This is a genomic window from Sphingobium phenoxybenzoativorans, assembly GCF_001757355.1.
GTDB classification, from domain to species: domain Bacteria; phylum Pseudomonadota; class Alphaproteobacteria; order Sphingomonadales; family Sphingomonadaceae; genus Sphingobium; species Sphingobium phenoxybenzoativorans.
On the sequence record NZ_MINO01000005.1, the window covers coordinates 55,715 to 109,607 of the forward strand.

Consider the following 53,893-nt stretch of genomic DNA (forward strand, 5'->3'; position numbering starts at 1 on the left):
CGCCGCCGAGCCGCTGAGCTGAGATAGACGGGCAATCGCATCAGATAGACGGGGCATCGCAGCATCCTTGTCTCAAAAAAGCTTTTTCGAGCATGACCGCACTCTTTGCTGCGCTGCACAAAAGATGGGCCGCGGCTTCGGAGTTTGCAAGAAGGGCAAACAAACATGTCGCCGGTCCAGACGGGAAAGGCTGTTGTTAGCCTGCCTTACTTATTCGTTATGTTTATTTGGGGAGGGGCGCCAGTTGGCGGGTAGCGTAGCCATTGTAGTGCTTCAGGAGCAATGGCGGCCCATAGCGGCACGCGGCAGTTTGGCAGGCACGCCCGATGATAATGAGCACTATATCTACGCCATAGCGCTACGATAGGCCTATGCGGCTGGATCTTCGGCAGTTTTGGGCGACCAATCGGAACAGGCTCTCGCAATCACGGCAGCACCGATGAAAGATTTGTCACTAGTAGTAATTTGGCCTTGCCTACCCCATATAGGGTCTACCGCGCTCCGTTTGCCTCGGGCACGAGTGCGGCTGAGAGATAGTTCGTGCTCCCGCTCATGGATGGAGACGAACGATGTCCATTTTATCCAGCTCCGTTTCGAGGAAAGGCAGAGCAGCCCTTCCCTTTGGTCGCGCCATGATCCCGGCATCCAGCAATGCGCGTGATCATGCGCGATCCCTGCGCGAGGACAATTGGGAGAATGAAGGCGGTCATCTCGCCAGTGAGAGTCCCACGATCGCATCTTCCGCTATTTCAGCCAATGACGTCGATGCCCTGGCGGCGCAGGTCCGTGTCCTGGAGAGTACCCTGGCCAGCGACTTTGCCAATGGCCGGGTGGGGATGCGCTACAATAGCTATGCGCATCGCTCGCGTGTTCTGCGCCAGCAAAAGGCGAAGCTCGATCTCCTGCAAGCCAGCATGCGGTCGCAGGAGCCGCAGTCGTGAGCGGCCCCTCTGAACCTGACGCAACCGCCGCAGCCGAGCAGATGGCGCGTCACGGGATCATCCGCGTCCCCGCAGATCAATATCACTACAAGGATTATCGCTACTCGAAGCTCAGCGACGCAATCGCCCAGGCGCGGCGCGACGCGCAGTCGTCATGATCATCGCCACCTGGGCATAAATCTAGTGAAAGGACGACGAATGGAACTTTCATCGACTTTCTGCCGGATGCATGAGACGGTCCAAAGCGATCGCGCGGCCAATGCGATACTGCAGAACGTCCGCCTCGTGGCCGAAAAGGTGGCCAAAGCGTGGGGCGCCGTGGCGCTTGCCGCCGAGCAGCGCGAAGCGCGCCGCGAGCGGACACGCGTAATTGCCGATATGGCGGCTCTTCGAAATGAACCTGTGCCCAGCGAGGAAGACAGGCTCCTCAGCGAAAATCCGGACCGGGGGTGCGAAAACCCCTGAGGCGTGCTGGAAAAGTTCAGCATCTGATCTCTCCGCAATACAACGATGGCCTCGTGCGACGCCGTTTAGGCAACGCCAGACGTCGGTTTGTGACAACGGCTCCCGTTCCACGTGTCGCTTGGGAACAGCACAAATGTCCCAAGCGCCCGTGTCAGGCTCTCTACCAGAAACGGGCGCCAAGGGTTCAGATCTCGGTGTTTTCGGCAAGGGCAAGCGCGTCCTCCACGTCGATCCCGAGATAGCGCACCGTATTCTCGATCTTGCTATGACCGAGAAGAATCTGGACTGCCCGTAAATTGCCAGTCGCCCTGTAGATGATCGATGCCTTCGTTCGCCGAAGCGAGTGGGTGCCATACTCGCTTCGCATGAGGCCGACCCCTGTCACCCATTCGTCGACAAGCCGAGCATACTGTCGTGTGCTCAGGTGCCCATTGTGATCGACCCGGCTCGGGAAAACATAGTCGTCCAGCGTACCGCCGCGGCGTTCGAGCCACGCCAGCAAGCTTGCCCGCGCATCTGGCAGAAGTTCGAACTGAACGGGCCGGCCTGTCTTCTGCTGCATAACGATTGCGCGCGTTCGGATCTGTCCGCCGCTGACAAGGTCCCCGATCTTCATCTGCACCAGGTCGCAACCCCGCAGCTTGCTGTCGATCGCGAGATCGAACAGCGCCCGGTCTCGCAGGCGTCGGCGCTGATTGAAATAGAAACGAATTTCCCAAATCTGCTTTGGTTTCAGCGCCCGCTTTGCACCTACGGTTCTTCCAGCATTCCAAACCGGCCGCTTGGCGGCGGTGAGTTCTGTTTCGAGCATCTCCATGATCGTTCTCCTGTGGCCACATTGGCCATCGGCAGAACGCTTGCCGACGAGTATGCGTAGGACCCGCCGTCGGGCTCGTGCCGACCAAAGTACGTCGTTCGCCGATCGGGCTATGCACGGCAGCTTCCGTCAGAACCAGCCATTCGCTCACCGCGGAGCCGTCAGGCAAAAAAGGCCTTCATTCCGGTCGTCCTTGTTCTTGCAGGTAAACCGAAACCGCCATTTCCACATAAGTCGCACGTCACATTCAAAGGTGGGTCTCCGTTGGCCGAACGGGCAATAGTGGCCTGATGATTGTTCGAGCGAGCAGACGAGCGACGTCGTCCTATTGGTCGAGCATGGACTGATGCCAGCTCACTTTCGCCTGAACCCGTTCTTCGGAAACCGAAACGGGGTTCGTCAGTTACCGCGGCATAGCCAGGCTCCAGCACGGAAGGACGCGACATGCCGGACGAAACTTACACCGACGCCATTGCCCTCCTCAAGGCCGATCACCGTAGGGTCGAAGGCCTGTTCGAGAAGTTCGAAAGCGCCAAGGGCGGCAACAAAATGAAGATTGCTCAGGAGATCTGCAACGAGCTCAAGATTCACGCCGTGATCGAGGAGGAGATCTTCTATCCCGCGCTCAAGGGCAAGATCGAGACCGATACCCTTACCGAAGCCTATGTCGAGCATGACGGGGCCAAGGTCCTCGTCAACGACATCGTCGCCGGCGATCCCGAGGATGAGTATTTCGACGCGAAGGTCAAGGTGCTCTCCGAGGAGATCAAGCACCACGTCCACGAGGAGGAGATGCGCCAGGAAGGCATGTTCGCGCAGGCGCGCGACGCCGCTGTCGATCTCGTGGCGCTCCGCGACGAAATGCTCGCCCGCAAGGAAGAGCTGAAGCCCAAGGCCGAGGCAGGCGCCCTGCCCCCGGCCGAACTGAAGGTCGTCCACGCCTGAAGCATGGGCGAAGCACCCGCCATCGATGGCAAAGGCGACGACCTTGCCGCCCTGGCGAGCGAGGTCCTCGAGCTGGCGCGGCAAAGCAGCCTGAGGATTGTCACGGCGGAGAGCTGCACCGGGGGCATGCTGTCATCGCTTCTCACCGATATCGAAGGCCTCAGTTCCTGCTTCGAGCGCGGTTTTGCGGTCTATAGCGATGACGCCAAGACCGAGATGCTGGGTGTCGCCCCCAAATTGATAGAGCGCTACGGTGCGGTGAGCGCCGAAGTGGCGCTCGCCATGGCGCAAGGCGCGCTCGCGCGCTCGCTGGCTCAAATCGCTGTCGCCATCACGGGTTTTGCCGGGCCGGGTGCCAAGGAGGACGAAGAGGGCCTTGTCCATATCGCGCTTGCACGCGAAAGCGCGCGACCACAGTTGCGCGAGTATCACTTCGGACGCGGCGGGCGCGATCGAACACGACACCATGCAGTCCAAACTGCGCTTCAAATGATGCACGACGCTCTCCGCTGAACCAATCCTTCGTAGAGGACCTCCTACCGCTGTTGTGTCACTGCCCGCAAAGATCCAACTCGCCGTCATTGTGCCTTGACCGACATCAAGCGCTCTGCCCATCCTTGCGGCGATGCAGAACGGTGCGGGCAGGATCGGGTTTATCGGCCGTGGGCTGATCGTCTGCGTCAGCATCGCGGCGCTGATCCTTTGGTATGGTCTGTCCGGCAGATTCGGCGCGGCGGATCCGCCAGCGACCGCGCAGCGCCTGGTCACGCCAAGGGGTGAACTTGCCGCCGACGAGCGATCGACAATTGAGCTTTTCGAAAAATCGCGCGCCTCGGTGGTCTACATCTCGACGTCCCAACTCGTTCAGGATGCCTGGTCGCGCAATATCTTCTCAATACCCCGCGGCACGGGCTCCGGTTTCTTCTGGGACGAGGCCGGGCACGTCGTCACCAACTTCCATGTCGTCCAAGGCATGTCGGAAGCCTTCGTGCTGCTCGCCGATGGCCGCAAGTACCGAGCGCGCCTGGTCGGCGCGAGCCCGCAGCACGACATTGCCCTTCTCAAGATCGGTGTCGGGTTCCAATCGCCGTCGCCGGTTCCGATCGGCACGAGCGGCCACCTTAAAGTCGGCCAGAAGGTTTTCGCCATCGGCAATCCGTTCGGGCTCGACTGGAGTTTGACCACCGGCATCGTCTCGGCGCTGGATCGCACCCTACCCAGCGAGAACGGCGGCCCGGATATCCAGCACCTCATCCAGACCGATGCCGCCATCAATCCTGGCAATTCGGGAGGTCCGCTGCTGGATTCGAGTGGTCGCCTTATCGGTATCAACACCGCGATCTACAGCCCCTCCGGGGCCTCGGCCGGCATAGGCTTCGCGGTTCCGGTCGACACGCTCATGCGCGTGATCCCGCAGCTGCTCAGGAGCGGCAGATATGTGCGTCCCTCGCTCGGGATTTCGGTTGACGAGCAGGTCAACGGCCGGCTCAAGGCGCTGACCGGCCGTGACGGTGTTTTCGTGTTGGCGGTTGAACCCGGTTCCGCCGCCGCCAAGGCCGGTATGAGCGGTGTCACGACCGGTCCGGCCGGTCTCCTGCCCGGCGATGTCATCACCGCCGTCGAGGGGAAACCAGTAGGCACTATCGGCGCGCTCCTCGCGCGACTGGACGACTTCGAGGTCGGCGCCAACGTCCGGGTCACCCTCCAGCAGGGGCAAGCTACGCGCGAGGTCAAGATCGCGCTTCAGCCGGGCGAGTAGCTGCCACCAGGTGCGCGCAATCGGAAATCCTCCCGCGACTCGCAGGTGCCGCGACGTTTCATGCGTTTCGAGAAAGGGTCAGGCATCGATCGGCCGGAGGACTTCTCCGGTTTCGTCGATCAGGTATGAGCCGTCGGTGCGGCGCGTGACGACAAGACCGCTATCCAGGATGAAATCGATTTCCTCGCCCTTTTCCATCTGGACGATAGTGTGTCGCCGGCCACTCTCGCCAGCTGCGGGCAGCCGCTTCGTTACGCGCCAATGCATCGCCAGGTTCCTTGGCCTGTCCCATAGATTGTTGCTGACAGACAAAGGAGCCCCGGCGGCTGGCTCGGGGCTCCCCGGTCCATTCTCGCGAGCTTCCCCGAACGGGGCGGACGACCATGCAACGTAGATGGCCGCCATCGGGTTTCCGGCAAAAGCTCGCTGCCGGTAAGCGGTGGGCACTTGCGCGGATCGTCCGCACCAGACTCTCGCTCAAGCGGCTTCGCGCTCTTCCTCGTGACCCGAGCAGGCCGCCATCTGGTCCTTGACCGCCAGCTTCAGCTTCTTGAGCCGGCCGATCAGGAAATGGCGCGGATGGAGACGCTTCTCCTCTTCGCGGATTTCGGCATCGAGACGCGCATGTTCGCGCTCGAGGTAGCGCAGATAATGGTCGTTCATCGTCGAGTTCCTCATATTCGATGATGGGGCCCGGCCCCAGCCGGGCCCTTCGTCTGTCAGTACTCCATTTCGGGCATCGCAGCCTTCGCGCCCCTGTCATCCTTTGGCGCTTCGGCGACGAGCGCCTCGGTCGTGATCAGTAGCGAGGCCACCGAAGCTGCGTCCTGGAGCGCGGTGCGGACCACCTTGGCGGGATCGATCACCCCGGAGCCGACCAGATCCTCATAGTGGCCGGTGGCGGCGTTGAAGCCCCAATTGTAGTCCTCGCTCTCCAAGAGCTTGCCGACGATGAAGGCACCGTCCTCGCCGGCGTTGTCAGCAATCTGCCGGGCCGGCGCGCGCAGCGCCCGGCGGACGATATCGATGCCCGACTGCTGGTCGTCGTTCGCCGCCTTGAGGCCGTCGAGCGCCTTGAGCGCGCGCAGAAGCGCGATACCGCCGCCGGGGAGGATGCCTTCCTCTACTGCGGCGCGCGTCGCATGGAGCGCGTCGTCGACGCGGTCCTTTTTCTCCTTGACCTCGACCTCGGTTGCGCCGCCCACGCGGATCACCGCTATACCGCCCGCGAGCTTGGCCACGCGCTCCTGCAGCTTCTCGCGGTCGTAGTCGCTGGTCGTGGTCTCGATCTGCGCCCTGATCTGCGCGACGCGGGCGTCGATGTCCGAATGCGCGCCGGCGCCATCGACGACGGTGGTGTTGTCCTTGTCGATGATGACTTTCTTGGCGCGGCCGAGCATGCCGATCGTGACATTCTCGAGCTTGGTGCCGAGTTCCTCGCTCACGACGTTGCCGGCGGTGAGGATCGCGATGTCCTCGAGCATCGCCTTGCGGCGATCGCCGAAGCCCGGCGCCTTGACCGCCGCGACCTTGAGGCCGCCGCGCAGCTTGTTGACGACGAGCGTCGCCAGCGCCTCGCCTTCCACGTCCTCGGCGATGATGAGCAGCGGTCGGCCCGACTGGACGACCTGCTCAAGCAGCGGAATCATCGCCTGCAGGTTCGAAAGCTTCTTCTCGTGGATGAGAATGTAGGGGTCTTCGAGTTCGACCTTGAGCTTCTCCGTGTTCGTGACGAAGTAGGGCGAGAGATAGCCGCGGTCGAACTGCATGCCCTCGACCGTCTCGAGCTCGGTCGCGAGGCTCTTGGCTTCCTCGACCGTGATGACGCCCTCGTTGCCGACCTTCTCCATCGCCTCGGCAAGGATCCGGCCGACCTCCTCGTCGCCGTTCGCCGAGATGGTCGCGACCTGCGCGATCTCGCTGTTGGCGCTGACCTTGCGCGCATGGGCCTCAAGGTCTTTGACCACGGCGCCGACGGCGAGGTCGATGCCACGCTTCAGGTCCATCGGGTTCATGCCGGCAGAGACCGCCTTCGAGCCCTCGCGCACGATCGCCTGGGCGAGCACGGTCGCGGTCGTCGTACCGTCGCCGGCCTTGTCGTTCTGCTTCGAGGCCACTTCGCGCAGCATCTGCGCGCCCATGTTCTCGAACTTGTCCTTGAGCTCGATTTCCTTGGCGACGGTGACGCCATCCTTGGTGATGCGCGGCGCGCCGAACGATTTCTCGATGACCACGTTGCGGCCCTTAGGCCCCAGGGTCACCTTCACTGCGTTGGCCAGCGTATCCACGCCGCGCAGCATGCGATCACGCGCGTCGGACGCAAACTTCACTTCCTTGGCAGCCATTGCCTCGTCTCCTTTCTTCGATTTCCTTCCACGTGTCAGAGGATGCAGGTCGCTGTCAGGCGGCCTGCTTGAGCTGCGCCGCGGCCTCGATCACGCCAAGGATGTCGCTCTCCTTCATGATGAGCAGATCCTCGCCGTCGATCTTGACCTCGGTCCCCGACCATTTGCCGAAGAGCACGCGGTCGCCCGCCTTGACGGCGAGTTCAACAAGCTTACCGCTGTCGTCGCGCAGGCCCGCGCCGACGGCGACCACTTCGCCTTCCTGCGGCTTTTCCTTGGCAGTGTCGGGGATGATGATGCCGCCCGAGGTCTTCTCCTCGGCTTGGATGCGGCGGACGACCACACGGTCGTGCAAGGGGCGGAAATGCATGCATAACCTCCAGATGCAAAACTGAGATGTGATAGGCCTGGCGTTCATTCGAATGTCAGGTGACGCGGAAATAGGAAAAGCCATTTTTTGCGTCAAGATGGCGAGCGAAAATTTTTGGCACTCGCAGGCATCGAGTGCCAAGCGCCGGCTTATCGAGCTGTTACAGTGCGACTTTCCCTCTTGACGCGACTCGCGCGCGTTCCAAAATTTGCGGCGTGGGCGGCGCGCCCGCTCATGAGAAAGGAGCGACACCAAAGGAAGGAGGCAGAGCCATGTCGCAGCCATTTTCCCGTTATCTTCATCCGTTCGACGTTGCGCATAACCCGAGCCTGGAGCCCGAAGTGAAGCGCGCCATTCTGGCATCCTGGGCGTCCGACCGTTCCGCGGTGCGCGATCATCCCGGCCTGCGCAAGCCGCCCGGCGCCAGGCGGGCGGTGCCGATCGATGACATCATTGCCGCCATGCATGCGATCGACAGGCCCGCGGAAGGTCCCCGCGCTTCGCCATGAGCCGACGCGATGTCATCAGGCAGCTCGAGGGCCATAGGCTGACGACGGCAGAAATTCATTACTACCGCCTGGATGCGCCCTCGCTGCTGCAGCTGTTCGTTTGGCAGGAGTACGATCTCGCGCCCGACTTTCCGGCGCTGTTCGCGTTTCTCGAGCATTGGCGGCGCGAGATCGAGGCCACGCTCCACTCGGTGCGCATTTCGCATGACGGGATGATCCGCCCTACCGAGTCGCGCGCGGTCGATGGCGTGATCGATATCCAGTGAAGCGCTTGTCTCTCGAGCGGTGGCGCAAGCCGAAGCCGGACGACGTGCCGGTGCGCCTGCCCTTCAGCGACACCATGGAGTTTGCGATGGCGCTCCTATCGATCTCACCTCGCGAACTGCGAGCGCTGGGCTGGACCTTTGCCCAGCGCAAACGATTGCTCGATCACATGCTGGCTTGTGGCCGTAACGCCGAGGGCATCGAGCCGAACAAACTGGCCACCAAGCAGATCGAGCTGCGCTTGCCCAAAAAGGACCTTGTCCGCTTGCAGCATTTCGCGGTGCGTGGACTGCCCAAGGCCACGAGCGACGGCGGTCATCGACCGCGTGCTCACCGCCCTCGACGAGGCATGGCATCGACACGAGCGTCCCTCGCACGCTGCGAACTTTGACAAGCAATCTTCGCCTACCTGAAGTGCGCCCCAAGCTATGCAGACCTGCGCTCATCGTCCCCGTTGCCGGCTGGGCTAGCGCAAGGGAAATTGCCGCAGCACAGGGCATGCGGGCCGGTGGGCCAGCAGCAAAGCAGGGGATCCAAGGCATCGGGGAAAGCTGGACGGATTTGGCCTGGCGATGGCGCCGTCCGGCATTCGAAGATGAGACCCTGCCTCTGACAATATCGCTCGGCCGAGGCGCGATCGGGAAAGCGCAGCTCGATCGTCGCGAGGGGATCGCCTCCGCCGGTCCAACCCATCAGCGGGTCGGCAACCGGGCCCCAGCGCGGCGCAAACCTGACCAGCCATCGATTTTGACGGCGTCGGCCGCCGTTTGTGGCCAGAACCAGCGGTTCGATTATCGCCTCGACGCCGTGCGGGAACGAGGTCGCACCCGCGAGGGCAACCGCCAGATTGTCGTTGGCCGAAGGCCCGGACTCGAAAGTCCGGGCGCGGCCGTCAGCGGGCGCCGCCATTGACGGGAATTCGGCGGATGTTCTGCTCCGCCGCCTCTGTCCTCGGCAGCGTGACCGTCAGCACGCCGTTTTTGAAGGTGGCTGCGACCTTATCGCGTTCGATGCCCCTCGGCAGGCCGATACGGCGCTCGAACCGGCCATAGCTGCGCTCCGAGTAGCCGCGATCCTTGTCCTCGACTTCGGACTTCTTTTCCCCGCGCAAGGTCAAGGCGCCGTCCTCGACGAAAATCTCCACGTCTTTCTCGTCGAGGCCCGGCAGTTCCGCCGTTACCCGAATCTCCTTGTCGGTCTCGCCAAGCTCGAGGTGCGGCCATTCCGACCTGCGGTCGAAGCCGGCAAAGGCGGGCATGCCGAAGTTGCGAAAGACATCGTCGAACAGACGGTTCACGTCGCGGTGAAGCGACTGCAGCGGTTGGGTTTCCCTTTCCCGTTCAGCGCTCACCGGAACGGGCAGCCGGTTTTCCTGCCGGCTCCAGGGAATGAGATCACGAATTGCCATGATGACATCTCCTTTTCTGGCTGGATGAAAGGCTGAACCTGCCGGCCGCCGCGTGCGGGGGGTGTGCAGGAGGCGGCGCCGGCAGGCCGATGGGCGCGGGGGATCAGGCGGGCTCGGCCGCCTTGTCCTTCACATCGCCCAGTCGCTTGTTGCCTGAAGCGGCGCCGCCGATCTCGATGCGGCGCGGCTTCATCGCCTCGGGCACGACGCGCGTCAGTTCGATCGACAGGAGGCCGTGCTCGAAGTTCGCATTGCCGACCTCGATGAAGTCGGCGAGCTGGAATCGCCGCTCGAAGGCCCGGGCCGCGATACCGCGATGCAGATATTCGCTCTTGTCGGCGTCGTCGGCACGCTTGCCGGTGACCGAGAGCAGATTCTGGTGCGCGACGATCTCGATATCCTCGGGCTTAAAGCCGGCGACCGCGATGGTGACGCGGAAATTGTCGTCGTCGATCCGCTGGATATCGAAGGGTGGGTAGCCTTCTTCCTCGCGCGCACCCGCTTCGAGCAGGTTGAAAAGACGGTCGAAGCCTACCGTCGAACGGCGATAGGGCGTAAAGTCAAAGTTCGGTCTCATCTCCAAATCCTCCAAATGAAGCAATTCGGGCATGAGATGCGCCGGTAACCAAGAGTCGGCGCCCTCGATGTCCAACCGGACCCGGTTTGGCGTCCGGTACCCGTGAGCTAATTTTGGTCGCGCGGCTTTCAAGATGGTGGGGCCAAAAATTTTTGGCGGCGCGAGCAGATTTGCTCAGGCGGTGTGCTCAGCCGGGGAACCGATCGCCGGCAAGACCAATTTACCGGGAGTTTTCAATCCAAATGGAGGAAATGTGTTCTCATGAGGTACCGACTGCTGCGCGATGACGACCGCTCGGTGGCGACTATGAGCGAGGATCTCGAGGGCGAACTGGCCGCGACGACGTGGGCTCGCGCATGGCTCGAAGACCATGCCGATCACGATCGCTACCGGCTCGAGCCTACGGGCGGCACGCGGCCCATGCAGATGATCCGCACGGCCGCCGGGCAATGGTACGCTATTCCGATTGCTGCAGAAACGGAACGCGCCTGAGTTTGCCGAACGACGCGCGAACTTCGCGTCAGGACGCGGGACCGCCTTCTTCGTAGATCGGGCCGAGCGTTCGCCAGCGTCCGCTGCGCGAGCGCTCGATCGGCGTGCCGCACCTGTCGCACAGCGCCGAAAGGTCGCCGCCTCGCTTGCCCCGGCCGATCGAGATGATCGATGGCCGATGCCATCCCACGAGACAGAACAGCAACCGCGCGTCGATCATCTCCGGCATTGCTTCGTCATGCCGCGATCTCGCTTGCCGCCATTACCGATCCCTGCCGCTTTCTTGTCGCCCAATAAAGATGGCAGGGCGGGATGTTCCACCATTCGTAGCTCGCGCGCAGGCTCGCGAAATGCCGCCCGAGCAGCGGCCGGATGGCGGTGCGCATCTGGTAGGCCGCCAGCATACCGCGCGGTGACATGGCCCGCACCGTCTCGCGCATGATCGTCTCAGCTTCGCTCGGCTCAAGCGTCGAGAAAGGCAAACCCGTCAGGATGCAGTCGACCTCGCCCAGTCCATGCTCGGCAAGGTGGCGGTTGACGTCCCGCGCGTCTCCTTGAACGACGATGAGCCGGCGATCGTCGCAGCGCTGCCGTAGAGCCTCGACGAAGCTCTCGCCGGTCTCGATCGCCAGGAGAACGGCATCGCGCGGCATGCGCTCCAGCGTTTCGAAGGTGAAACGCCCCGTGCCCGGACCATATTCGACCAGAATGCTGATGCGCTGCCAGTCGAGCGGGGCGAGCATACGGCGAACCATACGTGCGCTCGCCGGGACAGCCGAGCCGACCATGCCGGGATGGCGGATGAACTCCGAGACGGCAACCCAAGCGGAATCCCGCGCCATAGCTCTCTCCTTGCAGCCGTGATAACGATGCTCGCGGCCAGTGGTTCGCGGGGAGTGAAGCAGTACCTCGAACTGCGCCGGTGGCGATGATGGTCGTGCTCTTCCTGTTCGGCGGTTCGCTGGTCTATGGCCTCCTCTTGCCGCTCGGTTCGGCCGAATGGGCGGTGGCCATTGCCATCATCATAATTGAGCGACCGCCCGCCGGGCTGATCGGCATGATCGGTTTCAGGGCGGCGGCGCAAGAGAAGTTGATGCTGACCTTTTTCGGCCTCCTGGTGTCGGATCTTTTTACTATATGGCCTATGGGGTCAACGACGGCCCGTTTGCCGGTTGCCACCGGCTGCGAACCCCTGGGGATGGTTGGCCCCTTGTCATCCTGCCGGCCAAACGATCGATGAATATCGGGTTCTGAAAAAAGCTGCCCTCCGATCCATCGCTTGCGAACGGCAGCAAAGTCCCAACGCTTGCCATCCAAAGCTGACGCCCATAACATCGCCAACGTCAGCTTCTGTATATCGGGCTACCCAAACCGGACCGAGCACAAGGTCCCAGTCGCGGTCATCAGCCGCTACTTGGGCGATCGCCGAATTGCCCACACCAGCGAAGCCAACCCTGACAAGGTGGCGGCAAAGCCCATCAACAATGGGGCATCGATCATTACCATAGCGCGACTCCTCTTCGCGCCCTTGTTCCCTGTTTGTTTGAACTAGGACAGCCCTTTTCCGGATATCCGGCCCCGGTTCGCTAGCTTAGCCTGTCTATCAACGCTTTCAGACTGGCGACCGGGATCAAAGTCACAGCGCCAAGCTTGATGACGTCAACCTGCCCTTCGGCGATGAGCTCATAGAGCTTACTGCGCCCGATCCCGATGATGCGACAGGCATCGGGGATGCGGACCGTGATTGGTTCGAATGCGGCTGAGATAGGAGTTGCAACCGGCCCATCCTCCGGTTTTGCTCTGCGCATCATTGCAGACTCCTCAGCTTCTGCATTGTCGGATCGCTCGTCGGGGGAACATCCTGACCCGCGAACCGGTCAGCGATTTCATCGATAAAGTCTGCGAACAGCTTCGATCCTGCCGCCACGTCTTCCTTCGCTGGCGGCATGGCAACGCCCCTGATCAGTTGGTGCTTGACCAGCCTCGCCATGACCTCCCAAGAGAGTCCCTGATTGCGACGAAGCCACTCGACATTGCGCTCGATGCGCACGAGCCGGATGCCGATCGCCTCGTCTGTTTTCGGCGCGCCGCGACGGGTAAGCCAGGCATCAAGCGCTTCGACCAGTATTTCTGACCGGGCGCGGCCCGAACTCTTGGCCAGATGGGCGAGGCGCTTGCTCATGTCCTCGGGCAGGAAGAGCTGGTGCCGGGTCTTGAAGCTCTTCATAGCCACCGCCCTTCAACGGCTTTCGTCCAGACATTGGCAGGCTGGGCTATGCTTGGGTCTAATCTCATCAATGCGCCTTCATGCATATGGCGACGGCGATGCAGGAACCATCCGAACGTCCATCTGCGACAATTATTTGCTGATCCGGCCGGCAAGGTAAGATGAACAGATCGGCATAGCCCTACACAGACGTGCACTATTCGCCGCGCCATCCGCGAATGCCGATCTTCGCAGACGCTGCCGCTGATCGAGTCGCCTGCCGCATCGGCACAGCCGTCTTCACGCAGGAATGGCAGGCAGGTCTCGCAGGTCTTCATGGGGCCTTCGCCTCATCTCGGATATCGACGATGACGGATTGTCCGGCATCGGTGTCAATTATCCGCGATCCGCCAAAGCCCCGGAAGGGTGGTGATGGGCGGTGTTTGAGCGTCTTCGGCCGTCTTTAATGGCTCACATGCCGATACCGGGTCCGCTGCGCTCCCGGCCGATGGTCCAGCTCACCGAGTCGCTGCCGCGCATGATGCCGGACATGGTCTTGCCGATATGGCGTTCGATCTCGGGCCGCCAGGGTACCAGCGTGAACTCCCGGCTTTTCTCGATCAGCGCAAATTTGCCCGACGCCAGGGTGACCGTGCGCTTGTACGTCCCCTCGATCGTCTCGCCCGGCCTTGCCTCAGCAAAGGGTATGCCCAGTTCCTTGGATAGCTGGCCGGCGGTCGCGCGGACATCGCGGTCGCGCAAGGTTCGCAGCAGGTGATTGCGGTTGAACAGGAGATCCCGTCCCTGCCGTTCAATGAGCTGCTCGTCGATCAGCCATTGCTGCCGCCGCACAACCGCGTTGCGCACCTCCGCGCCATACCCCTCGGGGGAGAGCGTCTGCCGGTCGGTTGAGGTCAGCTCCCTGTCCAGCCAGGTCACCGCCCGCACGTTGGTCTGCCTCTCGATCGGCGTATTGGACAGCATCTCGATTTTGACTGGGCGCTCGCGCTGCTTCTGCCGCTCATAGGCAAGCACAGTATCGAGATAATCGGGCGCGATCCGCCATGTGCCATTGGGCTCGCGCTCCAGTTGACCCGTGGCCTTGCGGATCGCCTCCAGACGCCGGACATGGGTCTGCGCATAGGTCTCCATAGCGTTGGGATCATGGCGCAGATGGATGTCGACATTATAGCGCCCGCCATTGGCGGCGGCGACCTCGACGATGGTCCGGTCGGCGGGGCGCAGCTGGACTTCCTTGGGATCAAGGCGCACCAGCCCGCCCATGGGGGTGGGCGTGTCCTCAAGACCGATATCGACATAATGGCTGCGGCCATCGATCCCATCGACAATCAGATAGCGGCGGTCATGATGATCGTCAGCCGCGCCCCGCTTCATGACCTTGCCGATGATGGAGCCACTCGACGGCGTATCGATGCCGTGAACGACATAGCGATCCTTGTCCGCACCGCGTGGACGGTCGATCGCTTGGTTGATACCCGCGTCCTGGTCCTTCGCCGCCAGCATCTCCTTGTGCATGGTGCGGATGATATCGCCGCGCCGGCCCATGTCGGAGAGGGTCTGCTCCATGTCGGTCGCTAGGGTCCAGGAGAGCGGACCAGCCTTCTCGGCAAGCTCCATCCGTTCAAGCACGCGCAGCCGCGCGACCAGCAGCTGGTGATAGCTGGCGTCGCCCGCCATCGGCCCCGCGATCTGGCGCAGGTCGATGACATGGTCCCTGGCCTGGTCCAGGACTGCACGATCGAGACGGGTCAGCCGTTCGGCGTCCACCTCATGTTCGAGCTGCTGGCGCACCTCGAGCTCGCTTTGCGGACCAAGCGCCCGGGTCATGATTTCTGAGGCGCGATAGCGGATGCCATGGGCGATATAGTCACCGGCGATATTGAGGGTCTTGCCGTCTTCGGTGACGCCCCGGATCAGGATATGGCTATGGGGATGGCCGGTATCGAAATGGTCGACCGCTACCCAGTCGAGATTGGTGCCAAGATCCTGCTCCATTTTCGCCATGAGGTCGCGGGTGAAGCCGCGCAGGCTGCCGAACGCCGGACCATCCTCGGGCGCAACGATCAGGCGGAACTGATGCCGGTCCCCTGCCCCGCGCTCCGTGAACGCCTTGGCGTCCGCCTCGTCGGCAAAGGTCGTATAGAAGCGGCCCGGCTCGCCATCGCGGCTGACGCCGTCGCGCTCCAGATAGCGCATATGGATGGCGACCGCCCCAGCCTTGCCCGCGAGCTTCACGACCCGCGCCTTCACCGTCACCCGGCGGGGCCGCACCCGCATGCCGCTGCCCCGGTCGAACGACCAGCCCGAGCCGCGCGGAACCGCCGCTGCGATCTTCGCGCCGCGACCCCGCGCATTGAACCGGCCCGAGCGCGGCGCGGGAGATGAGGATGGCGATCCCAAGCGGCGCGGATTGCCGCCCCGCCGCGCCACCTGTTCGAGCAGCTTCGCGCGGAGCCTGGGTGTAGGCGACGCACCACCGCCATCCCGGCGGGCGCGGCCAAGGCGCGGCTTAAAGAGATCATCATCCTGTGCCATCATGCAGGATATGGCGAAGGACAGCATCCCGCCTCAAGTATCTCTCGGAAAAGGGGCGGGAAACCGCCATTTCCAGAGCCAATGGTGCCAAAGTATCTCCTGATCCGCTGCGCGGAGACAGGCCGTCTCCTCAAAAAAAGATGTGCAGACAAAGCGTTAGCCCGCAAAATACGGTGAGCCGTTGCGGGCTTTATCTTGCACATACCCCCTTCTCCCCAGCCCCTTCTCCATCTTGCCTTTTGTTCCGTATTTGTTCTATCCTCCCTTCCTCACAGAATCAGGAGCAGGGACAAGGCATATGGGCGTGGAGATTGCAACGAGCGATGACCATAGACTGGGTCTGACAGGCGATGTCGAGACGGTGCTCGACCTCCCCGCCCGCGCGAAAACGGACGGTTTTCGCTGGCGATTTCCGATGGGAGTCTGATCCGTGGCGACTATGATACGCAGGCCAAAGCCTGGCGCTTTGGGGTGCTGGCGGAGGGGGCTGCGATCATCGCGATACGCTCGGATGGGACAGGTGACCGGCTCCATATCGCCTGGCGGATCGACTGGATTACGCTTGCCTGCGGCAGCGATACGCTCTGCCCGATTGATGCCGATGCCGCGAGCGATACACGGCAGCTCGTGCTCGATATCGATGTAAGGAAGGCAGCCTAGGCCGCCCTGGCGAGGCTCTCGATCCGCAGTTCACAGGCGGCACGGACCAGCGTCTGCAGCAGCGCAACACGGGCGGCGATCCAGTCCAGCTGCTCGGCGGTGATGCGGTAGGAGCGCGAATAGCGGGCCTTTACATAGGCGTCGCGCAGCAGCGCATAGCAGCGTTTTTCAAACCGGTTCTCGCGCGGCCAGACCGCTTTGAGCGACGGTTCAAGCTCTTCGGCCATCTCGCGCAGGCGGTTGAGATTATGGGTCTTGGGGCTGTATAAGGTGCGGACCAGGAACAGGCAGTGGTAGAAGCGTTCTGTGGCTTGGTGGAGGAGAAATGCCGCCTCCTTCTGCATACCTTTCCCGCGCGCATCCTCAGCTAAGCTAAGGAAATTTCCAGCGCTTTCGAACCACTCTTCATAATAATCCCGCGTCTCTTGAAGTGCCTGTTCGGGCGACAGCGGCTGGGGCTCGGCAAAGGGATGGCCGGGCTCCTCGAACAGCACAATGCCTTCACGCAGGATGTCCATGAAGAAGTAGCGGCCAAGGCGCAGCTTCTCGTTCACATCGTCGAGGCTGTGATAGATCGGGCCGGTCGGCGTGCGCAGGATGGTCCCCGCCGACAGGTCAGCGATGAACTGGTTCTCGATCTTCTCCCAGAACTCGGCGACGTCGGTGAGGTCGTCATGATTGACGACGACCAGCAGGTCATAGTCGGAATAATAGCGGCCGATTGGGTCTTCGACCCAGTCGCCGCGCGCATAGCTGCCGAACAGGATGATCTTCAACAGCCTGCCATTGCGGAAGCGCGGCTGGGTGCGCTGCGCCGTCGCTTTGGCAAAGCCGGCGCGCAAAGTCTCGACCACATAGGCGAGCTCGCGCCGCTTGCCTTCGGGCAGATGATCGAGGCTGGTCTTCATGGAAAACAATCCTAACCCGCTATGACGCGGCCGCCAACCGTGCCGCGCGATTTGCGTCGGAATTGGCGGCGATGGTGGTCACCACAGCCATAAGCGCCTCCATCGGCGGCGCGGGGCCGGAACGCTACCATAGCGCAACGCATGATCGAGAAGGCCGATGGCCTTGGCCATGTGGCGCTCGACCATGGTGATGGAAAGACCTGTGGCCTTGGCGATCTCGCGATACGACATAGCGTCCATCCGCGCGGCCAGGAAGATCTCCCGTGTCCGCACGGGCATCGCCTTCAATGTCGCCTCCAGCAGCGCAAGCGTTTGCGGATCGGGTGCTTGCTCACCTGCGCTATCCTGCCTCTGCGACCGCTCCAGCGCATGCCGCGCGCGCTGCCGCAGGTCCGGTTTGCCAATGTCATCCGTCATGTCCTCACTCCTTCCAACAGCCGCAACCGGCGCCGGAATGGCGGATGGGCGGCAGGAGCAGCACGCCAGGCCCGCCGGCAGAGCCGGGCTGCATCCGCAAGGACCGAAACGAAAGTGGAGGAGCCGGGCGAAGCCCGGCTTGCGGCCTGGCGCGGCGGGCCTAGAGGGCGGCGACGCCCATCCGCCAGAAAGGACGCCGCCAGGCCAAACGCCGCCGCGCGCCGCGCGGCGACCGCTGGACGGCGCGCAGTGCCGGCCCTCACGTTACGGATCGTCGCCCGGCAGGGACGAGACGCGCAACGCGCGGCCCGGTGGCGCGAAGCGGAGTAGAGCCGGGTCGCGCCAAGGTGCGGAACGCACGGAAACTAAGTCTTCAGATCAGCGCAATGCGGACCCTTACGCCTGGCGGAAATTTCCGCTCAGTATCTTCGCTCCGTCACGCAACTGGTCGAGATAATCCGACCAGGCCTGCATCATGCGGACGCGCTCATCCCAATGCTCGCCGCGCAGATACGCCCGACGCACATCATTATTTTCGACGTGGGCAAGCTGACGTTCAATGGCATCCGGGTGCCATTGCCCGCTTTCGTTGAGCAAAGTGCTCGCCATCGCGCGAAACCCATGGCCCGTCATCTCAGTCTTATCATATCCGATGCGGCGCAAAGCCGCATTGACCGTATTCTCGGAAATGCATCGGTCCGGCGTCCTTACGCTGGGAAAAAGATATTTTGATGTTCCGCTCATCGGCTTGAGACGTCGAACGAGCGAGATCACCTGTGATGACAGCGGCACCCTATGCGGGCGGCGCATCTTCATTTTTGCCGGGCCGATGGTCCAGACTGCTTCTTCGAGGTCAAACTCACTCCACTCAGCCATTCGCAGTTCGCCCGGTCTCACAAAGACATGCGGGGCCAGCCGGAGCGCAGCCTCGACAACGGGCTGACCTTCATACCCTTCAATTTCGCGGAGCAGCTGCCCGACCTTGACTGGTTCGACGATAGCCGCACGATGCGTTACCTTCGGCGTGATCAGCGCGCCCAGCAAATCCACCGATATGTCACGCTGGGCTCTACCGGTAGCGATGGCATAACGGAAAATGCTTCCACAGGTGCTGCGCAACCGCCTAGCGGTCTCGTAGCGCCCGCGCGCCTCAACAGTCCTCAAAACGGTCAGCAATTCCGCCGGCTTGATCTGACCGATTGGCCTAGTTCCCAATAACGGTTCTGCAAGGCCAAGCATCCACCGCATTTTTTCGATCGTACCCGCTGCGCGACCTTCCGCTTCCAACTTAGCGACCCATTCATCCGCTACTGCCTTGAAGCTATCCCCTGCCGACAATGAACCGACCCCCCGGGTGAGCTTCTTATAGCTGGAAGGGTTGATTCCCTGCGCAAGCAAATCCCGTGCCTTGGTCTGCGCAAGCCTGACCTCTTTAAGGCTCACTTCTGGATAAATACCCAGCGAAAGCGTTGCGCGCTTGTCGGCATGCTTATAGTCCATCCGCCAGTATCGCGACCCGTTGGGATGAACCAACAGATACAGGCCATGGCCGTCGGCCATTTTATAAGCCTTTTCCTTGGCTTTCGCCGCCCGGACCGCTTTGTCTGTCAGCATTTTACGGTACATTTCCCAATCCGCTGGTCGATGTACCGTATTTATACCGTATTTTAGAATGGCAGGCAACAGACCAGCCCGGATGCCAGTGGATCAGACTTGGCCAAAAACCCCGGAAAACATGGACTTTTGTGGATGGTGATGGATGTCTGCGGAAGGGGTGATGGTGCCCGGGGACGGAGTCGAACCGCCGACACTGCGATTTTCAGTCGCATGCTCTACCAACTGAGCTACCCGGGCGAGCGCGCCAGCGAAGCGTGGCGCGATTGGGAGCGCTGCCTATAGGCGCGGGCCGGGCCTGATGTCTACCCTTTAATCCTCGTCATTTTCATGATCGCCCGACTCGTTTGCAACGGGCCGTCCGGGAACCCGATATCCCTCCCCCAGCCACTGGAGAAGGTCTCGATCCCGGCAGGCGGTCGAGCAGAAGGGGCGTTGTTCCTGCGTCTGCGGCTTGCCGCAAACGGGGCAGTCATGAGTCTTATTCGGCATAGCCAGCGGATATGGCGAGCGCAGCATCAGCGCGCAAGCCGACATGGCCACCACGACGGCGCTCCAGCATGGCAATCCAGTCCGGCGCTTTGTGCAGCCGGTCAATCACGGCCGGCCCGGAAACCAGCGTCACCGGGCCACCATTGCCATGCCGTTCTCCCCGGCGGATAAGCGCCAGGGCTGCGGTCAGCACCTTATCCTCCCGCACAATCTCCATAAGGTTTGGCCGTTCCCGTTTGCGGATGATCTGGATGAAACCGAAACCGTTTACGGCGGTCCGCTCGAACGGCAGCGGCAATATCTTGTCGATCTGCGCTGCTGCGATGGCGCGCTCATCCTTGTTGTTCATTGTCGGCAGATCGATGCCAATGGAACCTGCCAGCCCCATACGCCGGATCGCCTGGGCGGCCAGCTTCGCGCCCTTCGGCCCTAGCTGCGCCGGGGGCAGCGAGCCGTCAACGTCGATCAGGATCATGGCGGGCGTCAGGAAAATGCGGAGCGCCGCATCCTCCGCGCCAACATCGCCGGTCATGGCCTCCTCCAGCGTTTCGGACCAGCCATGCGCCTCCAGCCGATCCTCCTCATGCGCCGGACAGGGCGTGATCGGGATGCCGGTCGCGCGCAACCGCTGGAGCAGACTCGGTCCCGGCCGCGCCTTCGCCCCCGGCTGGGCAATGCGCCCCTTGGCCAGCTTGTCGCGCCCGTCCTCGCCAATGCGCTCGCGCAGAATATCGATGAGCACGACCGTGCCCTCGGCGATCTTTGGCGGGATCGGCTCGATCAGCACCTCCTCGCCACTGTCGAGGCGGGCGATGCCGCGCTTGCGGGGAATGACGGTGCGAACCAGCCGCCCCTGCGCCACAGCCCCGGCCAGCACATGCCTGCCCTCACGCTCGACCAATGCCTCGACCAGCCGGCCCTTCTCGATCAGCGCAGCCCGGCTTTCGCCAATGCCTTCCTCGTACAGCCATTCAGCCACAGGGATATCCCACTGCAAGAAGCAAGGTCCGCACTTCATAGAGCGGCAGCCCCATGATCCCAGGATGACTGCCCTGGATCGTGCGAATCAGCCCGGCAGCGCGCCCCTGTATGGCGTATCCGCCCGCTTTCCCTTCCCACTCTCCGCTTGCGATATAGGCGTCGATCTCACCGGGATGCAGACGCTTGAACGTGACGATGCTCTCCGACAACCGATGACGCGCCTTTCCGTCCGGCGCGATCAGGGTGACGGCGCTCAGCACACGATGACGGCGGCCCGACAACAGTTCCAGACACATGCGCGCGTCGTGCCCGGTTTCCGTCTTGGGCAATATGCGTCGGCGAGCGGCAACAACGGTGTCGCCGGACAGGATCAGGGCACCGGGATGCCGCTCGGCCACGGCCACGCCCTTCTCGGCCGCAACACGCGCGGCGTAACGCGCAGGCAGCTCGTCTTTGCGCGGAGTTTCATCAATGTCAGCGGGATCAATGGCATCAGGAGTCACGCCGATCTGCTTCAGCAAATCGAGGCGGCGCGGCGATGCCGATGCAAGGATCAGGCGCATGTCGCCCAATTCCGGTTATTTGAAGCGGTAGGTAATCCGACCCTTGGTCAGATCATAAGGCGTCAGTTCGACAAGCACTTCGTCGCCCACCAGCACGCGGATGCGGTTCTTGCGCATCTTGCCAGCGGTGTGGCCGAGGATTTCGTGATCATTTTCCAACTTCACGCGGAACATGGCGTTGGGGAGAAGCTCCACAACCGATCCGCGCATTTCAAGAAGTTCTTCTTTCGCCATATATTCCGATAAGCCTGAGAAAATTCGCGCCGCCATAGCGCCAAAAGCCGCGAATGAAAAGCTGAACCGTGCCCATCGTCGTCAGGACAAGGCGGCGGACTTTTCTATCGCATCGAAGATGTGCGCCAGTTGATCGTCATCGATACAATAAGGCGGCATGACATAGATGGTGTTCCCGAGCGGCCGCAGCAAGATACCACGGTCCAGAAAGAAGGCGCGGAGCTTTGGCGCGAGATCGGAAAGATAGCCGGCATCCCTGACCTTCATGTCGATCGCAGCTATCGCGCCGGCCTGACGCGGATTCTCGAATGCCAGGTGCGCGGCGAGTGTCGCCATATGCTCCGCAAGTCTGCGCGACAGCCGGTCGACGGACGCGAGCACATCCTCCTCCCGCCATATCGCAATATTGGCGGCCGCGGCGGCGCAGGCAATCGGGTTCGCGGTATAGCTGCTGGAATGGAAGAACTGCCGTGACCGATCGGTGGAATAATGCGCGTCAAAAATCGGCTTCGTCGCCAGCGTGACCGCCAGCGGGAGCGATCCGCCGGTTATCCCTTTGGACAGGCATAATATGTCCGGCGTCACGTCCGCCTGCTCGCACGCGAGGAATGTGCCTGTCCGCCCCCATCCCGTCATCACCTCGTCGGCGATGAACAGGACACCATAGCGGGCGCAGATATCGGCCATCTCGCGCAGGATCGTAGCGTCATAGGTGAGCATGCCACCAGCACCCAGGATCAGCGGCTCCACAATGAAGGCAGCGGGCGGCTCACCGGCGGAACAGGCGGCCTCCAGCGCGAGCAACGTCTCTTTTTCGACACCAATCGCCGGAAAGGGAATTGTCGATACGTCGAAAAGCAATGGAGCATAGGCGCGATTATACACACCCCTCTCCCCTACTGACATCGCACCGATCGTGTCGCCATGATAGCCATGCTGCAGCACCAGGATGCGGTGCCGGGGTTTTCCGCTATTTTGCCAATATCCAAGCGCCATCTTCAGCGCGACTTCCACCGCGGTCGATCCACTGTCGGAAAAAAAGACATGGGCCAGCGGCTCCGGCGTCATCTCCACAAGGCCGCGCGCGACCTCCTCTGCCGTATCGTGGGTGTATCCGGCGAAAATCACCTGATCCAGCCGCGACGCCTGCTCCGCAATGGCCGCCGCGATGCGCGGATGGCAATGGCCATGCGTAGTCACCCACCAACTCGAAATGCCATCGATCAGCGTCCGGCCATCAGCCGTATGGAGGACCGCTCCCTCGCCGCGCACGATGTGAGGGATCGCTTCCTCCAGCCCATGCTGGGTGAAGGGATGCCAGACCGGCGAACTCAAGGCTCGCCCTCGATCATTGCATTGAGCACCGCCTCGATTGCCGATATATCGACGCTCTCGCGCATCGCGCGCGCAAGGCCGCCGGGCGTCAGCGGGTCGATCACAGGCAGCCTGCCCAATGACCTGACTTGGCCCAGCAACGGCACGATCCGCTCATTCTCGCCATGCGGCTCGCCGATGAAGATGACGCCGAGCATGGGCACGCCCCGCGCCTTGAGCGCCTCTATGCTCAACAGGCTATGGTTGATCGTGCCCAGTCCCGTGCGGGCGCAAAGGATAACCGGCGCCTGCCACTTGGCGAACAGGTCCGCCATGCTGAGGCTTTCGGACAGCGGCACCAGTACGCCGCCCGCCCCCTCAACGACCAGCCGCTGCTTCCCCAGCGCCGGCAGCGCGAGATGCGCAGGATCGATGGTCACGCCATCCATCCGGGCGGCAAGATGCGGCGAAGCGGGGACCGTCAGCCGATAAGCCTCCGGCAGAATATGATCGGGCGACAGACTGGAGAGGCGCGAAACGGTCTCGCTGTCTCCCTCCGGATCAACGCCCGCCTGCACCGGCTTCCAATAGTGCGCGCCGAGCGCACCTGCCAGACCCGCTGCAAAGACAGTCTTGCCGATGCCTGTATCAGTGCCGGTCACGACAACCGCTTGAGTCATAGGATGATGCCTTGCAGGATTTCGCCGAGTTCGCGGATATCGCCCTTCCCCACATTCAGGGTCAGGGAGATGCGCAATCGCGACGTCCCGGCGGGAACTGTCGGCGGACGAATGCCTCGCACGTCTAGGCCCGCCGCCTGCAGCGCCGCCGCAGCCGCCATGGTTCGCTTGTCGTCACCGGTCATGATCGGGATGATCTGGCTTCGCGACATGGACAGCCCCAGCCGCGCGCAGATCGCGTCATCCGCCTCCCCCCGCAATTCGGACAGCCGCGACCGCAGATCGTCTCCGTCGGCCACGCGATCCAACGCAGCGCTCGCCGCCACCGCCATCAGGGGCGATGGCGCGGTCGAGAAGATGAACGGCCTCGCACGATTGACCAAATAGTCGATCGCCAGCCGTGGACCGCAGATCAGCGCGCCCTCCGCACCCAGCGCCTTGCCACAGGTATGGAGCGAAACGACATTGGCCTGCCCGTCCAGATGCGCCGCGATACCTTTGCCCTTGTGCCCGAACACACCTGTTCCATGAGCCTCATCCAGCACCAGCATCGCGCTATGGCGGTCGGCTATCGCCGCCAGCGCATCGATCGGCGCGATATCGCCATCCATGCTGTAGAGCGTTTCCGCGGCGATCCAGACTATTCCCCTGCCCCCCTCCGCGCGCCATCCGGCGATCAGATCATGGAAGGATTGCGGGTCATTATGCCGGGCAAAGAGAGTTGTTGCCTTCGACTGGCGCAGCCCGTCATGAACGCTGGCATGGATCAGCTCGTCGGCCACCACAAGATCGCCCCGCTGGGGCAGAGTGGAGAAAAGCGCAAGATTTGCGGCAAAGCCATTGGCCAGGAACAGCGCCGCTTCCGTCCCGAAAAATGCGGCCGCCTTTGCCTCCAGCGCCTCATGCTCCGGCGCATTGCCGCGTAACAGGCGCGACCCGCCGGAACCGACCGGCACGCCATTCCCGATCGCATCCGCCACCGCCTGCGCGACTGTCGGGTCGGACGCCAGGCCAAGATAGTCGTTGGATGCAAAGTCCCGGCCAGAGCGTGGAGAAAGCGTGCGCAAGCGGCCTTTCTCCTCAAGCAGGGTAAGTTGCCGGACTTGCGTTTCCCAGATCGCCATGCCGCCCCTTTAGGCGCTAGGGAAGGCAGTGCAAAGCGGCATCGAGCACGTCCAAGCATCAGGCCGGATTATGCTCGGCCAGAAACGCCTCCAGCCTTTTCAGGAAGTCCAGCCTGTCGGCCTCCCGCGAAAAATGGTGATCGCCCAGGGGCTGCTCGACATAGATATAATCCTTGCCCGCCGCTTTCAGCTTTTCCGCCATTTCTCGCGATTGGCCCACCTGCACTCGCCGGTCCTTCTTGCCATGCATCAACAGGATGGGCGTAGAGAAACTGGAGGCGAAATTTACGGGCGATACGGCGCGATAGTCGGGCGCCTGCGCCTTCAGCCAATCGCTGCGCGCGCCATGATACAGGAATCGGCTGTCGTAGCGCATCATCGCCGCCAGATCGGATACCCCGGCATAGGATATGGCGCAGCGGAATTTGCCGCCGTCGCGTTGCGCGGCGCGCATGGCCGCATAGCCGCCATATGACGCGCCGGCGATACACACGCGCTTGGGATCGGCGATTCCCTCCTTCACCGCCCAGTCCACCGCGTCATTAAGGTCGTCCTGCATGGCCAGACCCCATTGCCCCTCGCCCTTTTCGGCAAAACTCGATCCATAACCGGACGATCCGCGATAATTTGGCTGGAGCACCACATAGCCACGATTGGCCAGGAACTGGACCCACCAGTCCCAACTCTCCTCATCCCGCGCAAATGGGCCGCCATGCGGCATGAGTATCAGGGGCAGGTTCTTTTCCGGGCGGCCTTCCGGCACGGTAAGCACGGCCGCGATCTCCAGTCCGTCCCGCGCCTTGTACCGCACGGTGCGGACAGGTGCGAGGCGCGCCAGACCTATCGTCTCATTCACCCTGGCGAGCAGGTTCATCGCGCCTGACGGACGATCAAAATAATAATAAGCGCCGGGGCGGTCAGGTCCCCCGACATGGACGAGCAGCTTGGACTGATCGCGCGACATGGATGTGATGGTGGCGCGACGAGTTCCGACCGCTTTGTCTATATCCGCCTGCACGGTGGCGAGATCAGAGTCGAACCAATGCACGCGCCGCCGCTCATCGGTATAGCGGACGCCGGCGAGCCCGGTCTGCGTGCGATCGGGGACGATCTCACCGATATCATAACCGGGAACCTCGAAAATCTTCTTGCCCAATTCCAGCGTGGTAAGATCGAACTCATATAGCGCTTCCGCGCCATCACTGTCGTCGCTGGCGATTGCCTTTCCCGCTTCGGGCAGAAAAAGTTGCGGAACGATCAGGGATTCATCTTTCCGCCGGTTCGCCCGCGCGACTGTCTTGAAAGCCGTCTTTGCGTCCGGTCGATAGAGCATCGTCGACGTGCGTTGGGCGTCATTATATCCGATCCCCATGCGGACGGTGCCCGACGCGTCGGCATACCAGGACCTGACATTACTGTGAGACGCGACGACAGTGCGCAGCCTCCCGGTCGAGATGTCCACTTCGTCCACCTTCGGCCAGAATCCGACATTGTCGCCATAAATTGAGGTTTGATAGGACAGGAGTATGCGCGGTGTGCCGTCCCGCGCTATCCATATCGCGTCATCGCCATTCTGTGCGGCAGTGCGGGAGGCCAGCATATTGACCTTCGCGGTCTGAACGCTCAGCCCGACTGCCCGTGTGATATACCAGGGCATTCCTTCCATGGGCTGCTCCGCGCCAAGGCCCAGGAGCAACCAGTCGTCATTGACCCATGTCCACCAGTTGAGGTCATTGTCGCCAAGAGACATGACGCGCGATCTGTCATTCCTGCCATGAATATCCATGATGACGAAGCGCTGTTCCGCGTTGATGGCGACGCGGGCGGCGATCTTGTCTCCGGCAGGGGAAAGCTGGAGATTGTCCATGAAGGGAAGCTCAGCGAAAGCTTCGACCGGCCACCGCTTGACCGCGGAACCCGCCGGGTCCTTGACGGCATCCTGCGCTTCCGCGGGATAGGCCGCAGCCAGCAACGCCGCTCCGGCCAAGCCCGCACATTTTGTGAAAAACCGCACCCTGTCCCCCCAGAATAAAAGGCTCCCTCGCTGCCGGATAGCGAAAGAGCCTTCTATTTTCTTCAATGCATATTCGGGAGACTGATCCAGATTGGCCGGATCAGAATCAGATCGCGATCACGCCCCGTGCGCCAGCGCCGCCAGAAGAAGCAGCGCGACGATATTGGTGATCTTGATCATCGGGTTGACCGCGGGACCCGCCGTATCCTTGTACGGATCACCCACGGTGTCGCCGGTCACGGCCGCCTTGTGCGCGTCCGACCCCTTGCCGCCGTGATTGCCGTCCTCGATATATTTTTTGGCATTGTCCCATGCGCCGCCGCCGCTGGTCATGGAAATGGCGACGAACAGGCCGGAGACGATGACGCCCAGCAGCAACGCGCCGAGCGCCGCGAAGCCATTGGCGATCCCGGCGACCTTGGCGATCGCGAAATAGACGATGATCGGGGCCAGCACTGGCAGCAGGCTTGGGATGATCATCTCCTTGATCGCCGCCTTCGTCACCAGATCGACGGTACGGGCATAGTCAGGCTTCGACGTGCCGGCCATGATGCCGGTGTTGGTGGCGAACTGCTCACGCACATCCTTCACCACGTCGCCCGCCGCGCGGCCAACCGCCGTCATGCCCATCGCGCCGAACAGATAGGGGAGAAGCGCGCCGAGCAGCAGACCGACGATGACATACGGATTGGAGAGGCTGAAATCGACCGGCTCGGTCAGGCCGAGCGCGGCGTTGTAGAATTTCAGATCCTCGGTGTAGGCGCCGAACAGAACCAGCGCGGCCAAGCCCGCCGATCCAATGGCATAGCCCTTCGTCACAGCCTTGGTCGTGTTGCCCACGGCGTCGAGCGCATCGGTCTTGACGCGCACGCTGTCCTCCATGCCCGACATTTCGGCAATGCCGCCAGCGTTGTCGGTCACCGGTCCATAGGCGTCGAGCGCCACGACCATTCCCGCCAGCGCCAGCATCGCGGTTGCGCCGAAAGCGATGCCGATCAGGCCCGCAAGCTGATAGGCGATGACGATGCCAACCACGATGACGAGCGTCGGCAGCGCCGTCGATTCCAGGCTGATCGCCAGACCCTGAATGACATTGGTGCCGTGGCCGGTTTCCGAAGCCTTCGCAATGGACCGGACCGGGCGATAATTGGTGCCGGTATAATATTCGGTGATGACGACCAGCAGTCCGGTGACGCCAAGACCGACCATCATCGACCAGAACAGCGCCATGCCGGTGTAACCGCCATTACCGTCCAGATCAGCGCCGAACACGATATTCATGCCGCCCAGCACATAATTGGTAACAACATAGATGGCAGGGATCGACAGCAGCGCTGTCGTCCAGAAGCCCTTATAGAGCGCGCCCATGATCGACTGGCTGGAGCCGAGCCGCACCAGATAGGTGCCGATGATCGAGGTGATGATGCACACGCCGCCAACCAGCAGCGGCAGGGACATCAGCTTCATCAGTTCCGCATTGTCGATTCCGGTGACGAGCAGCGCCGTCAGCACCATCGTCGCGCCGACCGTGACGACATAGGTCTCGAAAAGATCGGCGGCCATGCCTGCGCAGTCGCCGACATTATCGCCGACATTGTCCGCGATGACCGCCGGGTTGCGGGGGTCATCCTCCGGGATGCCGGCCTCGACCTTGCCGACCAGGTCAGCGCCCACGTCAGCGGCCTTGGTGAAGATGCCGCCGCCCAGACGGGCGAAGATGGAGATGAGCGAAGCGCCGAAGGCCAGCGCCACAAGGCTGTCGATGACCGCGCGATCATCCGGCGCGTGTCCGGCGGGGCCGGTCAGATACCAGAAGAAAACCGAGATCGCGAGCAGCGCAAGACCCGCCACCAGCATCCCCGTGATCGCGCCCGCCCGGAAAGCGACGGTGAGGCCACTCTGCAGGGAACCGCGCGCAGCCTCCGCCGTGCGGACATTGGCGCGCACCGAGATATTCATGCCCGCAAATCCGGCCGCGCCGGACAGGACAGCGCCGATCAGGAAGCCGACCGCGGAAGTCACACCCAGGAAGATCAGCACCAATATCGCAACGACGATGCCGACCATCGCAATGGTGCGGTATTGCCGCGCTAGGTAAGCCTTTGCGCCTTCTTGGATCGCGGCGGCGATCGCCTGCATCTTCTCATTGCCCGGCGATGCGCCGAGCACCTGCTGACTTGTCACTATGCCGTAGAGTACGGCGAGTACGCCGCACGCCATGGCGATATATACTATTGTCATTGTGGTTCCTCTCCCCCGTTGTTGTCTAGGTCATGGCCACTCCGCAGGGAAAACCGGGCAGCATGATAGCGCAAAGGGGAGGCGCGGCCGGAAGGGTCCATTCCGGTCGCTCTGGCAGTCCGGGCATTGGGCGGCGCAGGGTCATGGCCGGCCTCCTCATCCGAAGCTGAACAAATCGAAAGGTTAGAGTATCGGCGGGACGCGCCGCGTCAAGCCGCTTAACGGCCGATCATGTCCCGTGTTCGTACCCCAGCGCAGGCGGCAGCGGCACAGATGCGCCGTCCAGAAACAATGTCAGCCCCTCCCCAGCCTCGAAACGTCCGGCCCGGATCGCGGCAACCGGTGGATCGACCCCATCGGGCAGAGCGAACAGAAGCTCATAATCATCCCCTGCGGTGGCGGCCGCCAGCAATGCGCCGATACCACCGCCTGCAAGTCCGGCGAGTTCCGTCGATATGGGGATATGTTCAATGACAGCCGCCAGGCCGCTGGCTTTAGCCATCCGGGCGGTATCGATCAGAAGGCCGTCGGAAATATCCATCATCGCATGGACGGCGGAGACGAGGGTCCCGCCCTCCCGGATCCGCGGCCGAGGGCGACGATAGGATTCGATCAGCGCGGCCGGCGCATCGCGGCCGTCCTGCAGCACTGTCAATCCCGCGCCCGCATCGCCGACAGGACCGGTGACGTAGAGAATATCGCCCGCCTGCGCCCCGGAGCGGGCCGGAATGACTTCGGAAGTCGCCTCCCCGATCGCCGTGAGGCTGAAACTGCGCGGCGCACCCGGGGGCATCGCTACCGTGTCGCCGCCGACCAGCGGCATGCCATAGCGGTCAAGAGCCTTTCGCAAGCCGGACAGGAACGCCGCGTCCCACGCCGCATCACCCGACAACGCATAGTTCATCAGGCAGGCGACCGGCTTCGCGCCCTTGGCGGCCAGATCGGACAGGTTCACCGCCGCGAGCTTCCACCCGATGGTTTCGGGCGGATCGCCGGGCAAAAAATGGACCGATTCGACCAATGTGTCGCTGGTGACGATCAGGCGCGCCCCGCCCACATCCAGCACCGCAACATCATCCATCAGCCCCCGCGCAGCGGGATCGGCGGCTCCGGCCCGGAGCAGCGAAAGGAAGGCGGATTCGCCGGTCAATCAGGCGCGGACCGTTTTCGCCACCGCGTCGAGCAGGCCGTTGACGAAACCCGATTCGCGTTTGTCGTAGAAAGCGTGGGCGACATCGACATATTCGCTGATGACCGACCCGGTGGGCACATCGATCCGCGCCAGCAACTCATAGGTGCCGGCGCGCAATATCTGCCGCATCGGCTTGTCCAGCCGCTCCAGCGTCCATCCCTTGCCCAGCTTGCTTGCGATCAGCGCGTCGATTTCCTCCGCCCGCGCATCGACCCCCGAAACCACATCGTCGAAGAAGGATGCCTCCGCAGGGGCGTAGGTCACATCCTCAATTGTCGCGCCCAGCCGGTGCTGATGAAATTCATGCAGCAGGATCGGGAGCGGCGTCCCTTCCATTTCCTTTTGATACAGCGCCTGCACGGCGGCCAGACGCGCGGCGGAGCGGGATTTCGAGCGTTCGTTCATGGGTTCCCCCTACTCCGTCCGGTTCGGCCTTGTCGAGAACTGAAGGGGATGCGATGGCATGACGCATACGCCGAAAGATTGAGGTTCTGCGCATGGAATTGCCGAAAGTCGCGGCCCCCGCGATAGCCATAGCCGGGTCGAGCGAGATGTTTCCCGTGCGGCGCATCTTCTGCGTTGGGCGCAACTATGCCGAGCATGCCCGTGAAATGGGCAGCGATCCGGAGCGGGAGCCTCCCTTCTTCTTCACCAAACCGGGCGACGCCGTGACGCCGGGCGGCCTGCTGCCCTACCCTTCCATGACAAGGGACCTGCATCATGAGGTCGAGCTGGTCGTGGCGCTGGGCAAAGGCGGCGGCGATATCGACCCTGCCGATGCCAATGCCCTGATATTCGGTCATGCTGTCGGGATCGACCTCACCCGGCGCGACCTTCAGGCGGAGGCCAAGAAGGGCGGCCGTCCATGGGACATGGCCAAGGGCTTCGACCAGTCTGCGCCGATGGGTCCGCTCAAAGCCGGCGCGCCACCGGCGGACGCCGCAATCGCCCTTACCATTGATGGCGCGTTGCGGCAGTCGGGGCGTATCGCCGACATGATCTGGAGCGTGCCGGAGATTATCGCCATCCTGTCGACCTATGTCAGACTGGCTCCCGGCGACCTGATCTTCACGGGCACGCCGGCCGGCGTTGGACCGATCTTGCCGGGCGAAACCGTGATGGGCATGATCGATGGGGTGGAGCCGGTCGAAATCCGGTACGGAGCGTGAGGCCAAAAACCCCCTGCTGACGGCGCTTTCGCGGCCCTCGCGCATGATCCGGGGGAGCGAAGTTGCGGAAGTTGCGGGTTGTGCGCGGATTTGGCCGGAAAGTCGCATGTAGGTCGCACAAAAGTCGCATGTAGGTCTCATGTGCGTCTCACCTGCGTCGCATGTACGTCTCACATGCGTCTCACTTGCGTCGCACGTGCGTCTCACTTGAGTCTCACCCACGTCGCACTTGGGTCGCACGTGCGTCTCATCCACGTCGCATGTACGTCTCACTTGCGTCTCATTTACGTCGCAGTCGGGACGCCTCGGAAGCATCGGCGGGATCATCGCTACGGCGTGATGCGCGGCGGGGGCAGAATGCTGTTCCATGTGCGGAAGTAGAGCATGGACGCCCGGATGTAGGACAGGCATTTGGCGGAATGGCTGCAACTCGTCAGGCGGGCTGAATTAAGCAGCCGGTCTGGAAGCGACCACTTCCAGTCGTCCAAACCGGATATTTGCCGACCCAAAAGCCGCCATGCATGCAGCCTTGTCTAACATCATCTGAATTTAACTAATGTGATCACATGGTGACGCTTCCGCACAATAGAGAGCGTGTATGATACTGAGATATCGCCCCGCCCGCATGGTTTTGGCTGCGGGAATCACTGCAGCCGCTGCTGTAGCTTGTGGCTGGTTCGGATTGCATGTTCCGGTGCCGCATCACGGGGGACGTTATTCGCTTATATATGGTTTGTTGGGCCATAATGGCGTGACGGCTTTTTTCTTAATCGTTACAGCCATTCTTATCTACTTAGCGTTCAAGCTCGTTCTTCCAATTGCTTCGGGCTATGTGGTTGCCGAGAGCGACGACGTTGGCGTTCGACTGCGCACTGCCGGACATCCCATAGCGCTGAAGTGGAACGAAATTCATTCGATCGAGCGGAAAGAGATCGGCACAAAGCACAAGGTTCCAATTGTGGTGCTGCACCACGAGCCAAAAAAGGCGGGGATCCTCGGCAGCAGGCGCACTAGCACCCTAGTTCCGGAACTTCTGACGGTCGATGAAGACGTTTTTGAGAATTGGCTAGGGCAGGTCCAGGCTCGAATTCGGCAATCGTAGCGGAGTGGCAGTTTATCCTATCGAACGACCGATTTTCATCGTTCGCAACCAATTGCAGCGGTTCCCCTAACCACCCCTTCGTCATCCCGGACTTGATCCGGGATCTATTGGCTCCATGCTGGCGTGACGGCACAAGCGCCAGCGCTCATGGATCCCGGATCAAGTCCGGGATGACGAAATAGGGATATGTCCGCTTCCCGCCCATTCCAGTCGTCGCGGCCCCGTCAACAGGGGACAGTGACAGGGACGCCCCTATTTCAGACGCAGCGCCACCGATGCGGCATGGGCGGGCAGGCCCTCCGCTTTGGCGAGCGCCACCGCGGCCGGGCCGATCGCGTCAATCGCACGCTGATCGAGCGCAAGGAAGCTGGTGCGCTTCATGAAGTCCAGCACCGAAAGCCCGGAGGAGAAACGGGCGCGGCGACCGGTCGGCAGGACATGGTTGGGACCCGCGACATAATCGCCCACCGCTTCCGGGGTCATGCGTCCGAGGAACACCGACCCCGCATGACGGACCAGCGCGAACAGCGCATCGGGATCGTCCACGGCGAGCTCCAGATGTTCCGGCGCAAGGCGGTCGACAAACGGCATTGCGGAAACCAAATCCTCGACAAGGATGATTGCGCCATTGGCGTTCCAGCTCGCCGTCGCCGTTTCCCTCGTCGTAAGCTTAGGAAGCTTCTGCTCGACCGCCGCCGCCACGGCGTCGGCAAAGGCCGCGTCGTCAGTGAACAGGATCGACTGGCTGGTCGGGTCATGCTCGGACTGGCTGAGCAGGTCGGCGGCGGTCCAGTCGGGATCATTCCTCCCATCCGCCACCACCACGATTTCCGAAGGCCCGGCGACCATGTCGATGCCCACCACGCCGTAAAGCTGGCGCTTCGCCTCCGCGACCCAGGCGTTGCCGGGACCCACGATCACATCGACGGGACGGATTTTTTCCGTGCCATAGGCCAGAGCCGCCACCGCCTGCGCGCCGCCGACCCGCCATACTTCGCCAATCCCGGCAATCTCCGCCGCCGCCAGGACAAGCGGATTCATCTCGCCGCCGGGCGTAGGCGTCACCATCGCGATGCGCTCGACACCCGCGACCTTGGCCGGGATGACGTTCATCAGCAGCGACGAGGGATAGGCCGCGCGGCCGCCCGGCACATACAGGCCAGCCGCATCCACCGCGCTCCAGCGCGCCCCAAGGCGGACCCCGGCGCTGTCCGTTCCGTCGCTGTCCTGCGGCCGCTGTTTTTCATGATAGGCGGCGATGCGCGCGGCCGCGAGTTCCAGCGCGTCGCGCAATTCCGTCGAAAGGCCATCGAGCGCGGCGCGGCGCTCGGCGGCGGTCACGCTCCAGCCGCTCGCTTCCAGATCGTGCCGGTCAAACCGCTGCGTATAGTCCGCCAGCGCCGCGTCGCCCTCGGCGCGAACGCGCTTCAGGATCGCGGTCACATCCCGCGACACATCCTCGTCCGCCTCACGCCGGGCATCGACCAGCGCGGAGAAGGCGGCGGCGAAACCGGCATCCCGGCTGTCCAGCCTAAGCGGCATCCTTGACCCCCACGGCCCGCCGGAACGCCTCGACCAGCGGCGTCAGTTCGCCCGACCGCATCTTGAACGCCGCCCGGTTGACGATCAGCCGGGCGGACACGTCCATGATGACGCTGGTCTCGACCAGGCCATTAGCCTTCAGCGTCGCGCCCGACGACACAAGATCGACGATCCGGCGGGACAGGCCGAGCGAAGGCGCAAGCTCCATCGCGCCGTTCAGCTTCACGCATTCCGCCTGCACGCCCATCGCCTCGAAATGCTTGCGGGTGAGGCCGGGATATTTGGTGGCGACGCGCACATGGCTCATCGTCGCCTGATCCTCAGCCGCCAGCCCCTCCGGCTCCGCGACCGACAGGCGGCAATGGCCGATGTTCAGGTCAACCGGCGCATAAAGCTCCGAATAGTCGAACTCATCGACGACATCCGATCCGACAATGCCAAGCTGCGCCGCGCCGTGCGCGACGAAGGTCGCGACGTCGAAGGCGCGGACGCGGATGATCGAAACATCGGGCTGGTTTGTGGCGAAGCGAAGCGCCCGGCTCTTGCTGTTATGGAAGTCCGCCTCCGGCTCTATGCCGACGCGGGCGAGCAGGGGCAGCGCTTCCTCCAGGATGCGTCCCTTGGGAATGGCGATGATGAGCGGGCGGGCCATAATCCGCGCGCTTTACGCGGGGTAAGGGCAAAGGGCAATGATTGCTGTCGGGGATGTTTTCCGGTCAGCCCGGCCTGCCCGCCTCCGCCGGCCGGTCCTGCATCAGCCATGCCTCCGCGGCATCGGGCATCAGGAACATTTCGAACTCGGCGCTCTTCACGACCCGGCGCATCTGCATCTTCGCCAGGTTTGAATGCACGACGATCGCTATCCTGTCCCCCTCAGTATAAACCGCGCCCGCGCGGTCCGCGAGGTGAGACACCAGCTCAGGCGATTGCGCGACCGCGCCGCGCAGATCGACCAGCGCCATGACCCGCGCGCCGGCCGTACGCGCAGACCGCACGGAATTGCCGAGTTTCTCAAAATGCCGGTCGATGTCCGCCATCGTCCAGAAGCCGTTGCCGGTTACATGGACAATGCCCGTCGCAATGTCCCTGCGGACCGAAAATGGCCCGGAATCCTGTCCCTCGCCCACCATGAAACTCCCGACAATTTCCGCCACGCCCATGGGCTTTCTCGCCCGGCCGCACATCGCATCCGGAGGTTAATGATCAGTGGAACGGGGCCTTGCTGGAAGCAACCCGATCGACCAAAATATTAATCTGGAGCAAGTTATCCCTCTGTATCGGGATCATATTTTCGCCGGATTGCGCGCCGCGCCATGCATCAATCCCGCCCCTTGGTGAAGGCGATGGTTTTCCCTAATGGTGGCACTGGTCCCCCTAAACAGGAATGAGCAAAGCGTGGCGCGGTTGATCCTGTTTAACAAGCCTTATGGCATGCTCTCACAATTCACCGATCGCGGGACCATGGGTTCGGACCGGCCGACCCTTTCGAGCGCCATCGACCTGCCCGGCATATATCCGGCCGGGCGGCTCGACATGGACAGCGAGGGCCTGCTGCTGCTGACCGGCGATGGCCGGCTTCAGGCGCAGATCGCCGATCCGAAATTCAAAATGCCCAAATCCTATCTGGTGCAGGTGGAGGGGGAGATTGGCGAGGACAGCCTGGCCGCTCTGCGCCGCGGCGTGCAGTTGAAGGATGGCCCGACCCGCCCGGCCGAGGCCGAACGCATCGACGATCCCGCATTATGGCCCCGCGATCCGCCGGTGCGATACCGCAAGAGCGTGCCCGACTGCTGGATCAGGCTGACGATCCGGGAGGGACGCAACCGGCAGGTGCGCCGCATGACGGCGGCGGTGGGCCATCCGACCTTGCGGCTGGTGCGGTGGAGCATCGGCGAATGGACGGTCGACGGCTTGCAGCCCGGCGCATGGCGGGAAGCGGCCGCCGGACCAGCCGCCCTCAATCCCCGGTTTCGAAAGCCACGCTACCCTGATTGAACAGGGCGACGATCAATTCCATTGCTGCAGCCGACCGCCCAAGCGCCTGATCCATCTCGATCCGTCCCCCCGCGCACAGCCGTTCCGCCAGCGCGGCGGCTTCACCGGCCAATTCGAAACATTGCCCGTCGACGAACAGCAACAGCGAGTCCGCGTCCTGCCGGATGAAAGAGAAGCGGCTGGCCGGATTGCGGGTCAGCGGAACGGCATCGGCGATGAAGGCCCGCACATCCCTGCCGGTGACCGGCTGTTCGGGCCTGAAATCCACCTCAGGATATTTGGGGGCGCTGTTATGCTGCCCGAACCAGCGGGCAAAGGCGGCCCGGTCGCCCATGGTCTCCATGACCATCGCGTGCAGCTTCGCAATCGCTGGCGCGGAAATTTCCCCCGGATTGTCCTGCGGCGCAGGCTCCGGGTCCTCATATCGGTCGTCGTCCTGCAAACGGCCGAGCAAGTCGCCGCACCAATTCTCGATCAGGTCGCTGCGGGACGGCGCGCGAAAACCGATCGAATAGGTCATGCAATCATCGCCGATCGCCACGCCATTATGCGCCATCCGGGGCGGGATGTAGAGGATATCGCCAGGCTCAAGCACCCATTCCTCCATCACATCAAAATCGGCGAGCAGGCGCAGGTCGTCATGCGGCAGCAATGGCGTGGCGGCATCGCACATCGCACCGACCTGCCAGCGCCGCCTGCCAAGACCCTGGATCAGAAACACGTCATACTGGTCGAAATGCGGACCTACGCCGCCCCCGTCGGTGGCGTAGCTCACCATCACATCGTCGATGCGCCAGTCGGGAATGAAGCGAAATGGCGCGATGAGCGCGGCGACGCCCGGCGCGTAGATGTCCACTGCCTGCACCAGCAGCGTCCAGGGATTCCTGCCCAGCTTGCCGAAACGCGATTCCGGGATAGGGCCATGTTCAACCTTCCACCCGCCGCGGGCCTGCACGATCAACCGGGATTCGACATCCTCCTCACAGGAAAGACCGGCAAGCTCATCAGGCTCGACCGGATTCGTCCATGACCGCCAGGGGTTGCGAATCAGCAACGGCTTCTTTTGCCAATAGTCGGCCAGGAACCGCCCGGCGTCGAAATGCGCGAATTGCATGGGAATGTTCAGGGATAGCTGACAGTCTTGGGCCGCCCCTGCGGTATCGGGATAAATTCCTGATCATCGCCGGGGATCAGCGGGAAACGCATCGCCTCCCAATCCTCACGCGCCTGCATCAGCCGGTCCTTCGTCGATGACACGAAGTTCCACCACACATGGCGCGGCGTCGTGAAAGCTTCTCCCCCGCACAGGATCACCCGGCCGCCATCCACGCTGTGCAATGTGGCGCGGGTGCCGGGACGCAGGACATAGAGCGTCTGCGGCAGAAGGGCGACGCCATCCAGCCCCGCATCGCCACCGGAGACATAAAGCGCCCGTTCCTCCGCCTCCGCATCGATGGGGATCGACCCGCCCGGACGCAGCATGATGTCCGCATAGATGGTGTTGGCGTAGGTCGTGACCGGCGCAGCCGCTCCCCACAGGCTGCCCATGATCACGCGGGCGCTGGCCCCCCGGTCGTTGAGGACAGGTAGCCTGTCCTCCGATACATGCTCGAACGCCGGGTCCATTTCCTCATTGCGGTCGGGCAGCGCGAGCCATGTCTGGATCGCCGAGAGCTTGGAAGCCCGGTCGCGCTCCTCCTGCGGCGATCGTTCGGAATGGACGATGCCTTTCCCGGCCGTCATCAGGTTGACCGCGCCCGGCTCAATCAATTGTTCCGATCCAAGGGAGTCGCGGTGGAGGAAAGCGCCCTCATACATATAGGTCACGGTGGCTAGGTTGATGTGCGGATGCGGGCGCACATCTATCCCCTCCCCCGGACCGAATTTGGCGGGTCCCGCCTGGTCGAAGAAGATGAAAGGGCCAACCATCGTCCGCTCCTTCACCGGCAGGCTGCGATAAACGCGGAAGTCGCCCAGATTGTGGCTGGTCGGCGTAATGGTCTGGATGATCAGGTCGCCTTGCGGCCCGCCAATTTCGGTCATGCAGCGTCAAGCTCCGGATAGTGACGGAAGATGCCGTCATTGTTGAATGCGATTCGCCGGTTGCTGCGGAAATAGTCCTTCAGTTCCGGCATGGCGGCCACCAGATCGCACAGTTTCATCAACCGGGGATAGTCGCCCTCTATGCTCTTTATCCGTTTCGGAAACGCGTAGCGCAGGCCGGAAACGAGCTGAAACAGGGACAGGTCGGCATAGCTCCAGCGGCTGCCGGTCAGCCAGTCCCCCGCCGCCGCCTTCAACGCCTTTTCAAACCAGGCGAAATATCCCGGTATCCGTTCCTTGCGAAATTGCTCCGCGGCACGCGCGGCCTCCGCCTTCTGATCCTCATAATAGAGCATGGCGGCCACCGGATGATGCACATTATGCGCCTCCGCCACGACATCCATGATGGTCAGTTGCACCTGGTTCAGCCAGTAGCGCGTCTTCATCGTCGTAGGGCCGCAATCATGCCGTTCCGACAGGAACATCAGGATATTTGCGGTCTGGGAAACCGTCTGACCATCAATGCCGATATAGGGTGGAGCGTAAGCCGGGCCTTCCACATGCCCGGCCATGTCCTTCATCATTGCTTCGGCCCCATCTTCCCGCGCGCGGTCCCTATAGGGAATGCCACACGCCTCCAGAGTCAGCCGGACGAACTCGCCGCGGCCGGGGATACTGGGCCAGTACCAGAAGTCATAGGCGCCCGAGTCAGACGAATCCGCCATGCTCGCTTCTCCATTTCTCGCGCCCTCCTCCGCCAAGGGAAAGAGGATAAGGCCCGGATCGTCAAGCCTCCTGCGGCGCGCGCGCCTTGATCGCCAGCGCATGAACCTTGTCGCGCAGCAGGTCGGACAGGGCGGCGTTCACCATCCGCTGCCGGGCCACACGGCTCTGTCCGGTGAAGGCGTCCGCCACCACCTCCACGGTGAAATGACTCTCGCCCGATCCGTCATGGCCGGCATGCCCGCGATGCATTTCGCTATCATCGATCACCGCCAGCCGGGCGGGATTCAGGGCGGCGCGCAGACGCGCTTCAATTTCAGTGGCCACGGGGCCTTTCGATTCCTGGGTCATGGGCCTTATATAAGCGAACCGGCTTAGTTTGCATCAGGACGATTTTGGCTACCGATCCCTTCTCGACGAAACGGCATAACCGCTTTCATGGCCGCGTGGAACGCCAGGGCAGTCCTTGCGCGGTGCCCGGCTGCGAGGAAGCAGGCGAATTCCGCGCGCCGCCGGAGGGCGGGCATGGCACGGGGTCGGACGGTCCGCGCTGGCGCTGGCTGTGCCTGGATCATGTTCGCGAGTTCAACCAGAAATATAATTTCTTCAACGGCATGAGCGCCGAACAAATCGCCGACGCGCAGCGCCCCTATGCCGGATGGGAACGGGAAACCCGCGCCTTTTCCAGCAATGCGGCCAGCCCGCCGCCCCGCTGGGCGGACTTTTCCGATCCGCTGGACGCCATCGGAGCGAAGTTCCGGGACCGCATGAAGCGGGCCGAACAGGCCAATCGCCAACGAGCCGATGGCAAGTTCGTATCGCCCGATGACCGCAAGGCGATGGACCTGATGGGCCTTGACCTTGACGCAGACCGCAAGGCTCTGCGCGCGCGCTATACGGAGCTGGTCCGCCGCTTCCACCCCGACCATAATGGCGGCGACCGCAGCCATGAGCAGGCGCTGCAGGATGTCATCGCGGCCTATGGTCAGTTGAGGAAAGCGCCCGCTTTCGCATAGCAGCCTTATCCCGGCGGCGCCCTTGTGATGGCGATGCTTCACTGCCATAGGCCCCGGCCCTTCCACAGATTCCCGGAGACTTTCCATGCAGACCGGCGCACGCGCTCTGGGCCTAGATTTCGGCACGACCAACAGCGTCGCGGCTCTGGGCGAAGGCGGCCGTTCCGATCTGGTGGAATTTGCCGGCGAACAGGCGACCGGTCCGGTGTTCCGTTCCGCCTTGTGCTTCTGGCACGACGATGGGGTCAAGGGCGGGATGGCGCATGAGGCCGGGCCATGGGCGATCGCGGAATATCTGGAATATCCGCAGGACAGCCGGTTCATCCAGTCATTCAAATCGGTGGCGGCCAGCCCGATCTTCGAACATGCGACCGTGTTCGAGAAACGCTATGCGTTCGAGGAACTCGGCCGCATGTTCCTCGAACGCATGGCCGAACATGGCGGCGGCGCGCTGAGCGCCCTGCCCAGCCGGATAATCGTCGGACGTCCGGTCACATATGCAGGGTCGCGGCCCGACGAGGCGCTCGCCCGGCGACGGTATGACGCGATGTTCGCCGCATGGGGAACGGACATCCATTATGTCTACGAGCCATTGGGAGCGGCGTTCAGCTATGCCTCGCGCATTACCGAACCGGCCACCATCCTGGTTGCGGACTTTGGCGGCGGCACCAGCGATTTTTCCGTCGTGAAGGTGGACGCGCCCGGATCGGAACGGCGCTGCATTCCACTGGGTTCGGCAGGCGTCGGAATTGCCGGAGACCGTTTCGACTATCGTATCGTCGACAATCTGGTGCTTCCGATGCTTGGCAAGGGCGGCAGTTACCGGTCATTCGGCAAAAGCCTGGAAATCCCGCGCAGCTATTTCGCGGACTTCGCCGACTGGTCGCGCCTGGCCCTGATGCGTAACCGCAAGACCATGGCCGAGCTGGAGCGGCTTCAGAAAAGCGCGGCCGATCCGGACGCCATCGGCCGCATGATCGCCCTGATCGAACAGGAGCTTGGCTATCCGCTTTACGATGCTGTCGGACAGCTCAAGCGCGCGCTGTCGAGCGCGGACAGCGCGCATTTCCACTTCGACGGGGGCGGCCTGGGCATCGAGGCCGAGGTAACCCGTTCCGACTTTGAGCGCTGGATCGCCGAAGATATCGCCCGAATCGAGACAAGCGTCGATCAGGCGCTGAGAAATGCGGGCGTGACGCCGCAGGACATCGATCGCGTGTTCCTGACCGGCGGATCGTCCCTCATTCCCGCAATCCGGGCGATTTTCGACCGGCGTTTCGGCGCCGGGCAGATTGCGACAGGAGGAGAGCTTACCTCCATCGCGCATGGGCTGGCGCTCATCGGGCTGGAAGATCATCTGGCCGAATGGACAGCTTGATCCTGTTTTTGCCTTATCTCAATCTATCGACATCGCCTTCCCCAATCGGTTAGGGGCTTTGGGGGACTCGCAGGAAGATTTGCACATATGACCGACATCCCCAACACCCAGCCAGACACGCGCAGCGAGACGCTGCTGGACTCGCCCGACCGGGAGGTTGACGCGCGCGAGACGTTCGGCGTCGATGTCGACATGAAGATTCCGGCCTTCTCGGAGGCCGACGAGCGCGTGCCCGACCTTGACCCCGCCTATGTGTTCGACCCGGACACCACGCTGGCGATCCTGGCGGGCTTCTCCCACAATCGCCGCGTCATGGTGCAGGGTTATCACGGCACCGGCAAGTCGACCCATATCGAACAGGTCGCCGCCCGCCTCAACTGGCCATGCATCCGCATCAATCTGGACGCGCATATCAGCCGTATCGACCTGGTCGGGCGCGACGCCATTGTCCTGAAGGACGGACAGCAGGTCACTGAGTTCCGGGAGGGCCTGCTCCCCTGGGCGCTGCAGCGGCCGGTCGCGCTGGTGTTCGACGAATATGACGCCGGCCGCCCGGACGTGATGTTCGTCATCCAGCGCGTGCTGGAAACGGACGGCAAGATGACCTTGCTCGACCAGAACCGGGTCATCCGACCGAACCCCTGGTTCCGCCTGTTCGCGACGTCCAACACGGTGGGTCTGGGCGACACGACCGGCCTCTACCACGGCACGCAGCAGATCAATCAGGGCCAGATGGACCGGTGGAACCTGGTCGTCACCCTCAACTATCTGCCCGCCGCCACGGAAGCGCAGATCGTCCTCGCCAAGTCGGGCGAGTACGACCATGAGGGCGGCCGCAAGGAAGTGGAGAATATGATCAAGGTGGCGGAACTGACCCGCCAGGGCTTCATCAACGGCGACATCTCGACCGTCATGAGCCCGCGCACGGTGATCAGTTGGGCGCAGAACGCCTTGATCTTCAAGAATGTCGGCTTCGCCTTCCGCCTGTCCTTCCTCAACAAATGCGATGAGGCGGAGCGCGCGCTGGTCGCCGAATATTACCAGCGCGTGTTCGGAAAGGATCTGCCGGAAAGCGTTGTGGGCAAGGCCGGGTGACCGTTCAGGCTGAACATTCCCCTCGTCTCATTCCGTTGCAGGCAAGTTTCAACCTGCGCGATTTCGGCGGTTATCCGACGGGCGATGGCCGGGTCGTGAAGCGCCGCATGCTCTATCGTTCAGGCACGATGACCTTGCTGACCGAAGCGGATGAGGATCATCTGCGGGCGTTGGGCATCCGCAGCATATGCGATTTCCGCCGCTCAAATGAGCGCAAGGCGGAACCGACGCGCTGGCATGAGCCGGCCGGCATCGCCTATTGGAGCCGGGACTATATCGAAAGCAGCGGCGTCCTTTCGGAAATCCTGAAGGATGAGGCGGCGACGCCGGAAAAAATGCGCCAGGCGATGACCCATCTGTATCGCGAAATCCCGGCCGATCATGCCCCGTCCTACAGCGCGATGTTCGCCCAGCTCGCGCGTGGCGACGCCCCCCTGCTGATCAACTGCGCGGCGGGCAAGGACCGCACCGGCGTTGGCGCTGCCCTGATCCTGACGATGCTCGGCGTTCCGCGTCCGCTGATCGATGAGGATTATCTCCTCACCAACGACCATGCCGACTGGCCCATGCTGTTCGGCCGGCGCAACACCAAGGTCGCCCGCGTCGCCCAGAGCGCGCCGGAGCTGATCGCGCCATTGCTGGCCGCAGACACCGCCTATCTGGACGCATTTTTCGACGAGCTGGACGCCAGCCATGGCGGCGTGGACGGCTATCTGGCGTCGATCGGCGTGGATGCGGACGCAAAGCGGACGATCCGCGCATTGCTGCTCGACTGATGGCCGAACGCTCCCACCTCGACGCTTTCAAGGATGTGCTGTCCGGCGCGGCGCGGTCGATGGCGCGCGATGCGGAAGTCGAGGTCGGCTTCACCGCCGATGCCCCGCACATGTCGGGCAAGCAGATCAAGGTGCCGACGCCGGGCCGCAACCTGCCCCGCGATCAGGTGGCGATCGCACGCGGCTTTGCCGACGCCAATACGCTCAAGCTGCGCCATCATAATCCGAAGATTCATGGATCGGCCCTCCCGGCCGAGGCCGTGGCGCGCGCCGTCTACGATGCTGTCGAGCAAGCCCGCGTCGAGGCCATTGGATCGCGCCAGATGGAGGGCGTGCGGGAGAATTTGAACCACGCGCTGGAAATGCGGTTGAAGTCCGATCCCATCATCCGCGCGCGGAACAGGGATGAAGTGCCGCTGAGCACCGCCATAGCGCTCAAGGTCCGGGAAAGGCTGACGGGACAGCCCGCGCCTGAAGCCGCGCGGGACGGCATGGATATGGTCGACCAGTGGATAGAGGATAAGGCGGGGCCGGATCTCGACGCGCTTGGCCTGGCGCTGGACGACCAGCGCGCTTTCCAGAAGCTGGCGACCGCGATGCTGGAGCATCTGGAACTGGTCGACGCCGACTCTCCGCCTGAACCGACGGACGAGCAGGGCGAGGAAGACGGCGAGGACCAGGAGCAGCAGCAGGACGAGGGCGACCAGGGCGAGGAGCAGACCGGGGACAGCGACGCCCAGACGGAAGCGCGCGCCGAACAGCAAAGCGGCGAAAGCGAGGACGGCGACAGCGAATATAGCGAGGAGTTTGACGCGGACAGCGACGCCGGCGCCGACGATATGGGTGAGGAGGGCATGATGCCCGTCCGGCCCAACCGGCCGATGTCGGACCTGCCGCCGGGCTTCGATTACACCGCCTTCACCACCAAGCATGACGAAATCGTATTCGCAACCGACCTGTGCGACGACGATGAACTGACCCGCCTGCGCGGTTTCCTCGATCAGCAGCTTGTCAGCCTGCAGGGCGCGGTGACAAAGCTCGCCAACCGGCTGCAGCGCCGCCTGATGGCGCAGCAGTCGCGCAGTTGGGATTTCGACCAGGAGGAGGGCATGCTGGACGCCGCCCGCCTCGCCCGCATCATCATCGATCCCACCCGGTCGCTCTCCTACAAGATTGAGCGCGACACCGAGTTTCGCGACACTGTGGTCACGCTGCTGATCGACAATAGCGGCTCGATGCGCGGCCGGCCGATCAGCATCGCCGCGATCAGCGCCGACATCATGGCCCGCACGCTGGAGCGGTGCGGCGTCAAGACGGAGATTCTCGGCTTCACCACCCGCGCCTGGAAGGGCGGGCAGAGTCGCGAGGACTGGCTGGGGGCGGGACGGCCTCCCCTGCCCGGCCGCCTCAACGACCTGCGCCATATCGTCTACAAAAAGGCCGATGAACCCTGGCGGCGCGCGCGCAAGAATCTGGGCCTGATGATGCGCGAGGGGCTGCTGAAGGAGAATATTGACGGCGAAGCGCTGCTCTGGGCGCATAACCGCCTGATCGGACGGACCGAGGAGCGCCGCATCCTGATGGTCATCTCGGACGGCGCGCCAGTGGACGACAGCACCCTCTCGGTCAACAGCGGCACCTATCTGGAGCGGCATTTGCGGCAGGTGATCGAATGGATCGAGAACCGATCGCCGGTGCAGCTCGTCGCCATCGGCATCGGCCATGACGTGACCCGCTATTACAAGCGGGCCGTGACGATCATGGACGCCGAACAGCTTGGCGGCACGATGGTTGAACAGCTCGCGGGACTGTTCGACGAGGATTGACCTTCCGAATTTACGGGAGGAGGCATTTTTCTTTTACGAGCGACCCAATATCCGGCGCTCCAGCAACGCCTGCATATTCCGCCGCGCATCGGCAATAAGGGATATCATCACCTGCGATCCGATTACCCTGTAGATCAATCGATACGGAGGAAGGGAGATTTCCCGAAAGTCCTGGATTCCCAAAGCCTCCAATTCTGGCGGGACATGTCCCCGCAATGGGAAGCTTTCCAAATGCATTATCTTTTCCAACAGCGCATCGAGCAGTCCGTCCGCCTCGTCAGAGGATCGAGTAGCGGCGACGTAGGTGTGAAGCGCCTCCAGATCATCCTCTGCTCCCTGCGTCAGGAAAACCTCGAACATCTTGTTCGTCATCAGCGCGATTTGGTTTTCAACCGCGCGATGACCTCTCGGGCTGGCCTGATGCGCCTGGCCTCGGCATCCTGATTGCCCAGCGCAAGCAGTTTCAGCAGCGCCAAAGTTTCCTGCCCCTGCTCATAAGACGCGACGTCCTGCAGCACGGCTTTTGCTTCGCCATTCTGGGTGATGACCATAGGTTCACGACTCTCCGCCAAATCGAGCAGAATTTCGGCGGCGTTCGCTTTCAAATAGCTGATGGGCTTGACCTGAGCGGAATAACGCATGAACACTCTCACAAGTCTATATAAAGACCAAATATAGTCCAATTATCCGTATAGGGCAATCTTGACCTTCTCCGGCAACCGCACCATGCACCCGGCATGACCGACACCGCCCCCCTGCGCCTGTTCAACAGCCTGACGCGCTCCGTGGAGACCTTCGTGCCGATCACGGCCGGCGAAGCGCGCGTCTATAGCTGCGGGCCTACCGTCTATAATTATGCCCATCTCGGCAATCTGCGCGCCTATGTGTTTACCGACGCGTTGCGGCGGACGCTGCTGTGGAAGGGCTATGCCGTCACCCATATCATCAACATCACGGATGTCGGCCATCTGACCAGCGACGCCGACGCCGGGGACGACAAGATGGAGGCCGCCGCCCGCGCACAGGCCAAGAGCATCTGGGACATCGCGGCCCATTATACCGACGCCTTCAAGAGCAATATCGCCGCGCTCAACATCATAGAGCCAAGCGAATGGACGGTCGCGACCGACTATGTGCCGCAGATGATCGAGTTCGCAAAGACCATCGCCGACCGGCATTGCTACGAGATTGACAGCGGCCTCTATTTCGATGTGTCGACCGTTCCCGATTACGGCCGCCTAGCCCGGACGAAGGACGATGAAGGCGAGGGCCGGATCGACCCGGTCGCCGGCAAGCGCAACCCGCAGGACTTCGCCATCTGGCGCAAGTCCGCGCCCGGCGAGAACCGGCAGATGGAATGGGACTCGCCCTGGGGCAAGGGCGCGCCGGGCTGGCATCTGGAATGCTCGGTGATGAGCCATGCGAAGCTCGGCCATCCGTTTGACATCCATACCGGCGGCATCGACCATCGCGAAATTCATCACCCCAACGAGATTGCCCAGAACCAGGCGTTCTGCGGATGCTCGGACGCGGCTTCGGGAGTCGGGGCAGGCTTCACCGGCGCGCGCTGGTGGATGCATAACAACTTCCTCGTCGATCGCTCCGGCAAGATGTCGAAGTCGAAGGGCGGCTTCACCACGCTATTCTCGCTGATCGATGCGGGCGTGCATCCTTTGGCCTATCGCCTGCTGTGCCTGTCGGCGCATTATCGCAGCGAGTTGGAGTTTAGCAGCGGCACGCTGGGTGCCGCATTAACGCGATTGAAGCGGATGAAGAAAGCGATTGCGGTCAAACGCTGGCAAGAGTTCCAAGAAACTGGACAGGCCTTAGATAACTTTGCGGACATTCGTCCTATTTCAATTGAAAAGCGCGAGGATGCCGACATCACTGGCGTGTTGGCGTTGTTCGATGCAGCGATCAGAGATGACCTTAATACACCAAAATGCCTGCCGTTAGTCGAAGAGGTGCTTACCGATCCGACTATCGACAACAGGTTGCGATGGCATCTCATTGCTACCATGGACGAAGTGCTCGGACTTGATCTCCTTAAAATGGATCGCGCGGACCTGCGCATCCCGCCCAAAGATGCCGCCATCACCGAAGTCGAAATCGAGGCAGAACTCGACCGCCGCCAGGCTGCGCGCGCGGCGAAGGATTTCGCGGCGTCGGATGCGATCCGTAACGCCCTCATCGCCAAAGGCGTAGATGTGATGGACGGCGATCCGCTGCGCTGGGAATGGAACATCCGGCTGGATTAACCGCGCGGAAGGAGCAGGCGGCATGACGCGCTATGACCGACGCACACAGGCCCTCGCCGTCTGCCTGTCCGCCCTGGCCGGTTATGTCGATGCTGTCGGATATATGGCGCTGGGCGGTTTCTTCGTCTCTTTCATGAGCGGGAATACCACGCGGCTGGGCGTCGGCATCGCCGGGCATGGCCGGGATGTGGCCATGGCCGGGGGTTTGATCGGCACATTCCTTCTGGGAGTCATTATTGCGTCTTTGGCCGGGGCGGCGGCCGGCGCGGCGCGCAAACAGGCGGTGCTTGGCCTGATGACCCTGCTGATCACCCTTGCGGCCGCATGCGGCGCGTCCGGTCACGCCCTTGTCGCCGCCTTTATCACCGCGCTGGCGATGGGGACGGAAAACGCCGTGTTCGAACGCGACGGAGAGGTCACGATCGGATTGACCTATATGACCGGGACATTGGTGAAGACCGGTCAGCAGATCGCGTCGGCATTGCGCGGAGGCGACCGGCGGAAATGGCTGCCCTTCGCAATGCTATGGGCGGCGCTCGCAATGGGCGCGATCACTGGCGCGTTCGCCTGGAACGCCTTCGCCATCAACGCGCTCTGGTTCGCGGCGGCGGCCGCCATGCTGCTTACGATGGCGGCAAGGCTGCTGGAGTTGAACCGGGCAACGGGCCGATCAGAGTAATCCAGGCAATCCATTTTCGCGAAGGCGGGCTTTAGGGTAAGGAGGTAAAGCTCCTGACGGAGTGGACTTGCCTTATGTGTCGGCCACGCGCATAGGGCGTCCCTTAATTTTTGCCCATCCGTGTAACAGAAGGAGATAGTGCCGTGGCGGCGAAATGGACGCCCCAGAGCTGGAGAACCCATGAAGGGCGGCAGATGCCGACCTATCGTGACGCACAGGCGCTTGCCGCCGCAGAGGCGCAGCTTGGCACTTTTCCCCCGCTGGTATTTGCAGGCGAGGCCCGCGCGCTGAAGGCCGATCTGGCGCGCGCCGTCAATGGCGAGGCGTTCCTGCTGCAGGGCGGCGATTGCGCCGAGTCCTTCGCCGAGTTCCATCCGAACAACATCCGCGACACCTTCCGCGTGCTGCTGCAGATGGCGGTCGTCCTGACCTTCGCCAGCAAGCTGCCCATCGTGAAGGTCGGCCGCATGGCGGGCCAGTTCGCCAAGCCGCGCTCCGCCGACACGGAAACCATCGATGGCGTGGAGCTGCCCAGCTATCGCGGCGACAATATCAACGACATCGCCTTCACGGCCGAAAGCCGGGAGCCGGACCCGCAGCGCATGGTGCGCGCCTATAACCAGTCGGCGGCGACGCTGAACCTGCTGCGCGCTTTCTCGACCGGCGGCTATGCCAGCCTCGACCGGGTGCATGGCTGGATGCTGGATTTCATGGGCCGCAGCCCGCTGGCCGCGAAGTTCGACGCCGTCGCCGACCGGATCGGCGAGTCGCTTGCCTTCATGCGCGCCTGCGGCCTGTCGCCCGAAACCGTGCCCCAGCTTGGCGGCACCAGCTTCTACACCAGCCATGAGGCGCTGCTGCTCCCCTATGAGCAGGCGCTGACGCGGCAGGACAGCATCACCGGCGACTGGTACGACACCAGCGCGCATATGTTGTGGATTGGCGACCGCACCCGGTTCGAAGGGTCTGCGCATGTCGAATATCTGCGCGGCATCGGCAATCCCATCGGCCTGAAATGCGGGCCGAGCCTGGAGCCGGACGCGCTGTTGCGGATGCTCGATACGCTGAACCCGGCGCGGGAGCCGGGCCGCATCACGCTGATCACTCGCTACGGCCATGACAAGATCGAGGCGGGCTTGCCCAAGCTGGTCCGCGCCGTCCTGCGCGAAGGGCAGCCGGTGGTGTGGTCGTGCGACCCGATGCACGGCAATGTCATCAAGGCCGCCAATGGCTATAAGACCCGGCCGTTCGACCGCATCCTGGCCGAAGTGCGCGGCTTCTTCGCCGTGCATCGCGCGGAAGGCAGCTTCGGTGGCGGCATCCATTGCGAGATGACCGGCCAGAACGTCACGGAGTGCACCGGCGGTGCGATCGCCATCACCGACGAGGGCCTGGCCGACCGCTATCACACCCATTGCGACCCGCGCCTCAACGCTGCGCAGAGCCTGGAGCTTGCCTTCCTGCTGGCCGAGATGCTGAACGAGGAACTGAAGGAGCGGCGGGCGGCGGCGTGACATTTGCGGCGAAGTGCGCGCATGATTGAGGCTGCCGGAGTGATCCGGCGGCCCTTTTCCCAACCACCTTACTGCCGTTCGGGCTGAGCTTGTCGAAGCCCTGCCCTTCCTTTCATCGTCGTGAAGAAGGACAGCCCTTCGACAAGCTCAGGGCGAACGGATGGTTTACGCAGCGCGGCTAAACATCCGCGAAGGTGAACGGCGCGCTCGAACCCACATAGTCGTCGGGCAATATCTGGCGGCCGATCGGCGGGGCCGAGCGGGCGGCGCAATTGGCGCGATGGCACAGGCGGCAGGTGACGCCGATCGGCGTCGCGGCGACGGAGGCGGCGTCGGGCTGGTCGCGGGTATAGACCAGCTTCCCCGCATGTTCGGCGGAACAGCCGAGCGCAATGGCGCGCTCCACCCGCTGCGCCCCGAACGCGCCGCCGCCCGCGGTCACCGTGCGCGCGATGGAAAAGAAGCGCTGCCCGTCCGGCAGTTCCAGCCATTGGGTTACGATCTGGCGCGGCGTGCGAAACGCCTGATGCACCGACCATAGCGGACAGGCGCCGCCATGCCGGGCGAAGGGAAACCCCGCCCCGTCCAGCCGCTTCGACACGTTCCCGGCGGGATCGATCCGGATGAAGAAGAAGGGCACCCGCTCCTGCCCCGGCTTCTGCAGGGTCGTCAGGCGGTGGGCCGTCTGTTCGAAGCTGGTGCCGAACTGCCGGGCCAGCGCCTCCACATCATAGCGCCGCTGTTCGACGGCGCGGGCGAAGGCGGAATAGGGCATCAGCAAGGCGGCGGCGCTGTAACTCGCCAGCGCCTTGCGCGTCAGCCGCTCCCCCGCCTCGGTGGCGAAACTGCCTTCCTTCAGCACCGTGTCGATTTCCCGCCGCAGTTCCAGATAGGAAAGCTGGAGCGCGAGCTGGAACATCTGACTGGCGGCATCGAGCGAATCGTCGATCAGCAATTCGTCGCGATGCCGGTCCAGCCGCCGCATGGACCCCATCATCACGTCGGAGGGCAGCCGCCGGACGCGCAGATTGTAGCGCGCCTTCAGATGCCCGATGATCCCCTCCTGCCCCGTCGCCCCTTGCACTCCGAAGGTCTGGGCCAGCCGTTCCGCCGAATCGTCGAGCAAAGGGAAGCTGTTGCGGCGCGCGGCCAGGAAGCGCCGCGCCTCCGCCACGGGATCGCCGACCGGATCGGACGCATCGGCATCATATGCGCCATCCGCCGCCCGCGCCTCTACGCCATGATCGGCCAGCGCCAACTGCTCCTCGCGATAGGCGGTGTAGAGCCGCAACAGCGCCTCCGTGACGCCGGGATAGCTGGTCGCGACGTCAGTGGCGTCAAGCGGCGGCAGGTCGATGTCGGCGAACATCGGGTCTTTCAGCACGGATTGCAGCCGGGCGGTAAATTCCGCCCCGCCATCCCCGGCCAGCTCCGTCATGTCCATCTTGTAGGTGCGGGCAAGGCGCAGGAGCATATCGGCGGTCAGCGGCCGCTGGTTGCGCTCCAGCAGGGCGACATAGGAGGAGGATATCTCCAGGTCGGCCGCCATATGCGCCTGTGTAAGGCCAAGGTCCCGGCGCAGACGCTTGAGGCGCGGCCCCATATAGACTGGACGTTCGTTAGCCATAATTCCCACGAATCCTGCGGTTTGTATCTTCCTTACAACATTACAATGAAAATCTGTAAAGTTTTACAGATGGACCTCGCCGCCTCTCACGCCCCTGCTGCGATGCAATGTAACCGGGCGCCACTGTTTCCGAACCCGAAGTTTTCGAACCACGAGGAAGACGCGATGTCCTATCAAGATCATATCAGCCAGATCACTGGCCTCATTCAGAGCCAGGGCGGCACCTGGGACGGCATCAGCGCCGAGTCCGTCGCCCGCATGCGCCTGCAGAACCGTTTCCAGAGCGGTCTGGACATTGCGCGCTATACCGCCGCGATCATGCGCAAGGACATGGCCGCCTATGACGCCGATCCTGCGCAATACACCCAGTCGTTGGGTTGCTGGCACGGCTTCATCGGCCAGCAGAAGATGATTTCCATCAAGAAGCACTTCCAGTCGACCGACCGCCGCTATTTGTATCTGTCCGGCTGGATGGTCGCCGCGCTGCGTTCCGACTTCGGCCCGCTGCCCGACCAGTCGATGCACGAAAAGACCAGCGTTCCCGCGCTGATCGAGGAACTCTACACCTTCCTGCGCCAGGCCGACGCCCGCGAACTGGGCCTGATGTTCCGCGATCTGGACAAGGCGCGCGAGACCGGCAACGAGGTTGAGGCGCAGCGCCTGCTGCACGCCATCGACAATTATGAAACCCATGTCGTTCCCATCATCGCGGACATCGACGCGGGCTTCGGCAATGCCGAGGCGACCTACCTGCTCGCCAAGAAGATGATCGAGGCCGGCGCATGCGCCCTGCAGATCGAGAACCAGGTGTCCGACGAGAAGCAGTGCGGCCACCAGGACGGCAAGGTCACGGTGCCGCACGAGGACTTCCTCGCCAAGGTCCGCGCCTGCCGCTACGCCTTCCTTGAGCTGGGCGTTGAGGACGGCATCATCGTCACCCGCACCGACTCGCTGGGCGCCGGCCTCACCAAGCAGATCGCCGTTTCCAAGGAGCCGGGCGATATTGGCGACCTTTACAACAGCTTCCTCGATTGCGAGGAAATCGATCCGGCGACGGCGCGCAACGGCGACGTCATCCTGAACCGCGACGGCAAGCTGCTGCGTCCCAAGCGCCTGCCTTCGAACCTGTTCGAGTTCCGCAAGGGCACTGGCGAGGACCGCTGCGTCCTCGACTGCATCACGTCGCTGCAGAACGGTGCCGACCTGCTGTGGATCGAAACCGAGAAGCCGCATATCGAGCAGATCGCCGGCATGGTCGACCGCATCCGTGAAGTCATCCCGAACGCGAAGCTGGTCTACAACAACTCGCCGTCGTTCAACTGGACGCTGAACTTCCGCCAGCAGGTGTTCGATGCGTGGACAGCCGAGGGCAAGGACGTTTCGGCCTATGACCGCACGAAGCTGATGAGCGTCGATTATGACGGCACGGCGCTCGCCGACGAGGCGGACGAGAAGATCCGCACCTTCCAGAAGGATGCGGCGGCGCGTGCAGGCATCTTCCACCACCTCATCACCCTGCCGACCTACCACACGGCCGCGCTCAGCACCGACAACCTCGCCAAGGAATATTTCGGCGATGCGGGCATGCTGGGTTACGTCAAGGGCGTGCAGCGCAAGGAAATCCGCGAGGGCATCGCCTGCGTCAAGCACCAGAACATGTCTGGTTCCGACATCGGCGACGACCACAAGGAATATTTCGCTGGCGAAGCAGCCCTGAAGGCCGGCGGCATCCACAACACGATGAACCAGTTCGCTGCATAAGCCTTTACTGAATATCGGAAGATATTGGGGCGGCGGGGATTATAGATCCCCGCCGCCCTTTTTCGTCATCCCGGACCTGATCCGGGATCCATTGGCTCTCTATAGCGCGAACGGGCTGAGGCTTGCGCTCATGGATCGCGGATCAGGTCCGCGATGACGGGTGTTGGGACGAGTGTTGGGAGGTTACCAGTCCGTTCCGGGGTCTCCCGCTTTTTGCAACAAACTTGAAGCGCGGGCATTTCTTCGCCACATGCAGGCCAGAAACATATCCGGACACTGAACAGGGCAAGAATGGCCGATCCCTACAGCATATTGGGCGTTGCCCGCGGCGCGAGCGAAGGCGACATCAAAAAGGCGTACCGCACGCTCGCCAAAACGCATCACCCGGACCGGAACAAGGACAATCCCAAGGCGGCCGACAAGTTCGCCGAGATTACCCGCGCCTATGACCTTCTGACTGACAAGGACAAGCGCGCACGCTTCGACCGGGGGGAGATTGACGGCGACGGCAACCCGACCAATCCATTCGGCGGCGGCGGGTTTGGCGGTGGCGGCTTCGGCGGCCGCGGCGGCCAACAAGGCGGCGGCTTCGAATTCAACAGCGAGGGCGCGGACTTCGGCGATATCTTTGAGGGGATATTCGGCGGCGGACGGCGCGCGGCCGGTGGCGGCGGCGGATTTGGCGGCTTTGGCCGGGGCGGACGCGCAGGCCCGCCCCCCAAGGGCGCAAACACCGCCTATCGCCTTGCCGTCAGCTTCGTCGATGCGGCAACGCTGGCGCCGCAGCGCATCACCCTGCAGGATGGCAAGACCATCGACCTGAAACTGCCCGCAGGCGCGGAAACCGGCACGCAGATGCGCCTGTCCGGCAAGGGTCAGCCGGGCGCGGGCGGCGCAGGCGATGCGATCGTCACGATAGAGGTCAAGCCCCACCCCTTCTACACCCGCGACGGCGACAATGTGCGGCTGGACCTGCCCATCACCATCAACGAAGCCGTGAAGGGCGCGAAGGTCCGCGTCCCGACGGTCGATGGCCCGGTGATGCTGGGCGTTCCCGCCGGGTCGTCATCCGGCAAGACCCTGCGCCTCAAGGGGCGCGGCTTTACGGGCAAGAACGGCCAGCGCGGCGACCAGCTCGTCACCCTGATCGTCGATGTGCCCGCCGCTGATGATGCCCTGGCGAGTTTCCTGGAGGGGTGGACGGACACCCGGCCCGTGCGCGGAAATCTGGGCGTCTAGGATCATCCCAGGGGCATGAGGGACATATCACCCCAATCGCCCGAAGCGCGCAGGCTATATCG

64 protein-coding genes and 1 tRNA gene (2 of these 65 cut by a window edge) are annotated in these 53,893 nt (G+C 62.8%); 26 read left to right on the forward strand and 39 right to left on the reverse strand.

Annotated features, from left to right (window positions below):
* Positions 1–57 carry the 5' end (the start) of an extracellular catalytic domain type 1 short-chain-length polyhydroxyalkanoate depolymerase gene (locus tag BHQ40_RS04270; RefSeq protein WP_070152869.1) on the reverse strand. 1,092 nt of this gene lie to the left of the window's left edge, so 57 of the gene's 1,149 nt are visible here — the first part of the coding sequence; its start codon is at positions 55–57; the stop codon falls past the left edge of the window.
* Positions 58–632: 575 nt separating this feature from the next.
* On the opposite strand from BHQ40_RS04270, the gene BHQ40_RS04275 reads away from it, so the two are divergent.
* From BHQ40_RS04275 to BHQ40_RS04280, 3 genes are read left to right on the forward strand one after another with little or no spacing between them, the layout of a single operon-like run.
* Positions 633–941, forward strand: coding sequence for a hypothetical protein (locus BHQ40_RS04275; protein WP_070152872.1), 309 nt, complete (start codon positions 633–635; stop codon positions 939–941).
* Positions 938–1,099 (forward strand): hypothetical protein, encoded by a 162-nt coding sequence (locus BHQ40_RS26070; protein WP_171905756.1) that lies wholly within the window; start codon positions 938–940, stop codon positions 1,097–1,099. The genes BHQ40_RS04275 and BHQ40_RS26070 overlap by 4 nt, the downstream gene beginning before the upstream one ends.
* A 40-nt stretch (positions 1,100–1,139) precedes the next feature.
* Positions 1,140–1,406 carry a hypothetical protein gene (locus tag BHQ40_RS04280; protein WP_070152876.1) on the forward strand — a complete coding sequence of 89 codons (267 nt, stop codon included), beginning with the start codon at positions 1,140–1,142 and terminating at the stop codon, positions 1,404–1,406.
* A 184-nt stretch (positions 1,407–1,590) separates the two neighbouring features.
* Here BHQ40_RS04280 and BHQ40_RS04285 read toward each other — a convergent pair whose 3' ends face one another.
* On the reverse strand, positions 1,591–2,223 hold the full coding sequence (locus BHQ40_RS04285) for a tyrosine-type recombinase/integrase (RefSeq protein WP_070152880.1): 633 nt from the start codon (positions 2,221–2,223) through the stop codon (positions 1,591–1,593).
* A 444-nt stretch (positions 2,224–2,667) separates the two neighbouring features.
* Here BHQ40_RS04285 and BHQ40_RS04290 point away from each other — a divergent pair, with 444 nt between their 5' ends.
* From BHQ40_RS04290 to BHQ40_RS04300, 3 genes are all read left to right on the forward strand, one after another.
* Entirely contained in the window at positions 2,668–3,168 is a 501-nt protein-coding gene (locus BHQ40_RS04290) for a hemerythrin domain-containing protein (RefSeq protein WP_070152883.1), read from the forward strand.
* Between the two features lie 3 nt (positions 3,169–3,171).
* Complete coding sequence (locus tag BHQ40_RS04295; protein ID WP_070152886.1) at positions 3,172–3,681, forward strand: CinA family protein; 510 nt, start codon at positions 3,172–3,174, stop codon at positions 3,679–3,681.
* A 112-nt stretch (positions 3,682–3,793) separates the two neighbouring features.
* Positions 3,794–4,927: a S1C family serine protease gene (locus tag BHQ40_RS04300; protein ID WP_070152889.1), complete on the forward strand. Its 1,134-nt coding sequence runs from the start codon at positions 3,794–3,796 to the stop codon at positions 4,925–4,927.
* 78 nt (positions 4,928–5,005) lie between these two features.
* Here the strand turns inward: BHQ40_RS04300 and BHQ40_RS04305 are convergent, their stop codons facing one another.
* From BHQ40_RS04305 to groES, 4 genes are all read right to left on the reverse strand, one after another.
* Positions 5,006–5,194 (reverse strand): hypothetical protein, encoded by a 189-nt coding sequence (locus BHQ40_RS04305; RefSeq protein ID WP_070152892.1) that lies wholly within the window; start codon positions 5,192–5,194, stop codon positions 5,006–5,008.
* Positions 5,195–5,404: 210 nt separating this feature from the next.
* Positions 5,405–5,590 (reverse strand): HP1242/YdcH family protein, encoded by a 186-nt coding sequence (locus BHQ40_RS04310; protein WP_070152895.1) that lies wholly within the window; start codon positions 5,588–5,590, stop codon positions 5,405–5,407.
* A 56-nt stretch (positions 5,591–5,646) separates the two neighbouring features.
* Entirely contained in the window at positions 5,647–7,272 is a 1,626-nt protein-coding gene (gene groL, locus BHQ40_RS04315; protein WP_070152898.1) for a chaperonin GroEL, read from the reverse strand.
* Between the two features lie 55 nt (positions 7,273–7,327).
* On the reverse strand, positions 7,328–7,642 hold the full coding sequence (groES, locus tag BHQ40_RS04320) for a co-chaperone GroES (RefSeq protein ID WP_070152901.1): 315 nt from the start codon (positions 7,640–7,642) through the stop codon (positions 7,328–7,330).
* Positions 7,643–7,914: 272 nt separating this feature from the next.
* Between groES and BHQ40_RS04325 the strand changes: the two genes are divergently transcribed.
* Genes BHQ40_RS04325 through BHQ40_RS04335 form a run of 3 tightly spaced genes read left to right on the forward strand, consistent with a single transcriptional unit; the run spans position 7,915 to position 8,806 of the window.
* A complete protein-coding gene (locus tag BHQ40_RS04325) occupies positions 7,915–8,151 on the forward strand; it encodes a hypothetical protein (protein ID WP_070152904.1) in 237 nt (78 codons plus the stop codon).
* Complete coding sequence (locus tag BHQ40_RS04330; protein ID WP_070152907.1) at positions 8,148–8,417, forward strand: usg protein; 270 nt, start codon at positions 8,148–8,150, stop codon at positions 8,415–8,417. Before BHQ40_RS04325 ends, BHQ40_RS04330 begins: the two co-directional genes overlap by 4 nt.
* Positions 8,414–8,806: a hypothetical protein gene (locus BHQ40_RS04335; protein ID WP_070152910.1), complete on the forward strand. Its 393-nt coding sequence runs from the start codon at positions 8,414–8,416 to the stop codon at positions 8,804–8,806. The genes BHQ40_RS04330 and BHQ40_RS04335 overlap by 4 nt, the downstream gene beginning before the upstream one ends.
* Positions 8,807–8,841: 35 nt before the next feature.
* Here BHQ40_RS04335 and BHQ40_RS04340 read toward each other — a convergent pair whose 3' ends face one another.
* From BHQ40_RS04340 to BHQ40_RS04350, 3 genes are all read right to left on the reverse strand, one after another.
* Positions 8,842–9,324, reverse strand: a complete 483-nt coding sequence (locus BHQ40_RS04340) for an NADH dehydrogenase ubiquinone Fe-S protein 4 (RefSeq protein WP_070152913.1) — start codon at positions 9,322–9,324, stop codon at positions 8,842–8,844.
* Positions 9,308–9,823, reverse strand: coding sequence for an Hsp20/alpha crystallin family protein (locus tag BHQ40_RS04345; RefSeq protein WP_070152916.1), 516 nt, complete (start codon positions 9,821–9,823; stop codon positions 9,308–9,310). The genes BHQ40_RS04340 and BHQ40_RS04345 overlap by 17 nt, the downstream gene beginning before the upstream one ends.
* A 103-nt stretch (positions 9,824–9,926) precedes the next feature.
* On the reverse strand, positions 9,927–10,400 hold the full coding sequence (locus BHQ40_RS04350) for an Hsp20 family protein (RefSeq protein ID WP_070153158.1): 474 nt from the start codon (positions 10,398–10,400) through the stop codon (positions 9,927–9,929).
* A gap of 261 nt (positions 10,401–10,661) precedes the next feature.
* Between BHQ40_RS04350 and BHQ40_RS04355 the strand changes: the two genes are divergently transcribed.
* Positions 10,662–10,892 carry a hypothetical protein gene (locus BHQ40_RS04355; RefSeq protein ID WP_070152919.1) on the forward strand — a complete coding sequence of 77 codons (231 nt, stop codon included), beginning with the start codon at positions 10,662–10,664 and terminating at the stop codon, positions 10,890–10,892.
* A gap of 28 nt (positions 10,893–10,920) precedes the next feature.
* Here the strand turns inward: BHQ40_RS04355 and BHQ40_RS04360 are convergent, their stop codons facing one another.
* Positions 10,921–11,121 (reverse strand): hypothetical protein, encoded by a 201-nt coding sequence (locus BHQ40_RS04360; RefSeq protein WP_070152922.1) that lies wholly within the window; start codon positions 11,119–11,121, stop codon positions 10,921–10,923.
* A 7-nt stretch (positions 11,122–11,128) separates the two neighbouring features.
* Positions 11,129–11,734, reverse strand: a complete 606-nt coding sequence (locus BHQ40_RS04365) for a class I SAM-dependent methyltransferase (RefSeq protein ID WP_070152925.1) — start codon at positions 11,732–11,734, stop codon at positions 11,129–11,131.
* Positions 11,735–11,820: 86 nt separating this feature from the next.
* Between BHQ40_RS04365 and BHQ40_RS04370 the strand changes: the two genes are divergently transcribed.
* Complete coding sequence (locus BHQ40_RS04370; RefSeq protein ID WP_070152929.1) at positions 11,821–12,132, forward strand: hypothetical protein; 312 nt, start codon at positions 11,821–11,823, stop codon at positions 12,130–12,132.
* Positions 12,133–12,478: 346 nt separating this feature from the next.
* On the opposite strand, the gene BHQ40_RS04375 is transcribed toward BHQ40_RS04370, so the two are convergent.
* From BHQ40_RS04375 to rlxS, 3 genes are all read right to left on the reverse strand, one after another.
* On the reverse strand, positions 12,479–12,703 hold the full coding sequence (locus BHQ40_RS04375; RefSeq protein WP_070152933.1) for a helix-turn-helix domain-containing protein: 225 nt from the start codon (positions 12,701–12,703) through the stop codon (positions 12,479–12,481).
* Positions 12,700–13,119 carry a ribbon-helix-helix domain-containing protein gene (locus tag BHQ40_RS04380; RefSeq protein WP_070152936.1) on the reverse strand — a complete coding sequence of 140 codons (420 nt, stop codon included), beginning with the start codon at positions 13,117–13,119 and terminating at the stop codon, positions 12,700–12,702. The genes BHQ40_RS04375 and BHQ40_RS04380 overlap by 4 nt, the downstream gene beginning before the upstream one ends.
* A 450-nt stretch (positions 13,120–13,569) precedes the next feature.
* Positions 13,570–15,681: a relaxase/mobilization nuclease RlxS gene (gene rlxS / locus BHQ40_RS04385; protein WP_253183258.1), complete on the reverse strand. Its 2,112-nt coding sequence runs from the start codon at positions 15,679–15,681 to the stop codon at positions 13,570–13,572.
* A gap of 444 nt (positions 15,682–16,125) precedes the next feature.
* Between rlxS and BHQ40_RS26670 the strand changes: the two genes are divergently transcribed.
* On the forward strand, positions 16,126–16,314 hold the full coding sequence (locus BHQ40_RS26670; protein ID WP_253183259.1) for a hypothetical protein: 189 nt from the start codon (positions 16,126–16,128) through the stop codon (positions 16,312–16,314).
* Here the strand turns inward: BHQ40_RS26670 and BHQ40_RS04395 are convergent.
* From BHQ40_RS04395 to nusB, 15 genes are all read right to left on the reverse strand, one after another.
* Positions 16,311–17,222, reverse strand: a complete 912-nt coding sequence (locus tag BHQ40_RS04395) for a HEPN domain-containing protein (protein WP_070152939.1) — start codon at positions 17,220–17,222, stop codon at positions 16,311–16,313. The genes BHQ40_RS26670 and BHQ40_RS04395 overlap by 4 nt on opposite strands.
* A gap of 78 nt (positions 17,223–17,300) precedes the next feature.
* On the reverse strand, positions 17,301–17,639 hold the full coding sequence (locus BHQ40_RS24920) for an RNA polymerase sigma factor (RefSeq protein WP_083276693.1): 339 nt from the start codon (positions 17,637–17,639) through the stop codon (positions 17,301–17,303).
* Positions 17,640–18,035: 396 nt separating this feature from the next.
* Positions 18,036–19,265: a tyrosine-type recombinase/integrase gene (locus BHQ40_RS04405; RefSeq protein ID WP_253183260.1), complete on the reverse strand. Its 1,230-nt coding sequence runs from the start codon at positions 19,263–19,265 to the stop codon at positions 18,036–18,038.
* Positions 19,266–19,417: 152 nt separating this feature from the next.
* Positions 19,418–19,493: transfer RNA gene (locus BHQ40_RS04410), tRNA-Phe, on the reverse strand.
* Positions 19,494–19,565: 72 nt separating this feature from the next.
* Positions 19,566–19,745, reverse strand: a complete 180-nt coding sequence (gene yacG, locus BHQ40_RS24925) for a DNA gyrase inhibitor YacG (RefSeq protein WP_083276694.1) — start codon at positions 19,743–19,745, stop codon at positions 19,566–19,568.
* Positions 19,735–20,724: a ribonuclease E/G family protein gene (locus tag BHQ40_RS04415; protein ID WP_070152945.1), complete on the reverse strand. Its 990-nt coding sequence runs from the start codon at positions 20,722–20,724 to the stop codon at positions 19,735–19,737. Before BHQ40_RS04415 ends, yacG begins: the two co-directional genes overlap by 11 nt.
* Positions 20,717–21,289: a Maf family protein gene (locus BHQ40_RS04420; RefSeq protein ID WP_070152948.1), complete on the reverse strand. Its 573-nt coding sequence runs from the start codon at positions 21,287–21,289 to the stop codon at positions 20,717–20,719. Before BHQ40_RS04420 ends, BHQ40_RS04415 begins: the two co-directional genes overlap by 8 nt.
* A gap of 15 nt (positions 21,290–21,304) precedes the next feature.
* Positions 21,305–21,523, reverse strand: a complete 219-nt coding sequence (gene infA / locus BHQ40_RS04425; protein WP_037524582.1) for a translation initiation factor IF-1 — start codon at positions 21,521–21,523, stop codon at positions 21,305–21,307.
* Between the two features lie 81 nt (positions 21,524–21,604).
* A complete protein-coding gene (locus tag BHQ40_RS04430; protein WP_070152951.1) occupies positions 21,605–22,858 on the reverse strand; it encodes an adenosylmethionine--8-amino-7-oxononanoate transaminase in 1,254 nt (417 codons plus the stop codon).
* Complete coding sequence (gene bioD / locus BHQ40_RS04435; RefSeq protein ID WP_070152955.1) at positions 22,855–23,517, reverse strand: dethiobiotin synthase; 663 nt, start codon at positions 23,515–23,517, stop codon at positions 22,855–22,857. The genes BHQ40_RS04430 and bioD overlap by 4 nt, the downstream gene beginning before the upstream one ends.
* Positions 23,514–24,641 (reverse strand): 8-amino-7-oxononanoate synthase, encoded by a 1,128-nt coding sequence (locus tag BHQ40_RS04440; RefSeq protein WP_070152958.1) that lies wholly within the window; start codon positions 24,639–24,641, stop codon positions 23,514–23,516. The genes bioD and BHQ40_RS04440 overlap by 4 nt, the downstream gene beginning before the upstream one ends.
* Positions 24,642–24,699: 58 nt before the next feature.
* A complete protein-coding gene (locus BHQ40_RS04445; RefSeq protein ID WP_070152961.1) occupies positions 24,700–26,655 on the reverse strand; it encodes an alpha/beta hydrolase family protein in 1,956 nt (651 codons plus the stop codon).
* Positions 26,656–26,772: 117 nt separating this feature from the next.
* Positions 26,773–28,896: a sodium-translocating pyrophosphatase gene (locus BHQ40_RS04450; RefSeq protein ID WP_070152964.1), complete on the reverse strand. Its 2,124-nt coding sequence runs from the start codon at positions 28,894–28,896 to the stop codon at positions 26,773–26,775.
* Between the two features lie 229 nt (positions 28,897–29,125).
* Positions 29,126–30,046, reverse strand: coding sequence for a thiamine-phosphate kinase (gene thiL, locus BHQ40_RS04455; RefSeq protein ID WP_070152967.1), 921 nt, complete (start codon positions 30,044–30,046; stop codon positions 29,126–29,128).
* On the reverse strand, positions 30,047–30,493 hold the full coding sequence (nusB, locus tag BHQ40_RS04460) for a transcription antitermination factor NusB (RefSeq protein WP_070152970.1): 447 nt from the start codon (positions 30,491–30,493) through the stop codon (positions 30,047–30,049). It lies immediately after the preceding gene.
* 92 nt (positions 30,494–30,585) lie between these two features.
* On the opposite strand from nusB, the gene BHQ40_RS04465 reads away from it, so the two are divergent.
* Together BHQ40_RS04465 and BHQ40_RS04470 are read left to right on the forward strand one after the other, a co-directional pair.
* Positions 30,586–31,257 carry a fumarylacetoacetate hydrolase family protein gene (locus tag BHQ40_RS04465; RefSeq protein ID WP_070152973.1) on the forward strand — a complete coding sequence of 224 codons (672 nt, stop codon included), beginning with the start codon at positions 30,586–30,588 and terminating at the stop codon, positions 31,255–31,257.
* Positions 31,258–31,855: 598 nt separating this feature from the next.
* Positions 31,856–32,359 (forward strand): hypothetical protein, encoded by a 504-nt coding sequence (locus BHQ40_RS04470; RefSeq protein ID WP_139139182.1) that lies wholly within the window; start codon positions 31,856–31,858, stop codon positions 32,357–32,359.
* Positions 32,360–32,611: 252 nt separating this feature from the next.
* Here BHQ40_RS04470 and hisD read toward each other — a convergent pair whose 3' ends face one another.
* From hisD to BHQ40_RS04485, 3 genes are all read right to left on the reverse strand, one after another.
* Complete coding sequence (gene hisD / locus BHQ40_RS04475; protein WP_070152979.1) at positions 32,612–33,901, reverse strand: histidinol dehydrogenase; 1,290 nt, start codon at positions 33,899–33,901, stop codon at positions 32,612–32,614.
* Positions 33,891–34,553, reverse strand: coding sequence for an ATP phosphoribosyltransferase (hisG, locus tag BHQ40_RS04480; RefSeq protein WP_070152982.1), 663 nt, complete (start codon positions 34,551–34,553; stop codon positions 33,891–33,893). Before hisG ends, hisD begins: the two co-directional genes overlap by 11 nt.
* A gap of 64 nt (positions 34,554–34,617) precedes the next feature.
* Positions 34,618–35,061, reverse strand: coding sequence for a hypothetical protein (locus tag BHQ40_RS04485; RefSeq protein WP_070152985.1), 444 nt, complete (start codon positions 35,059–35,061; stop codon positions 34,618–34,620).
* A gap of 235 nt (positions 35,062–35,296) precedes the next feature.
* Here BHQ40_RS04485 and BHQ40_RS04490 point away from each other — a divergent pair, with 235 nt between their 5' ends.
* The gene (locus BHQ40_RS04490) at positions 35,297–35,896 is read left to right on the forward strand and encodes a pseudouridine synthase (RefSeq protein ID WP_070152989.1); all 600 of its coding nucleotides are present in this window, start codon (positions 35,297–35,299) and stop codon (positions 35,894–35,896) included.
* On the opposite strand, the gene BHQ40_RS04495 is transcribed toward BHQ40_RS04490, so the two are convergent.
* The 4 genes from BHQ40_RS04495 to BHQ40_RS04510 all read right to left on the reverse strand — a co-directional run bounded on the left by BHQ40_RS04495 (position 35,859) and on the right by BHQ40_RS04510 (position 39,013).
* Positions 35,859–37,010: a cupin domain-containing protein gene (locus tag BHQ40_RS04495; RefSeq protein ID WP_070152992.1), complete on the reverse strand. Its 1,152-nt coding sequence runs from the start codon at positions 37,008–37,010 to the stop codon at positions 35,859–35,861. The two genes, BHQ40_RS04490 and BHQ40_RS04495, sit on opposite strands and share 38 nt — an antisense overlap.
* Positions 37,011–37,018: 8 nt before the next feature.
* Positions 37,019–37,939 (reverse strand): pirin family protein, encoded by a 921-nt coding sequence (locus BHQ40_RS04500; RefSeq protein ID WP_070152995.1) that lies wholly within the window; start codon positions 37,937–37,939, stop codon positions 37,019–37,021.
* Positions 37,936–38,664 (reverse strand): glutathione S-transferase, encoded by a 729-nt coding sequence (locus BHQ40_RS04505; protein WP_070152998.1) that lies wholly within the window; start codon positions 38,662–38,664, stop codon positions 37,936–37,938. Before BHQ40_RS04505 ends, BHQ40_RS04500 begins: the two co-directional genes overlap by 4 nt.
* A 61-nt stretch (positions 38,665–38,725) precedes the next feature.
* Positions 38,726–39,013 carry a BolA family protein gene (locus tag BHQ40_RS04510; protein ID WP_070153001.1) on the reverse strand — a complete coding sequence of 96 codons (288 nt, stop codon included), beginning with the start codon at positions 39,011–39,013 and terminating at the stop codon, positions 38,726–38,728.
* A 44-nt stretch (positions 39,014–39,057) separates the two neighbouring features.
* On the opposite strand from BHQ40_RS04510, the gene BHQ40_RS04515 reads away from it, so the two are divergent.
* From BHQ40_RS04515 to cobT, 5 genes are all read left to right on the forward strand, one after another.
* Positions 39,058–39,678 (forward strand): J domain-containing protein, encoded by a 621-nt coding sequence (locus BHQ40_RS04515; protein WP_070153004.1) that lies wholly within the window; start codon positions 39,058–39,060, stop codon positions 39,676–39,678.
* 85 nt (positions 39,679–39,763) lie between these two features.
* A complete protein-coding gene (locus BHQ40_RS04520; RefSeq protein ID WP_070153007.1) occupies positions 39,764–41,056 on the forward strand; it encodes an Hsp70 family protein in 1,293 nt (430 codons plus the stop codon).
* A gap of 87 nt (positions 41,057–41,143) precedes the next feature.
* Positions 41,144–42,151 (forward strand): cobaltochelatase subunit CobS, encoded by a 1,008-nt coding sequence (gene cobS / locus BHQ40_RS04525; RefSeq protein WP_070153010.1) that lies wholly within the window; start codon positions 41,144–41,146, stop codon positions 42,149–42,151.
* A complete protein-coding gene (locus tag BHQ40_RS04530; RefSeq protein ID WP_070153013.1) occupies positions 42,148–42,927 on the forward strand; it encodes a tyrosine-protein phosphatase in 780 nt (259 codons plus the stop codon). Before cobS ends, BHQ40_RS04530 begins: the two co-directional genes overlap by 4 nt.
* A complete protein-coding gene (gene cobT / locus BHQ40_RS04535; RefSeq protein ID WP_070153016.1) occupies positions 42,927–44,753 on the forward strand; it encodes a cobaltochelatase subunit CobT in 1,827 nt (608 codons plus the stop codon). Before BHQ40_RS04530 ends, cobT begins: the two co-directional genes overlap by 1 nt.
* Before the next feature lie 33 nt (positions 44,754–44,786).
* Here cobT and BHQ40_RS04540 read toward each other — a convergent pair whose 3' ends face one another.
* Both BHQ40_RS04540 and BHQ40_RS04545 read right to left on the reverse strand, forming a co-directional pair.
* Entirely contained in the window at positions 44,787–45,125 is a 339-nt protein-coding gene (locus BHQ40_RS04540) for a type II toxin-antitoxin system RelE/ParE family toxin (protein ID WP_070153019.1), read from the reverse strand.
* Positions 45,125–45,394: a type II toxin-antitoxin system Phd/YefM family antitoxin gene (locus BHQ40_RS04545; RefSeq protein ID WP_070153022.1), complete on the reverse strand. Its 270-nt coding sequence runs from the start codon at positions 45,392–45,394 to the stop codon at positions 45,125–45,127. The genes BHQ40_RS04540 and BHQ40_RS04545 overlap by 1 nt, the downstream gene beginning before the upstream one ends.
* 96 nt (positions 45,395–45,490) lie before the next feature.
* Between BHQ40_RS04545 and cysS the strand changes: the two genes are divergently transcribed.
* From cysS to BHQ40_RS04560, 3 genes are all read left to right on the forward strand, one after another.
* Positions 45,491–47,011 (forward strand): cysteine--tRNA ligase, encoded by a 1,521-nt coding sequence (cysS, locus tag BHQ40_RS04550; protein ID WP_070153025.1) that lies wholly within the window; start codon positions 45,491–45,493, stop codon positions 47,009–47,011.
* Positions 47,012–47,033: 22 nt separating this feature from the next.
* Positions 47,034–47,690 (forward strand): YoaK family protein, encoded by a 657-nt coding sequence (locus BHQ40_RS04555; RefSeq protein ID WP_070153028.1) that lies wholly within the window; start codon positions 47,034–47,036, stop codon positions 47,688–47,690.
* A 143-nt stretch (positions 47,691–47,833) separates the two neighbouring features.
* Complete coding sequence (locus tag BHQ40_RS04560; RefSeq protein WP_070153031.1) at positions 47,834–49,204, forward strand: class II 3-deoxy-7-phosphoheptulonate synthase; 1,371 nt, start codon at positions 47,834–47,836, stop codon at positions 49,202–49,204.
* A 178-nt stretch (positions 49,205–49,382) separates the two neighbouring features.
* Here the strand turns inward: BHQ40_RS04560 and BHQ40_RS04565 are convergent, their stop codons facing one another.
* The gene (locus BHQ40_RS04565; RefSeq protein WP_070153034.1) at positions 49,383–50,831 is read right to left on the reverse strand and encodes a helix-turn-helix domain-containing protein; all 1,449 of its coding nucleotides are present in this window, start codon (positions 50,829–50,831) and stop codon (positions 49,383–49,385) included.
* A 165-nt stretch (positions 50,832–50,996) separates the two neighbouring features.
* Between BHQ40_RS04565 and BHQ40_RS04570 the strand changes: the two genes are divergently transcribed.
* The 3 genes from BHQ40_RS04570 to BHQ40_RS04580 form a co-directional block, all read left to right on the forward strand.
* A complete protein-coding gene (locus BHQ40_RS04570) occupies positions 50,997–52,592 on the forward strand; it encodes an isocitrate lyase (protein WP_070153037.1) in 1,596 nt (531 codons plus the stop codon).
* Positions 52,593–52,883: 291 nt separating this feature from the next.
* A complete protein-coding gene (locus BHQ40_RS04575; RefSeq protein ID WP_070153040.1) occupies positions 52,884–53,831 on the forward strand; it encodes a DnaJ C-terminal domain-containing protein in 948 nt (315 codons plus the stop codon).
* 15 nt (positions 53,832–53,846) lie between these two features.
* Positions 53,847–53,893: the 5' portion of a YihY/virulence factor BrkB family protein gene (locus BHQ40_RS04580; protein WP_070153042.1), read on the forward strand. 919 nt of this gene lie beyond the right edge of the window; 47 of the gene's 966 nt are visible here — the first part of the coding sequence; its start codon is at positions 53,847–53,849; the stop codon falls past the right edge of the window.

Bases quoted from the DNA above. Each gene is read 5' to 3' on its own strand.
- BHQ40_RS04350 (WP_070153158.1), bottom strand. From the start codon at position 10,400: ATGAGACCGAACTTTGACTTTACGCCCTATCGCCGTTCGACGGTAGGC.
- BHQ40_RS04395 (WP_070152939.1), bottom strand. From the start codon at position 17,222: ATGAAGACCAGCCTCGATCATCTGCCCGAAGGCAAGCGGCGCGAGCTC.
- BHQ40_RS04545 (WP_070153022.1), bottom strand. From the start codon at position 45,394: ATGCGTTATTCCGCTCAGGTCAAGCCCATCAGCTATTTGAAAGCGAAC.
- BHQ40_RS04360 (WP_070152922.1), bottom strand. From the start codon at position 11,121: ATGCCGGAGATGATCGACGCGCGGTTGCTGTTCTGTCTCGTGGGATGG.
- BHQ40_RS04345 (WP_070152916.1), bottom strand. From the start codon at position 9,823: ATGGCAATTCGTGATCTCATTCCCTGGAGCCGGCAGGAAAACCGGCTG.
- rlxS (WP_253183258.1), bottom strand. From the start codon at position 15,681: ATGCTGTCCTTCGCCATATCCTGCATGATGGCACAGGATGATGATCTC.
- BHQ40_RS04520 (WP_070153007.1), top strand. From the start codon at position 39,764: ATGCAGACCGGCGCACGCGCTCTGGGCCTAGATTTCGGCACGACCAAC.
- BHQ40_RS04555 (WP_070153028.1), top strand. From the start codon at position 47,034: ATGACGCGCTATGACCGACGCACACAGGCCCTCGCCGTCTGCCTGTCC.
- BHQ40_RS04305 (WP_070152892.1), bottom strand. From the start codon at position 5,194: ATGCATTGGCGCGTAACGAAGCGGCTGCCCGCAGCTGGCGAGAGTGGC.
- cysS (WP_070153025.1), top strand. From the start codon at position 45,491: ATGACCGACACCGCCCCCCTGCGCCTGTTCAACAGCCTGACGCGCTCC.
- BHQ40_RS04570 (WP_070153037.1), top strand. From the start codon at position 50,997: ATGTCCTATCAAGATCATATCAGCCAGATCACTGGCCTCATTCAGAGC.
- BHQ40_RS04370 (WP_070152929.1), top strand. From the start codon at position 11,821: ATGATGGTCGTGCTCTTCCTGTTCGGCGGTTCGCTGGTCTATGGCCTC.
- BHQ40_RS04485 (WP_070152985.1), bottom strand. From the start codon at position 35,061: ATGGGCGTGGCGGAAATTGTCGGGAGTTTCATGGTGGGCGAGGGACAG.
- bioD (WP_070152955.1), bottom strand. From the start codon at position 23,517: ATGACTCAAGCGGTTGTCGTGACCGGCACTGATACAGGCATCGGCAAG.
- BHQ40_RS04340 (WP_070152913.1), bottom strand. From the start codon at position 9,324: ATGGCGGCGCCCGCTGACGGCCGCGCCCGGACTTTCGAGTCCGGGCCT.
- BHQ40_RS04275 (WP_070152872.1), top strand. From the start codon at position 633: ATGATCCCGGCATCCAGCAATGCGCGTGATCATGCGCGATCCCTGCGC.
- BHQ40_RS04440 (WP_070152958.1), bottom strand. From the start codon at position 24,641: ATGGCGATCTGGGAAACGCAAGTCCGGCAACTTACCCTGCTTGAGGAG.
- BHQ40_RS04325 (WP_070152904.1), top strand. From the start codon at position 7,915: ATGTCGCAGCCATTTTCCCGTTATCTTCATCCGTTCGACGTTGCGCAT.
- hisG (WP_070152982.1), bottom strand. From the start codon at position 34,553: ATGGCCCGCCCGCTCATCATCGCCATTCCCAAGGGACGCATCCTGGAG.
- groL (WP_070152898.1), bottom strand. From the start codon at position 7,272: ATGGCTGCCAAGGAAGTGAAGTTTGCGTCCGACGCGCGTGATCGCATG.
- BHQ40_RS04420 (WP_070152948.1), bottom strand. From the start codon at position 21,289: ATGCGCCTGATCCTTGCATCGGCATCGCCGCGCCGCCTCGATTTGCTG.
- BHQ40_RS04500 (WP_070152995.1), bottom strand. From the start codon at position 37,939: ATGACCGAAATTGGCGGGCCGCAAGGCGACCTGATCATCCAGACCATT.
- BHQ40_RS04565 (WP_070153034.1), bottom strand. From the start codon at position 50,831: ATGGCTAACGAACGTCCAGTCTATATGGGGCCGCGCCTCAAGCGTCTG.
- BHQ40_RS04310 (WP_070152895.1), bottom strand. From the start codon at position 5,590: ATGAACGACCATTATCTGCGCTACCTCGAGCGCGAACATGCGCGTCTC.
- BHQ40_RS04505 (WP_070152998.1), bottom strand. From the start codon at position 38,664: ATGGCGGATTCGTCTGACTCGGGCGCCTATGACTTCTGGTACTGGCCC.
- BHQ40_RS04295 (WP_070152886.1), top strand. From the start codon at position 3,172: ATGGGCGAAGCACCCGCCATCGATGGCAAAGGCGACGACCTTGCCGCC.
- BHQ40_RS04300 (WP_070152889.1), top strand. From the start codon at position 3,794: ATGCAGAACGGTGCGGGCAGGATCGGGTTTATCGGCCGTGGGCTGATC.
- BHQ40_RS24920 (WP_083276693.1), bottom strand. From the start codon at position 17,639: ATGACGGATGACATTGGCAAACCGGACCTGCGGCAGCGCGCGCGGCAT.
- groES (WP_070152901.1), bottom strand. From the start codon at position 7,642: ATGCATTTCCGCCCCTTGCACGACCGTGTGGTCGTCCGCCGCATCCAA.
- BHQ40_RS04380 (WP_070152936.1), bottom strand. From the start codon at position 13,119: ATGAAGAGCTTCAAGACCCGGCACCAGCTCTTCCTGCCCGAGGACATG.
- BHQ40_RS04450 (WP_070152964.1), bottom strand. From the start codon at position 28,896: ATGACAATAGTATATATCGCCATGGCGTGCGGCGTACTCGCCGTACTC.
- BHQ40_RS04365 (WP_070152925.1), bottom strand. From the start codon at position 11,734: ATGGCGCGGGATTCCGCTTGGGTTGCCGTCTCGGAGTTCATCCGCCAT.
- BHQ40_RS04510 (WP_070153001.1), bottom strand. From the start codon at position 39,013: ATGACCCAGGAATCGAAAGGCCCCGTGGCCACTGAAATTGAAGCGCGT.
- BHQ40_RS04330 (WP_070152907.1), top strand. From the start codon at position 8,148: ATGAGCCGACGCGATGTCATCAGGCAGCTCGAGGGCCATAGGCTGACG.
- BHQ40_RS04405 (WP_253183260.1), bottom strand. From the start codon at position 19,265: ATGTACCGTAAAATGCTGACAGACAAAGCGGTCCGGGCGGCGAAAGCC.
- BHQ40_RS04375 (WP_070152933.1), bottom strand. From the start codon at position 12,703: ATGATGCGCAGAGCAAAACCGGAGGATGGGCCGGTTGCAACTCCTATC.
- nusB (WP_070152970.1), bottom strand. From the start codon at position 30,493: ATGAACGAACGCTCGAAATCCCGCTCCGCCGCGCGTCTGGCCGCCGTG.
- BHQ40_RS04285 (WP_070152880.1), bottom strand. From the start codon at position 2,223: ATGGAGATGCTCGAAACAGAACTCACCGCCGCCAAGCGGCCGGTTTGG.
- BHQ40_RS04495 (WP_070152992.1), bottom strand. From the start codon at position 37,010: ATGCAATTCGCGCATTTCGACGCCGGGCGGTTCCTGGCCGACTATTGG.
- BHQ40_RS04355 (WP_070152919.1), top strand. From the start codon at position 10,662: ATGAGGTACCGACTGCTGCGCGATGACGACCGCTCGGTGGCGACTATG.
- hisD (WP_070152979.1), bottom strand. From the start codon at position 33,901: ATGCCGCTTAGGCTGGACAGCCGGGATGCCGGTTTCGCCGCCGCCTTC.
- BHQ40_RS04540 (WP_070153019.1), bottom strand. From the start codon at position 45,125: ATGACGAACAAGATGTTCGAGGTTTTCCTGACGCAGGGAGCAGAGGAT.
- BHQ40_RS04575 (WP_070153040.1), top strand. From the start codon at position 52,884: ATGGCCGATCCCTACAGCATATTGGGCGTTGCCCGCGGCGCGAGCGAA.
- infA (WP_037524582.1), bottom strand. From the start codon at position 21,523: ATGGCGAAAGAAGAACTTCTTGAAATGCGCGGATCGGTTGTGGAGCTT.
- BHQ40_RS04280 (WP_070152876.1), top strand. From the start codon at position 1,140: ATGGAACTTTCATCGACTTTCTGCCGGATGCATGAGACGGTCCAAAGC.
- cobS (WP_070153010.1), top strand. From the start codon at position 41,144: ATGACCGACATCCCCAACACCCAGCCAGACACGCGCAGCGAGACGCTG.
- yacG (WP_083276694.1), bottom strand. From the start codon at position 19,745: ATGCCGAATAAGACTCATGACTGCCCCGTTTGCGGCAAGCCGCAGACG.
- BHQ40_RS04470 (WP_139139182.1), top strand. From the start codon at position 31,856: ATGATACTGAGATATCGCCCCGCCCGCATGGTTTTGGCTGCGGGAATC.
- BHQ40_RS04465 (WP_070152973.1), top strand. From the start codon at position 30,586: ATGGAATTGCCGAAAGTCGCGGCCCCCGCGATAGCCATAGCCGGGTCG.
- BHQ40_RS04290 (WP_070152883.1), top strand. From the start codon at position 2,668: ATGCCGGACGAAACTTACACCGACGCCATTGCCCTCCTCAAGGCCGAT.
- cobT (WP_070153016.1), top strand. From the start codon at position 42,927: ATGGCCGAACGCTCCCACCTCGACGCTTTCAAGGATGTGCTGTCCGGC.